Consider the following 57,671-nt stretch of genomic DNA (forward strand, 5'->3'; position numbering starts at 1 on the left):
TATGTGCGGCGTAGGCCGCTTATTAGCCCGTCCAAGAATTGGGGCGCAGTTCAGTGCGCAGCGGGGGTTCTTTCATGTCCGAGGACGTCCGCAAAGGTTAGCCCTCAGATCCTGCGGTGGGAGACCTAGGCCTCGTTGTACACCGTCTTGAGCTTCAGCAGGTGCTGATAGCGGTCCATAGCGGCCTGCTCATTCTCCTTGAAGAGCTCCTCGGCGCGCTCGGGGAAGGAACGCGTCAGCGAAGCGTAACGGGCCTCGTTCATCAGGAACTCCTGATAACCGCCCGCGGGCTCCTTGGAATCGAGCGAGAACTTCTTGCCGGCAGCAGCCTCGGGGTTGAAGCGGAAGAGGTTCCAGTAACCGCACTCGACAGCCTTCTTCATCTCGGCTTGGCAGTTCTGCATGCCGCCCTTCTTGATGGAGTGCATCTCGCAGGGGCTGTAGCCGATGATGAGGGACGGGCCGTCGTAGGCCTCGGCCTCGTGGATGGCCTTGAGGGTCTGAGCCGGGTTGGCGCCCATGGCAACCTGTGCCACGTAGACGTAGCCGTAGCTCATGGCAATCTCGGCCAGAGACTTCTTCTTGGTCACCTTACCGGCGGCGGCGAACTGAGCGACCTGGCCCAAGTTCGAGGCCTTGGAGGCCTGACCACCGGTGTTGGAGTAAACCTCGGTGTCGAAGACGAAGACGTTGACGTTGTGGCCGGAAGCCAGGACGTGGTCCAGGCCACCGAAGCCGATGTCGTAGGCCCAGCCGTCGCCGCCGAAGATCCAGAAGGACTTCTTGGTGAGGTAAGCCTTGTCGGCGAGGATCGCCTTGGAAGCGTCGCAGCCGCACTTCTCGAGCTCGGCAACGTAGGCAGCGGCAGCGGTCTTGGAGGCCTCGGCGTCGTTGACGGAGTCGATCCAAGCCTGGCCGGCGGCCTTGAGCTCATCGGACGGACCATCGGCAGCGATGATGTCCTGGGTAGCGGCGATCAGCTTGTGCTGAACGGCCTCATAGCCAACGGCCATGCCCAGGCCGTGCTCGGCATTGTCCTCGAACAGGGAGTTGTTCCACGCCGGGCCGTGACCGTCCTTGTCCTTGCAGTAAGGAGCGGTGGCAGCGGGGTTGCCCCAAATGGAGGAGCAGCCGGTGGCGTTGGAAATGAACATGCGGTCGCCGGCGACCTGGGTCACCAGACGTGCATAGGCGGTCTCGGCGCAGCCGGCGCAGGAGCCGGAGAACTCCAGGTAGGGCTGCTTAAACTGGCTGCCCTTGACGTTGGCCGCGATGAGCTCCTTCTTCTCGGAGACGTTCTCGACCATGTAGTCCCAAACGGGCTGCTGGTCCATCTCCTGCTCGGTGGGAACCATCTCGAGGGCGCCCTTGGGGCAAACCTTGACGCAGTTGGTGCAACCCATGCAGTCGAGCGGGGACACAGCCATGGTGAACTTCATGCCCTTGGCCTTGGGGCCCATGGCGTCGAGCGTGCGGGTAGCCTCGGGCGCGGCGGCAGCCTCGTCCTCGGTCATCGCAAACGGACGGATGGTGGCATGCGGGCACACGTAGGCGCACTGGTTGCACTGGATGCACTTGGTCTCGTCCCAGTGGGGAACGACCACGGCGACGCCGCGCTTCTCGTATGCGGAGGCGCCCAGCTCAAACTGGCCGTCGGCGCAATCGACAAAGGCGGAAACAGGCAGGCTGTCGCCGTCCATGCGATCGATGGGCTCGAGCAGGTTCTTGACCTGCTGGGCGATAGCGGACTTGGTCTCCTCGGAGAGCTCGACGGGAGCGGCGTCCTCGGCGGTAGCCCAGTCGGCCGGAACCTCGAACTTACGGAAGGCGGTAGCGCCGGCATCGATGGCCTTGTGGTTGGCGTCGACGATAGCCTGGCCCTTCTTCATGTAGGACTTGGTAGCCGCGTCCTTCATGTACTGCAGGGCGTCCTCGGCGGGCAGGACCTTGGCCAGCGCGAAGAAGGCGGACTGGAGCACCGTGTTGGTGCGCTTGCCCATGCCGACCTTAGCGGCCAGGTCGATAGCGTCGATCAGGTAGACGTTGACGTTGTTGTTCGCGATGTAGCGCTTGGCCACGGCGGGCATGTGCTCGGCGAACTCCTCGTCGCTCCACTGGCAGTTGACCAGGAAGGTTCCGCCCGGCTTGACGTCGCGGACCATCTTGAAGCCCTTGACGATGTAGCTGGGGTTGTGGCAGGCGACAAAGTCGGCCTTGGTCACGTAGTACGGCGAACGGATCGGGGAATCACCAAAGCGCAGGTGCGAGACGGTGACGCCGCCGGTCTTCTTGGAGTCATACTGGAAGTAGGCCTGGACGTACTTGTCGGTGTGGTCGCCGATGATCTTGATCGAGTTCTTGTTGGCGCCGACGGTACCGTCGCCACCCAGACCCCAGAACTTGCACTCAATGGTGCCGGGGGCTGCGGTGTTGGGCGCATCCTCGGCCTCGGGCAGGCTCAGGTTGGTCACGTCATCGACAATGCCGATGGTGAACTCGCGCTTGGGCTCGTCCTTCTTGAGCTCCTCGAAGACAGCGAACGCGGACGCGGGAGGCGTGTCCTTGCTGCCCAGGCCGTAACGGCCGCCGACGACCTTGATGCCCGTCTTGCCGGCCTCGTAGAGAGCAGAAACGACGTCCTGGTAGAGCGGCTCGCCGATGGAACCCGGCTCCTTGGTGCGGTCCATGACGGCAATCTTCTGGACGGTCTCGGGGAGAACGTCGACAAAGTGCTTGATGGAGAACGGACGGAACAGGCGAACCTTGACCAGGCCGACCTTCTCGCCGTGAGCGTTGAGGTAGTCGATGACTTCCTCGAGCACGTCGCAGAAGGAGCCCATGCACACGACGACGCGGTCGGCATCGGGAGCGCCGTAGTAGTTGAACAGGCCGTAATCGGTGCCGAGCTTCTCGTTGATCTTCTTCATGTAGCCCTCGACGACGGCGGGAAGCTCGTCGTAGACCTTGTTGCAGGCCTCACGGTTCTGGAAGAAGATATCGCCGTTCTCGTGGCTGCCGCGGGTGTGCGGGTGCTCAGGGTTGAGCGCGTGGTCGCGGAAAGCCTGGACGGCGTCCATGTCGCACATCTCGGCCAGATCCTTGTAGTCCCACATGGCGACCTTCTGGATCTCGTGGCTGGTGCGGAAGCCGTCGAAGAAGTTAAGGAACGGGGTCTTACCCTCGATGGCGGCAAGGTGAGCCACCGGCGAGAGGTCCATGACCTCCTGGACGTTGCCCTCGGCGAGCATGGCGAAACCGGTCTGGCGGCAGGCCATGACGTCGGAGTGATCGCCAAAGATGTTCAGGGCGTGGGAAGCGACGCAACGCGCGGAGACGTGGAAGACGCCCGGGAGCTGCTCGCCCGCGATCTTGTACATGTTCGGGATCATCAGGAGCAGACCCTGAGAAGCCGTGTAGGTGGTGGTCAGAGCACCGGCGCCCAGCGAACCGTGAACGGTACCGGCTGCACCTGCCTCGGACTCCATCTCGACGACCTTGACCGGGGTGCCGAAGATATTCTTGCGACCCTGGGCCGCCCACTGGTCGACATGGTCGGCCATCGGGCTGGACGGCGTAATGGGATAGATTCCCGCTACCTCGGTGTACGCATACGAAACATATGCGGCCGCCTCGTTGCCGTCCATAGACTTAAACTTACGCGCCATATACCCCTCTCCTCTCATATAGGTATACAGGCCCCGGCGATCGCCGGGATGTTGGCGTGATGGGATTTTCGCTGTTGCTTCCAATCATCTGGCAGGCAGGCTCAGCAGCAGGTACATGGCGTGGAGAGAAGGCATGCCGAGGCGAGGAGGGCTGCACGCGCTCCACAAGCCCAGCTACCCGTCTTGCACATGACCGAGCGCCGCAAAGGCCGCATGCCGGATGCTCCCGGGCACGCCCCGGCGATGGGAAGCGCCCGCAACGGAAATCCGCATGCGGGTTTATTGTACCCCGCCGTCAAGTGTAATTTCGGCAAATATAGGCGGGCGGTAAAGGTTTACCTTGGGTGACCATCAAGGGCAAAATTGATCCTTCCGTCACCGAGGGACCAAATGGCAGCTGCGGTGAAATAGGAACTGTTTTTGCCGGCCGTAGCCTTAAACAGCCCCTATTTCACCGCAACTTATTTAGGAGATGAGTCAGAGGGCGCCGAGGAGGATGGCGTAGGTTGTGGATTCTCCGAGCTTGAGCTCGTCACCGGGGTTGAGCTGGGCGGAGCGGCCGGGCTCGACCTGGGTGCAGACGTTCGTCGCGTCGTTTACCACCACGGTTCCGTTGGTGGACGACAGGTCCTCAACGTACCAGACATTTTGGTCATCGCACCACACGTGGGCATGGCGAGCCGAAACGTCATCGCCCACATCGGTGATGCCGCCCTCCCCCGTTGCCAGCGCGCCGATCTCGACGCCTTCCTCACTCGGCTGAATCCAGCGCGGGACGCTCACCGCGTAGCCGTTTTGCACGCGCAGCAGTCCCAGCGGATGCGCCGGCGCGACCTCGTGCTCGCCCGACTTGGAACCAAGGCGGGCGTGAGAGCAAACGGCATAGGGAACGAATCTTGCGGATGTACTCCTCGACGTCAGGCAGGTAAGCCCCACGAAGTCACCGGGGAGGCCCAAGCGGCCCGGCACCACTTCCAGATTCTGACCAGGGCGAGTCGTTCGCCGGTGGCTGAAGGCTCGCTCCCACCCAAAAGGGGAGATTCGCGTTGTTCCCCAATCGCTCTCGCATCTTTCATTTTGCTCGAGGTGGGCTATAAAAACTTTCCTGGTGAAAGGCGGCGATTGGTTTCCTTTCTTTCTAGAGGAGCGCGCCTGTAATCTGTTTTCATCCTAAATCAAGTTGAGATCGGACCTTCCAGAGGCAAGTCGACTCAAACTGCGAGGCTCCATGTTGGAATAAAGAGCGCTGTCGAAGTGCCAACAACACAAAGCTTGCCAGTCTCAAATAGAACCTTTTGGGAGTCCGATTGGGCCGCACACCGAATCCCCGCTGGTGGTTTTTTATAGCTGCGTAACAATAAACAAGGTTAGTGCCAGTCCAGCATGAAATTGAGGAACGTATGCATTTTTTTCTCAGTAAGCGATCGTCGTTACTGCTTCGATGAGGTCACTCGCAATTGCTTTCAGGTTGACCAAGCATCAGAAGATGCGCTTCGCATATTTGAAGCATCGGGAAGAACGGTCAACTCGAAGTTGCTAACAAAGTCACTTGCTGCGAAAGGCTACGACCAAACGACCATAGCAGAACTTGAAGACGACATTGATGAGTATCAACGATTGTCTGAGCGGACTTTCTTAACAAAAGACACGCCTCGAAAACTTAGATCCATCGAACTCCACGTTTCACATGCATGCAACCTTGGTTGTAGTTACTGTTTTGCCGGTAAAGGAGATTATGGAACGTCTCCTCTGCTGATGACAGACGAGATAGCCTTCAAGGCGGTCGACTACCTCGTCGCAAGTTCATCGGAAAACGAAACGCTTGCAATCGTCTTTTTTGGTGGGGAACCCATGATTAACGAGCCGCTGATATGGAAAACGGTCGACTATTCAAAAAGAATATACCCCAATAGAAACTTTACCTATTCTATTACGACCAACGGAACGCTTTTGAATGACACTGCTGTGAATTCTTTCAAGGAGCACGGGTTTTCTGTTCTGATTAGTCTCGATGGTACAGGATGCAAGCACGATGCATCGCGCCCGTACAAGACGGGAGGCGGCTCTTTCTCCGATATCGACAAAAACGTTCGTCGTTTTTCCGAGTCGTTCCCCTTCGGCGCAAGAGCGACCTTAACAAATAATAACTGTAACCTTGTTGAAGACTATCTTCAGTTTAAAGAGATGGGCTTCAGAAGGATTTACTTCTCGCCCGTGAGCTCATTCGATGAGAATATCAAACTCGACGAACACTCATTAAACAAAATCAGGGCGGGCCTAATAGATTTGGCGGATCAATATCTCAAACAGATTGATCAAGGGGAAAAGCCCTTGTTTAGAACATTGAAAACTGCAGTTGATTTGATTATGAGCAACAGGATCGCCTTTGTCGGATGCGGGGCTGGCAGGCGTTTTATTTCCGTGACTCCCGAAGGGGACGTATACCCCTGTCACAGGTTTGTCGGGATGATGCGATTCAAAATGGGCAACATCGTCACCGGAATTGACGAAACTAGGTATATTGAAAACTGGAGTCAGGGTGTCGAAAAAAGAATTGACTGTACGGACTGTTGGGCTCGGTCTTTCTGTGGTGGGGGCTGTAGCTGGGAGGCTGCAGACGAGCACGGCTACTTGCCCAAGAGTCTACACCCTGCATCATGTGAATATAGAAAAATGTGCTACGAGATGGCTTTTGACCTTATTTCCCGCCACTCATCTTCGCAGGAGAAAAATCAACGAGAAGCTACTGTATCGGAATAAGCGGTTCAGCGCATTGCTGTCACCATTGTGGAGGTGTTCGTTCTTCTGATTACCGTCTGCGAAGCTTATTGCTACGTTCGCCGAAACCATTCTAGAAATATGGTGAACTAGACATCTTGGTTTGTTATACACAATATTGAGGTTTTTCTGCACTCAAAGGGAGGTAGTCGTGAAGCATATTCATCCGATTAATCCAGGAAGTGGCGACGAGGCAGGCGTGAAGCCGATGTCTTTTGACTGCCTCTTGGGCATTACTGACATCTGTACTGTTTATGATAAAGCAGATGGCTGTGGTGCATACGATTACTGCGACTATGACATGGATGGCGGCAGCATCTGCGTTGTAGATCACTGTGGCATTGATCAAACGTAGTCTCTAATTGGATTAAGGTGAGGAGCTGTTATGAAGCATATCCATCCTGTTGGTTCAAATGAACATACTCCCGTTGAGCCTTGTTGTCTTGGAGTTGATATATGCAATTTTTACGACATCGCCGAGTGCCCTGTTGCGGATTGGTGCTATGTCGATAAAGAATCAAGCTGTGTTTTGCCAGCAGATTGGTGCGATCCAGTTGACGAGTAGTTTTTGTGTCTAGGAACTATTTGGTCCAATTCAAAATAAGATGGGGACAAATACCAAAATCTCGTGTCTGGGAGGAGTTATGCCATTATTGCAAGGTCTCGTTGGATTAACCTTTGTACTTGCTTTATATCTGGCACCTTTTTTATTGTTATTCTTCATTATCCGATTCTTTCTTCGGAAAAAATAGGAGTATCACGCAAACATTAGCGTAGCTTTCTTCCAATATGAGCCGAGCATTGGCAAGTGGAATAAGAAGCCCGACCGTTCGTCACATGAAAGTGATCGGACGGGCCTCTCAATTTAACCCGGGCCGCCACCCATAGCGGCTTTCCGGGCGTATTTTCGGTGCAAAGCAATCGTCAGTTTAATCCTATGCGTCGATACCGCATTTCATTTGTTCGGCTCGTATTCTACGGCCTTGTAACCCTCGCACTCTCCGGCAAACGGATTGAACACGAAGGCAGAGATGATGTGTGCGTGGACATCGAGGCTGCTGTAGGCAACATACTGGGGCATGGACCCCCGCTGCGCGTGGCATGCGGCCCGGCATATTCATTGCCGTCCAACCCCGTGTAGTTGCAGCAAAGGGTGGAACCTCAATGCTCAGCTCATGTTGTCCGTGGGACACGAGAATTGTAAGTACACTTTGGTGTGATTCTCACGATGATACTGAGCCACCTGGAATAAGATACGTCGCGACAACACTTCGCTTCACCTCTGTCTCGACAAGACAACGTAGACTAAAGTTTCCTTTAGTAAGAGAATGAGAACTATATCTGAAAGCGTTGCGATGGCGTGAAGGCACCGAGTCCGAACCGACTGAATGCTACGTGCATCTGCATCGCTTTTTTGTTATCTCTGTCAGTTGGGTAGCACTACACTTGTCAGCATTTACCCCGGTACATGCTGCCTAAATCCACTACCCCTTCTACCGCGCCGACCATCTCGTCATCGTGAGAGACAATGATGATCAGCTGGCTTTGCTTGTTGCGCTTAACATAGGCCGCAAGCTCGGCGCGGCTTACAGCGTCTAACCCAGTCGTGGGCTCGTCGAGTACCAAAACTGACGACTTGCGTGAAATCGCGGACCATAAGTACACTCGGCGCAGCTCACCGCCCGAAAGCGCGGAGCAACGTTTCCCGAGCAACTCCTTCACGCTGTTTTCCAGCGAAAGTAGGCCATCTACACCCCGGTGATAGGAAGAAAAGGGCGTGTCGAAATACTCTAACAGCTCTTTCACCGTTTCGTCCGGCGCGAAGCACGACTGTGGGCAGCACGATATCTCTCTCGCACGTATGTAATCCAAGTCGCATTCTTCGATTGGCACGCCGTTGTATTTTACTTTGCCTTTCGATGAGTATAGCCCGAGCATCAAGTAAAGAAGTGACGTCTTGCCTCTTCCGTTTTCCCCAACTATGCAATATGTACCAGGACCGGAAAACTTGAAAGAAAACCCGCCGAGGACCTCTCGGACAGATCCGTCTGGAAGGGCAACCGAGAATTCCAAATCAGATACCGAAATGTCATTTATTTCATCGAGTTTAGCTAAATCGGTCCGATTCCACCCCGATCTCTCCTTTTCTCTCGTCGCGATAGCCGTCCTATCCCATGATGCTTTGGCATCTTGATAGGATTTGAACAATGACATCATACTTTTCAAAGTCTTAAAGAGAACCGCGAAGTATGTACCGATGATAGTGTACTCGCCTATTGACATAGTTCCGTTAATGATTCGTACTCCGGAAACAACAAGTATCACCGCTTGAAACAACGCTGCGAAAAGACCATCGAGCGATGTCAGAGAATATGATAGCTTTCCGGAGCGCAAAACTTTGGGAAAATAGCTCTTAAACCCAGCGTCGAGCGCTTGTTCGCTCTTGCCGTACGAAGATGTCAGTTGAATGTTGAGAATCTGATTAAGCTGCGATGCAATTGCGGCGTAAAAGGCGCTGTCCGCCTCTTTCTTCTCATACGTGACCCTATACAAAAGTTTCCTCAACCCAGTAATTACACAGAAATACACGATGAGGAGAATGATGGAAAACACCGCGAGAGTTGAATCAATTGACCATATGATAAGCAATACGATGGGAATGGCTACAATGGACAGCGGCGCACTGATAAAATTCGCCAAAACGAAGGATGAGACCACGCTAGAGTCGGAAATAATCCGTTGCGTTGTATAGGCTGGATCGATGGTCCGACTCACCAAGTAATCGTCTCTTTCAAAACGCAAGACGGCCTCCCTGAGAAGATCAAAGGAAAGTCTCGTGGTTATGCGAATGGAAAGTGTTCCTGCAAAATAAGTAAAGAGGGTGGAGAAAACTCCTATTGACGCAACCAGGAGCGCGAAGAGTACGGCGTCTCTTTCGCTGCGGTTACCGAGAAGAAAATCTAAGAATTTCCCGTTCACGTATGGCATGGCATAGGAGAGAGCGGTTCCAATCACCGTGATAGCAATGAAGACGAAAGCCCCTTTTGCTCTGATGAACCTCGAGAGAACGCATCGAATCAAGGAAGGCCCCAATCTACCCGCCACAAAACATCAATCACTGATACCTTACACCTCAACACAACAGGAGCGAAGATTTGCCAATGAGACTGCTTTAAGATTGCCTTGGGCCAATACGATCTCAAGCTCTTCCTACAAGAGAGTCGGAATCGGACATCTCCTCCGACGAACCTGGCAATCGGGCGGTTGAAATATCTTTTTCAACCGCCCGATTGCCACAATAGATTTGAGCATCCGCCCACAAACGTCCGCGTTTTATACCCATCAAATCCTTTGCCTTTTGTCGTCTAGACTAGAAAAATCGCTCGAAATAACGCAACCGGCCTGCTCGCTTGAAGAAACCTAAGCCCGTAACGTAGATGTGCAAACTTCCGAAACGCCTTGCGCGGCATAGTGCGTATAAACTTCGTCAACCGCCTCAGAAATATCTGAGTATCGCGCCGGGTCAAAAGCATACGATGTCGCAGCTATACCCTGCACCCATTCGGAACGCGGATTAATTGAATAGCCACACAGCATCATCATACATGCATCTAGACCTGATTTCCCAAGTATCCGACGTATTGATGAGAGCATCGCGGGTCGCCCCCGCACCATCGTCGTCACCCCTATTAGCAGTATTTACCGTTTTTCTCTAAATGCGTATCGCCACCCTTAAGAATACGAAGTGTTTTATCCAGACCCGATTGTCCTCCATCTCAAACGAAGGGATAAGGAATCTCATCCGGAATCGGCAGTAACGGAGGATTCACAACGACAAGCGAAAAACATGAGTCATCTCTCAGAGGGGAGTAAAGGCTCCCCTCAAGCACCCTAGTTTCGTCATCCAAAGAGTTGATGGCAGTGTTTTTCTTACAAAGGTCGACAACAAAAGGGTTGATTTCTACAGATGTTACATCCATGCCACAGTTGGTAAGTATCAGGCCCTGTATTCTGGGGCCAGAACACAAATCGAGAGCCTTCCGTGCGCTCTGCGGTGTAAGGCGCCAATCTCAGCAAATCTGTCCCACAATACTGCGCTGAAGAACAACACGGAACCCCTGAGCCAAACTCCCCTATACCTTATTAAGGCTAAGACAGGCAAGTTCACGCACCCGGCATATTCCAGAATAACATCCTATTGTTTTAGATGCTCTACAAGCATGAACAGCCGCGAATCGGAAAGATCTTCTAGTTTCGCCCCGACTGACCGCCAAGGGCCAAAATGGCCTCTCCATCCCCAGGCGACCGGCTCTGGCGCGCCGAGGAGTGTCCCCAAGTGCCGGCAGAAAAGGAACGTCCTTAACTGCCGGCTAGAGGGCACCGAAGAGGATGGCATAGGTAGTGGATTCGCCGAGCTTGAGCTCGTCGCCGGGATTGAGCTGGGCGGAACGGCCGGGCTCGACCTGAATGCAAACGCGCGTGGCCCCGTTTACCACCACGGTTCCGTTGGTGGACGACAAGTCCTCGACGTGCCAGATATTTTGAGCATCGCACCAGATATGGGCATGGCGGGCCGAGACATCGTCGCCGACGTCGGTAATATCGCCCTCACCAGTGGCCAGCGCGCCAATCTCAACACCCTGCTCACTCGGCTGAATCCAGCGCGGGGCGCTCACGACAAAACTGTTTTGCACGCGCAGCAAGCCCAAAGGGTGCGCCGGGGCGGGTTCGCGTTCGCCCGCAGTCAGCGACATGCCAAGCGAACGCGGCGTGGATGTGCCTCCGCCGCAGGTCGCGTTCGCGTAGTCGATGGCATAGTTCACCGAGGACCGCACATCCGCCGAACAACCGACGGCGACAAACAGCACCAGCACGACCTCGGCGCGCTCGGCGGGCATGAGTTCCGCCGCCTGGGACAGGCGATCGAGCGCGTTGCGATAGAGATTCGTGTCCTGGTGGCACTCTTCGAGCGCGCGTACCATCGGTTCACCTGCAGGACCGCACACCATATTGATTACAGCCGTGGAGTCCATGGGGTTGCGCTGGCGCAGGGCCAGTTGCGACATAATACGCGCAGCCGAGGTACCGTATTCGGCAAAGTAGCGCTGCTGAAGCGTGCCGACCGGCGCGCGAACGATAAAGCGGGAAACCCAAGAGCGATCGGCGGCTCGGCTCTGCGGGCTGCGGCCGTCGGCGAGCGGACGGGACGAAAGCACCAAGCCGCACAGCTCGATATGGCTCAGATGCGCTGCGCGCTTAAAGATGTCAAACATGGCCCCGCATGGGGTGAGCTCAACTTGAGATGCCATGACCTAGGCCTCCTTGGTCGTAGAAATAGAATCGGACGATACTTCGACAGGTCCGCCAAAAGTACGGACAGCTGCGGCTCCACCGGCAAGCGGAGTCGCCATCTGGGCTTTTGTGCGTCGCGGTGCCGAAACGGGAAGTTCAAAGGCAAAGCCCATCGCAAGCAAAAACCACGTAAGCGTATAGGTTGCAACCAGAGCGGCAACAAGGCCGCCCATCACGGCGCGTTGGGAAAATACGCTACATGCAGCCACAACCAGCACCGGAACCTCGCAGGCAGAAAGCGCAAGCACACCCTGCAGGAAGCCCGAGCGCCGATCGCGCGCAAGTGCCCCCGCGGCAACGCCGGCTATGCCTGGCAGCGCCAACGCCAGTGCGGCAATAATACCCGGTAGCGACCCAGACCACACGAGCGATCCCAAAGTCGCCGTCACGCGAGCGCCCGACGCCAGCAGCGCGGCCGAAACCACGACCACAGCCCAAACCACGCCACAGACGACCGTCGCGCCGACCATCAGCGCGCGACGAACCGCGCGGCCAGACGCATCCATGGGGCACGGCGTGAGCGGCTCGCCGCGGAGCGAACGACCGACATTTTGCGCATAGTGGTCACAAAACGCCGAGAGCGCCGCCTCGACCGCCGCCGGCTCGGGACGATCTTTTTGATGGCTGGACAGACAGGCCATCACCACGTCGAACAGCTGGGCATCGACAAACGCCAGCGCATCGCGTAGCTCCTCGGAATCCGGCTCAAGCCCCAGCTGCTGGGCCTGCTCGGCCGCAGCGAGCGCCACATCGGGCTCACGACGAAGCAGCTGAGTCAAATCGCAACCGGGCGCATGGGCACCAATGGGATAGTCGGGCAGCGTGTCCATCTTGAGACGGTAGGGGCTGGCGATGTCGCGCGTCTTTTTGCGCGAACCCGAGGTGCCCGAAGTGCTCGGCGCGGCTTCGTATGGCGCGGCGCCGGCAATGAGCTCGTAAACCGTGCTTGCTGCGGCATAGACGTCGATCGCCGGCGACATACGCAAAGCGCGCAGGTCGGGAATATCGTCGGTGAGCATCTCGGGCGGGGCATAGGCAACCGTCGCGCGACGCAGCGTGGCATAGCGCTCCGTAAACGACGCCTTGCCGCCGGTACCGGCCACGGCCGACGCAGGCTCAAGCGCCAGCGACGAGCCAAAGTCGATCAGGCACAGGTCAAAGGTGCCCTCGGCAAGCTGCCGGTCAAGCGGTAGACGCGCCGTACGCACCATAATATTAGCGGGCGAGATATCGCGATGGACAAAGCCCTCGCCCACCAGGCTCATACGGCAGAGCAGATCGAACAGGTCGCGACCCAGACGCGCCGCCACAAGCGGCGATAGGCGGCCGGCATCGTCCACGGCAAAGCGCGAGCGCAAGCGGGCGAGCGTCTCGCCCTCGACCCATTCCATGACAATTGCAGGCACACCGTCGACCTCGCCCCAGCCATAGAGGCGGGGAAAGCCCTTAAGGCCCGAAAGGGCGCGATGGCATTCGTATTCCTCGCGAAACGCCGCTTTGAACTTGGCGACCAGCGCCTCATGGGCGGCGGCATCGTCAAACTCATCGCACGTTGGCAAGATGAGCTGCTTGAGTGCCACGGCCTCGCCTTGGGCGTTGACGGCACGCGTCACGCGGCCGATACCGCCACGGCGCATGGTGGCATCGTCGGCAAACAGTATCGTAAAACGACGCAGATAGGCAGACAGTTCGTCCTGACCGAGCGCAATGGCCGGCTCAAACCCGTCGACACGCGCCAGGCGCAGGCCGACCATGGGATCGCGACCGAGCGATTGTGGTGTGGTGGATGCAAGATCGGTCATCATAGGGCAAGCGCCGCCACGTTATTGTTGAAGTTACCGAGCGCGACGTCATCATCGCCGTAATGGCCGACCCATTGACATAGGTTGGTGTAACAGCCCCACAGATTGGCATACTGCTGATACCACTTTGACCGGGGCGAGAATGTCTGACGACCGAACTCGGCTCGAATGACAAACATCTCCCCGACCAGGCTGTCACACGGCCTGGGATCTCCCGTAGAGTTATAGGTCGAGACCACGTCATTGGCACGAGAAACATAGCCGTCGAGCATGTTGTACTTGGTCACAAGCCAGCTGTGAATGCTCTCTTCCTCAGCAGCGGAAAGGCCACCGGAGTTTGCATCGTTGTCAGTGTTGCCGCCCGTCGAGCCGCCGTTTCCAGACCCTCCGGCAGAGGAACCCGACCCAGAGCCACCGCCCGAACTCGACGAATCCGAGCCGGAGCCAGAAGTATCCGAGCTACCGGGCTTTCCGGACTGCTGGGCGTCCTGCTCCTTCTGCTGCTCGACCTTATTCACCGTTGCCGCCACGCTATTGTTGGACAACCGATCGATGATCTTGGTGTTGGTGAGCACGATGGTTTTGCCATTGGCAAGCGTGACTTCGTTGTCCGGGGCCTCGGCGCCGTCCGCGTCGCCGGTGCCAAACACAATATGCGCGACCACACTTGCCCAAGCATATCCAGTCGTGGTCCCCAGGTCACTTTTGACCTCATGCCCCACGCGCGGTTCGCGTGCGGCATGTGCCTGCATCATGGACGGCACGGTCATGCCATAGGCAGAAACGCCAGCTATGACCAGCACCAGCGAGCAAGACAGCAGTGCGTACGCCCGCGGCGCCAAGCCCAGTCGGCGTCGCATGCGCACCGCGGCGCCGCGCTTTGTCTGAGTGCCACCGGGCCGCATGCGTTCTCCTCCAACAAAAACACGCCGCTCGGGAGCGGCGCATTCATTCGAATCCATATTTGAGTGTATCAGCGAACCCAAAAGGTTGCGCAACGAATGGGCAAATTAAGGATGCGAGTGGAAGCATCCATGCGATAAGCGGATACAAAGCATCTTTGTTGCACAACAAACTTACAGTCGCACGGGGAAATTATGGCTACCCCGTGCGTCGCGATGAAGACATACGGCAGGAGCAGGCTCGCCACCTAAATCGTGCGACGGGCCTCGATGGCGCGCCCAAGCGTAAGCTCGTCGGCATACTCCAGGTCGCCGCCCACGGGAAGGCCGCTCGCCAGACGCGATACCTCAACGCCCAGCGGCTTGATAGTGCGGGCCAGGTAGCTCGCCGTGGTCTCGCCCTCGATATTGGGGTTGGTGGCGATGATGACCTCGTGGATGTCCTCGTGGCCCAAGCGTGCCAGCAGCTCACGAATGTGCAACTGCTCGGGACCAATCTTGTCCATGGGACTGATCACGCCGCCCAATACGTGGTAGAGACCGTGGTAGCTGCCCGTGCGCTCAATCGCCTGGACATCGCGCGGCTCGCCCACCACGCAAATGCGAGTGGTATCGCGCATCGAATCCTGGCAGATGGAGCACTCGTCGGCCGTGGCGTAGTTAAAGCAGCGGCTGCAAAAGTGAACCTCCTGCTTAACCTCCAGGATAGCCTCGGCCAGGCGGCGCGCCTCCTCGGCATCGGCCTCGAGCAGGTAATAGGCGATGCGCTGGGCCGACTTGGGACCAATGCCCGGCAGACGGCCCAGCTCATCGAGCAATTTTTGCAGACTATGGTTGGCACTCATATATATGCGTGTCTTAGAACGGCATGCCCGGGATGTTGAGGCCGCCGGTGATGGCGCCCATCTGCTTGTTGGCGAGCTCGTTGACACCGCGGACGGCCTCGTTGACGGCAGCCATGATCATGTCCTGCAGCATATCGACGTCCTCGGGATCGAGGGCATCGGGGTCGATGGTGAGGTTGACGAGCTCCATCTCGCCGTTAACGGTCACCTTGACCATGCCGCCGCCGGCAGAGGCGTCGACGGTCTGGGACTTAAGGTTTTCCTGCGCGGCGGCAAGCTGCTCCTGCATCTTGCGAGCCTGCTTCATCATTTGCTGCATGTTCATACCGGCCATGATGGCTCCTTTACGTGCGGCCGCGCGACAAGCTGCAAGGGCAGCCGGAGCGCGACGGGACTTTCAAACTCAAAAATCGTACCACGGCGCGGGGCAAGCAAGCGGGGCGGACACGCTACCTCAGTCGATATACATGTCCTTGAGCGTGACGCACGCCCAAGATTATGCAAGGTCGAATTATGCAAGGTTGCATAATTATCTCAAGCTACATCTAGCAGAGCTGGAACCAGGCAGTTTATGCGTAGGGCTACAAGGCTACATGGCAAAATGCCGAGCCGCTGCTCGAGGCGGCACGCATGGCGGCTGGGTATAATTTGATTGTCATAGATGACGATTTGGAGGTGCCCTCGTGAATGTCCCAGCCGTACTCCAAAACATCCGCTCAAAACACCCCGTTGCATATGTGGTTCTCTATCTCTTTGTCGTCTGGGTATTACTGGTTATCATCACCCATGCCATAGCTTTTGGAGCAGAACTGCTGATAGCCAGCTCGGACCAGCCCGTCGTCAAATGGGAGACGACCGATGAATGCACCGACGGAACCCGAACCATTTACTACAACAGCCCGTCCCTCTACCAAGAGTTCAAGGTCAAGATAAAGGACTCCAAGATTGTCGATGCCGAACTGGGCTCTTTATTTACAATCGGAGCAACCGTCAACGCCGAGCAAGTCGAGTACACGGACAGCCATGCGACGTATCGTATCGACCTCAGCATCCTAGGCCGACCGTCACGCGCTTGTCTGCTCGAATGCGATATACGCGGCACCACACTACACATGTCCGAAATACAGATGCGCCCGGACAAAAGAAAGTGATATATGGCCGAGTCGGAAGAGACTAGGCATAGACTCGTCCGCCTTCGTAGGCAAAACGCAGGATGAGCGGGGCATTGTTGCGCACGAAATCATCGAGTTCTTTGAGGTTCGCTTCGCTAAAGCCCTCGTGTGACACCCAATTGAATGCCGGCAAGATACACTCCGCCGTGTCAAAACCCCAATCGCGCGGGCGCTCCACAACAACCTTCACCGTGTTGTCCTCCCGGACTTCGGAATACGAAACCTGCGTATCGTCCTCAAGGCGGACATATTCCCACATCATAAGCTCGCTCCGTTCAAAGGGTTCTCTTCTTGAGCAGTATACCCGCCTGCGCAGCTACTCCACCGGCTTGAAGATGGTGGCCTGACCGAAGACGCTGCGGATGAGGTCTTTGGCCTCGTCCTCGGTCTGCGGGATGCTCGGGGCTGCGCCCTGATGGCCGAAGGGGCTGCCCGCACCGGGGTTGGACTCCCAGGGAGCCGCGGGGGCGTCGTCGCTTGCGGGGGCCGCGGGTGCCTCCGCAGCGGGCTTGGGCGCGGGCGTCGCACCCGGCACGTCGAACGGAGGCAGATCGTCCCCGCTCGCATCGCCAGCGAAGCCGCCGACCATGGCGTCGTCGTAGGGCACCTGCTCGGATTCCCACGGCGCGGACTGCGCGACAGGCTGAGCCTTCGGGGCAGCCGAGCGCTCGGGCGCACGGGGTGCGGGCTCGGTCGGGAGCTTACCCGTGGCAGGAGCGCCGGCGGGGTTGTCGGAGCGTAGCCAGGGGGCTTTGCCCAGGTCAGACGACTTGGGCGCGGGCGAGACGGGCTTGGGCGCGGGTGTCGGAGCAGCCGGTTTGGGTGCCGCGGGCTTAGGCGCCGACGGGGTCGATGCCGCTACCGGCGCCGCTTGCTGCTGCGGCGCGCTGGCGCTCGAGGATACAGGGGCCGCCGAGGACACGGGTTGCGGGTCCGCAGATGCCGCAGCCCGTGCAGATGGAGAATGCTCCTCATGTTGAGGAGCCGGCGTGCCACCCCCACCCAGGACATAGTCGACGGTACGACGACCGAAGACCGCGCAGACCGTCGGCAGGACCACCGACTGCGTATCGGCGCGACCGAGCATCTTAATGGCAAAAGTCGAACCCGCGGGGAACGAGACCGTGAGCTTGGAGCCGTCGTCGGCCGTGGCGCGGGCGTTGAGCAAAAGCCCTGCGTAGGAAGCCTGACGCGCCTTGACACGCTCGACAACCTCGGCCCATTTGCGCTGCAGCTCTCCGGCGTCCTCGACCGCGGAGGTCTCGGCAGCACCGGCGGCGGCAACCTGGGCGGCGTTGTTGGACTGGGGCTTAGGTGCCGGAGCGGTGGCAGGCGCGGGGGCCGCAACGGGCTGAGGCGTCGGAGTCGGCGCAGGCTGAGCAGCCGGAACAGCAGCACCACGGTCCCAAGGCATACCGCCCTGGCGCGCGGACGTAGCAGCGGGGGCAGCGGATGCCGCCGGAGCGGCAGCACGAGCGCCCGAAATGAGCGTCGGCTGTTGGGCAGCAGCGGGTACGGATGCTGCAGGCGCGGCGGCCTGAGCAGCAGCCACGCTCGCCGGCACCGCGGCATTGGCAACCATGGCCTCCAGGCGTGCCACGCGCTCGGCCAATGCCTCAATCGTTAAATCAGCCTCGGGACGTGCCAGACGCGTACAGGCAATCTCGAGCACCAGGCGCACGTCGCTCGCGCCCCTCATCTCCAGTGCGGCATCGTCGAGCACCGTCAGCACACGGGCCAGGCGGTCGGCAGGATGCTCGCCAAAGGCAGCGGCCTCGGCAGCAAGCGCCTCGGCCCGCTCGGAGCCGCCCTCAAACAGCTCGGCACGGGCACCGGCAACGCAGGCAACGTACACGTCACGCACATGCGCCACCAGGTCGCGCGTCAGCTCCAGCAGGTCGTTTCCTTCCTCGACCTGCGCACGGATCAGTCCATAGAGCTCGGCAACATCGCGATCGGCAATGGCGCGGGAAAACTCGCCCAGAATCTGGTCCGAAACCTCGCCTAAAAGCGAGCGGGCGTCGTCCGCATGCACAGAACCGTTGCCAAAGACGCTCAGCTGCTCCAGCGTGGACAACGCGTCGCGCATACCGCCCTTGGCATGGCGCGCCACGATAGCCAGCGCCTCATCGTCGTAATCGAAGCCCTCCTGCTCGCACACGTATGCCAGGCGACGCTCGATATCCTCGTTGCCGATGCGATGGAAATCGAAACGCTGGCAGCGCGAGAGGATGGTCTCCAGAATCTTTTGCGGGTCGGTGGTGCACAGCACAAAGATCACGTGTGCCGGCGGCTCCTCGAGCGTCTTGAGCAGCGCGTTGAACGCCGCCGTCGTGAGCATGTGGACCTCGTCGATGATATAGATCTTGTACTTGCCGCGCACCGGGGCAAAGTTGACGGAGTTGATGATTTCCTCGCGCACATTGTCCACGCCCGTGCGGGAGGCGGCATCGAGCTCGTAGACATCGGGGTGGTTACCCTCGGCAATGAGCTCGCACTCCTCGCAAGTACCGTCGGGCATGCAGCCGCTTGCACCCTCGGCGCGCGCCGCCTCGGCATTGCGGCACAGCAGCGCCTTGGCCAGAATGCGCGCCATGGTGGTCTTGCCCGTGCCGCGCGGTCCGCAGAACAGGTAGGCGTGGGACAGGCGCCCCTCGGTGATGGCGTGCTCGAGCGTCGAGACGATATGCTGCTGGCCCACCACGGAGTCAAAGGTGAGCGGGCGATACTTTCGGTACAACGATTCCATGGGTGCTCCCCCGGGTATACTGAGTCTTGTTGCCGCGGCGGCCATGCGGTCGCACGGCATACTGCATTCCATAATAACCCGTACGGCGAGCCCGCCGCGATAGGAGTCCAAAGAGCATGGCAGACGCAGAGAGCAACCTCGTTCCCTCCGAAGCAGCCGACCAGGTCGAGGTCGCGCTCGAGGAGCAGGCCGCAGCCGACGACGGCATCCTGTACCTCAACGAGTATCAGTACGAAAACGATCTGGTCACCGACTTCGCCCGCCTGGTCGCCTCGCCCAGGCGTCGCGGCTCGCTGTATGTCGCCGCGGCAATTGCCGCGCTCATCGGCATCGGCATGCTGGTGGCCGGCGGCAACTGGATCAAGTTTGGCGTCGTCTTGATCGTATTCGGCGCCTTTTTGGCCTGGTGGAGCAAAAACCTGCACCACACCCTCGCCCGCGACTTTATCGACGCCGTTGAGGCCGACGAGTCCATGGGTGGCCGCTATCGCCGCGTCGCCGCCAACGAGGACGGCCTGATGGTTTGGGGCACGAGCGGCAAGTCGCAGTTCTTCCCGTTTGAAAAGCTCGACCACGTGCTCGACGGCGAGCGCATCTTTGTGGCCATGTTCGCCGACCAGGGCGTGACGATCCCTAAGGACACCTTTGTCCGCGGCGATGCCGAGCAGTTCGGTCCCTTCCTTAAGGCGCGCATCAACAAAAAACTCCGCATCGAGACCAAACGCAAGAAGATGAAGGCAGAAAAGGCCGCTGCCGAAGCAAAACAGGGCGACAAGCCCCAGGAGACCAAGGGCAAGCAGCGCAAGCAGAAGAAGAGCAAGAAGAAGCGGTAGGCCGGCCGACACCGAAGGCGCCTCGTCCCGCGCCCGATTCCGGGCCGGGGCGCCTGGAATCGGGCGCGCGTACCGCCAATGGACCCGTTTTGCCTTGCTCTCGAGCTATTTCACTTCAAACCTTAAGAGCCTCCGCTCCGGCAGATCGGTCATCTTCATCGTGTAAGTCCCGGGAAATGCTTTCTCAAAACGGACGGTCTCGTAACCTTCGAAATAGTCGTTGGTGTTCTGCATCATAAATGGGACGAGCAACTCGTTTTCTGCCCCAACCTCCACGGCAAACGCAGCAGAGCCGCCAAGGACCGGCATGGCTTGCGTTATCAGATCGGTATTGACTACAAAATCATAGTTTGGCGCAGACTCCGGAACCAGATGCCAAACATACGCTTTGATTCCACCGTCGATATTATCCCTATTTCTGACACGCATCTTTACGGCGATAACGCACGTGATGTCGGCATCCTTCAGTCTCGTTTTCGTATCCACGGTGCCATATTTTGAATAATCGTCATGTGCTCGTTTGAGATACTCGCGCGGCGTGAGCAACTCTGCCCCGTCTATGCAAAACGAATACCCATCAGTCACCACATCCTTCGACCCCAGAAACGCTCCATCCATCGAGAGCCATTCGCCCTCCGCGTAATATTTCTCAGGAATGACCGTCCGGTTCCCGTTAACGACGCTCACCCTCATGCCCGCAAGGCCGGTAGCAGCACAGCAAAAAAGCGCGAGCGCCGATCTTCTCGTCCACAGGGTCTTCTTCATCGCGCTCACGACCTTTCCCGAACTTTCACAACGGCACCGTCGCGCATGCAGTAAACCCGATCGGCCAGTTCCTCGAGCACCTCTCCGTCATGGCTGGACAGAAGGACCTCACGACCCGTTGATGCCGCCATCGCCACAACGCGCTTGAGCATTTCAACGCCCGCTTCGTCGAGGGCATTCGTTGGCTCATCGAGAACAAGCAGCTTCGGCTTCTCCATAATTGCCGCAGCTATCCCCAGACGCTGCTTCATCCCAAGCGAGTATGCTCGGAACTTCTTTTTTTCGTCTGCATCGAGCCCCACGAGCCGCAGGGCAGAGCGAATGTCCTCGGGGGTGGCAACGCCCTTGATCTGAGCGATGAGCTCCAGATTATCGTAGCCAGACAGATATCCCAAAAAGGAAGGCGCCTCGATCAACATCCCCAGACTCGGCGGGAAAGAGATGTCCGCCCCAAGCCTTTGGCCATCGATAGAGATTTCGCCTTCGGTAGGCTTGATCAACCCGCAGACCGCTCGCATGAGCATGGTCTTACCCGAACCGTTTATCCCCTGAAGCCCGACCACAGTCCCAGGGTCAACCTCGATGGACACGTTGCGCAGGACATCGTTTTTACCCATGCGCTTCGATACGCCCCTTACGATCACACTCATATCTTGTCCCCCTTTTCTATAAGGTCGGCCCTTCGAAACCACAGTCCACCCAACGATAGGCATAACGACATAAGCCCAATTGATGACAAGACACTCGAGCCCGCCGCGATTCCCTCTTTGACAATTCCACCCCAGCGCAACAGCATCAAGGCGTTACCCAATAGCGCCCAATGTCGTGCATATGCCGAGCAGATCAGGTAGCTCATTAAAACCACAAACGAGACTGACGACCCAAGCACAAACCCAACCGCTGCCTGCGCAAACGCAAGCGCCTCAAAAGCAAATAAGAGACCTATGAAAAACGGCAGCGCATCTGCCTCGGCAGCTTTGAGAAACCACGGCGCCAAATTAGCCAGTTGAAGCGACTCACCATGAATGACCGCGCTGAACGAGGAGCTCACCACCAAGCTCCAAATCACAACAGAGCAAACCACCACGAGCAGTGAAAATGCCGTTACTGCCGCCACCAAGATAAAACGCGAGACCCACCAAAGGGTTCTTGCCCGGCATCGAACAAGCGCTTGCAAACCAAACCCGTGCAACGATTCAGTCGGATAATCGAGTGTTGTATAGAGAATAAGCAGAATGAGGAATAGCCACCCTAACGGAGGCACAAACATGACCCCGGGCCTAGGCTCAAACGGAGCAGATCCGGCAAACACGAGCGCAAGATTATCCGCAAACCCCAAGGTATCCGTTCTAACCCCATACACAGAAGACAATCCGTAGGCGTACACCAAGTTCGCAACGGTCACTGCCGCAATTGCAATAAAAGTGATGATGTTCTTCTTCAAAACGGTCCTCAGGTCCGCGGCGACCAGCCTAAACAGCATCAGACCACCTCGCGTCTTTTCCACGCCCCAGAAAAAGCCAACGAAGCAAGGGTCAATAATATGATTTCCGCAAAACCGGCTCGAATGTCTGGCCAGTTATTCAGCGATTCCGACCTGATGCTGTTGAGGATATTGCAGTTAAACCCCACACAAGCCATTACGCCGAAGATCCAGCCATTTGCAAAATGCCACGCAACCATTAGCAGATACGGGACAATTATCGCTTTGATTCTGCTACGAAACAAAATTGAGAAGCCAGTTACAGCCATGGATAAAGTCCCGAGCGTGACAGCATCGAACAGCGTGTATGCGAGCACATATGACAAAGGATGCGAATAAAATAGACCGGAGAAGTAGCTATGCAGGTAAAGTCCTACGTAAGTCGACTCATCGACCCGAGGAAGATACGCAGGAAAAAGCATCGAGACGATCAGGAAATTGACGAGCAGAGGAATGGCAGTCACTGTAAACGCGGAGAGGAAAGCAGACAGCATCTTTACGTTCACGTACGCCTTTCTGGAAACGCGCGTGCATATCTGCATGTCATAACCACTCAAACGCTCAAAGAGACACGACCAAGATCCAGCCAACATTGCAAGCAGGGGCAGTGCATAGAAAAACACCGACGCAGACAGTGGCGCGTTCGCGCTCACAACAATCCAGTTACCGAAGCTGCTTTCACGTGTTTGACCGAGATAATTTTCGGCTTGCACGCCAACGCCGTAACCAAAAGAAAGAAGGTTGTGACGCTCTTTTTCCAAATTTGCCCACGGCTCCAGCGCGGCAGCTATTGCAACTGCGACCGCAATCAAGAGAGCAAGGATAAAAGCTGGACGTCTAATCGTTTTCGACAGTTCGTATCTTGCGAGCTTTTGGTTCATACGTCCTCCTCCCCCTTCCGACCCAGAAAGCCGGAAGGGAGCCATTTCAAACAACTATGCGGGAAGCTTGTGGAAATGCCCGACGCAGTCGGGGCTCCATACACCAATAACAGTGCCGTAGCCAGACTCCGCCCATGCAGTCAGTCGCGCCGCAGATCGCCCGTTCTCACGGACGAGGTTATACATTTCCCACTGTCCCTTGTGATTCGAACGATACGTTCCCTGAGTACAATTCATGCTGCCGCTACCGCTTGTGTTATACGCACCGTCTGTATATAACCGAAGCGGATTTCCCGTATGGCCCTGGATATCCAGATAGAGCGATGAGGAATCATCCTTTTGACGGTAGCCAGTTGCACTCGTCCCGGCACATTGAAAACTAAATGCCTTATCGGCATTGTTCGTACAGGTCGTAATTCCCGTATCGGCGTTTTGAGTAATGCTGGAAACCTGAGAGGTGTCAAACTCCTCTTGTGCAAACGATGCAGCGGGAACCCCTAGGGACAGACCAGCTGCAATCACCAAGCCGACTCCGATTCGAGCAATAGCGCTCCTTGGCTTAATCATGGCCTTCTCCAATCAAAAGCGGTTAACAATGCGTCGACGCACGGCAACCTTCGCATGAATAGAGAAAGATGTCTGTAAACACCCGCTATTGAGTTGATTGCTCAGGCGTTTACACGTTATTTACCTGCGATAACAATAAAATTAGCTCCGCCTTATTCTTGATCTTCAACTGGCGGTAAGATGCAGACCGCAGCGCTTGCACCGTAGATGCAGCGTAACCGACATCCTCCGCAATGGCCTTTGTCGTTGCCCCCTCTGCCGTCATCAGCAAAATTTGCGACTGAACATCAGAAAGGGAGCGCGACGTAAGCAGGGCCAGCTGGCGCACGCGGGCCGTTTCGGTGGACCCGTTCGCCCGGTACTCCAAGACGGCCTTCTCGTCCTCAACCGAGCGGGCGAGCGCGATGTGCGTAACGAACATGGGCACAGACCAGCAAACAATCACCGTTGCCACGACGACATTGACAGCCGAACTTTGCCCCAACAACGACGCGAGGAACAACGGCTCGAAAACCGTCAGATCCTGCACCATGTTGAGCAAGACAGCCCAAACAGGAGCCGTCGCCCCGAAGCAAAGCATCCATATCCCAAGCATTTTGCGCTGCGGACAGCTTCGCATCACTATATATGTGAGCAGCACCCCCGTCAGCACCGCAAGTCCATGGATTCGCCCCCTAGCGACCGCATAGATTAAGGCAACCATGCCCATTGACACCAACGGCACGATAGCCCGAGCATGGGCATGCACCTTAAACGGACGCAGCCCAACAGCGAGCGAAGCCGTAGACGCCACGCCGCAAAACAGGACCGGCACAGCCATCAACGGAACGCGTATGCACATCAATGCCGCGATATAGATAAAAGACCATTCCACAGCAGATAGCACCGCCCATACGTACGGGCTTCCGAGCCAAATCGCTTCACCCGCTCTATCCAGCGCAGCGCCACGATTCGCTTTTCCACCCGCGTAGCGTAGCGACAGAAGCAGTCCGAGACCCAATGCGTAGCTTAAGAGGGAAAAGGCGACAGCCCGCGAAACACCGGACCCCCAATCGCTATCCGCCATTACCAAGGGCCCCGCCGCAAGGAGGATAAAGAATAATGTGAGCAGGTATCGAAACAGCCGGCGCGTTCGAGCTGATGCCACTATATCGTCAGCATGCCGCTGCGGTAGCTCATGCCCTACAGTATCGCCCTCACCCGCAAACAGCGCCACGAGCTCGCGTGAGCCCGCAACCGACGCCTTCCCGTATGCTCGGTGAAGCGTTGTTCTCACCGTCGATGGCTTCGTATCCGTCTCCTTGGCAATTTCCGCCGGCGTTTTCCCTTTGAGCAGCAGTCGAACAAACTGCTCTTCTCTAGGCGACAGGGCAGGGGAAAACACCCCTGCATCGAATGTGTCGGACGCACAGGCGATATCCGAATTGTTGTCCCGTTTCCCCCTTAGCAACATGCATACGAAGGCAGCAGCGATAACGGACCCCATCGCCAGCAATGCAATGACCACGGCATCGCTTGCGAAGTATGCCGCCTCAACAGCCGGAATAAGACCAATAGGAACTGCTACGAGCACAGAACAGGCAAACACGTCGCGCCGCCCATGGCCAAAGGCACGAGGGCGGCAAAACGGCGGGGCCACAGTCAATGCGAGATAGACCAACGGAATTAAAAGCGCAAGGCCAATTGACGCGGCCGTTACAGGGGGCATCCCCCATGGCTCGGGAACGACTCTCCATGAAACTCGACAGCAAAACAGCAGGCAAGACATGACGGCTATTGTTTCTGTAAAAATCGCGTCCTGCGGGTGACGAGTTTCCCTTTCGTCAGTCCGTGTCGACCTCTGCGTCAAAGGAGAGTCCGCCGTGCCCCAAATAACATATGAGAGAAGCAGCGACCCAACAAAGCACGAGACACACGAAACGCCATGTAACAACCAAATCGGTGCAAACACGATTGGAATAGAGTCTCCGCGAGCATAGAAAGCCAGGTCGGCCCATTCGGGAACCGTTGCAATAACACCAAGGAAAACACCGATGGCACCGAGATGCCTCGGCCTTCTCATCCCCCCCTTGCATAGCGCAGCACCATGAACAAACGCCGCGAGGCATGCGCCCAGGATAACGAGCCAGGTCATTGCACCTGACGCTAGGCCGATTGAAGATGAAAACCGGTGATAAGGGGTGACCGCCATTACGACAAGCGCAATGGCGCAGGCAAATGTAGCAGAACGGCGGGAAAAGAGCATACGGCCTCCATAGCGTGTCATTATATCGCTCGAGCCGCTCGTTTTCCTCGTCATCTGCTCGAGCGTGCTACACTAGCAGCATCTATGCCACCGCGAACGCTGGAACGGGCCCCGCTCCGTGCCCGCCGCTCGCAAACGAACTTTAAACGCACGAGGGTTGGCCATGCCGCTTTTCTCGCAACATACCGCCCGGTTCTCGCCGGACGTTCCTTTGGAGGGCACCAGCTCTCGCGAGCTGCTCAAGCGGTACCAGCCGCTCGAGACACTTGCGACCGGCGGTTTTGGCTCCATCGAGATTTGCCGCGACACGCACCTGCGCCGCCGCGTCGCCATTAAGCGCATCCCCCTTATCAACGGCGCCGGCATGCCCGCCAGCGACATCATGGATGTCCTGCGCGAGGCGCACACTGCCGCCATGCTTCAACATCCCAATATCGTGCAGGTCATCGACTTTACGCATGACACCGCCTATGCCTACCTGGTCATGGAGTATGTCGACGGTATGTCGCTGGCCGAGTTTTTGCATCGCGTGGACGGCCACTCGCTCACCTTTGACGAGGCCGCGGCCATTGCCGATGCCCTGGGCCAGGCGCTCACCTTCGCCCATAGCAATGGCGTACTCCACCTGGACATTAAGCCCGCCAACGTGCTCATCGACCACTCGGGCAATGTAAAGCTCACCGACTTTGGCATGGCGCGACTGTCGTCCGCCGGTGGCTTTGGCGGCTCGCGCGGCGGCACCATCGGCTACATGCCGCCCGAGCAGCTCGATATCGAGACCGGCACGGTCGACGAACGCGCCGATGTCTTTGCCCTTGCCTGCGTTATCTATGAGGGCTTGTGCGGCAGCGCTCCCTTTATGGCGGCCACGCCCGCCGACTCGCTCGACCGCATCATCGGCGGCGCCACCTATCCCAGCGAGCTGATACCACACTTTCCCCCGGGAGCCGAGGCCGCGCTCATGAGCGCGCTCTCCCCCATGCCGCAGGACCGCCCCAACAGCATCGAGGCATTTTGCGACCAACTCCTTGCCGGTCTGGGCAGCGTGCGCGAGGGCCGTCGCAGTCTGGAGCAAATGGTTGGCGAGCTTTCGGATGACGAGCAGGAGCTCGACGATATCGAGCCGTCGTACTACGAGGACGACGCCATCGAGGTCGACCCCGCGCTCGGCTGGGCGGGCACGCGCTGGAGCCATGCGCGCGACTACACCATGCACGCTATCTCGGCGCTAACGTGCGGCGCCTTTAGCTTTTTGCTGATGCAAACGGCCGGGGTCGCGGCGCTTCCCGGCCTGGTCATTGCGGCTATCGCGATCGGAGCGGCGGCTGGCCTGGCCCCCCAGATCGGCTCGGCCATCTCGGCTGTGGGCTTTTTGGTGCTCATGGCCAACGCCACCATGCAGGCGCAGGGCATCCTGTCGATGTTGCCCGTCGCGGTGGTCTTTGCCGCTGCCATGTCCGGTTGGTGGATCGCCTGGGGTCGCACCGAGGCTGCCGCGAGCGCCGCGCTCACCTGTGCACTCGCGCTTGGCTGTCTGACTGGCAATACCTTCCTGGCAGCTGGGGTCGCCGCCGGCGTCGCGTCATTTTGGCTCGGCCCGGCAAGCGCCGCCGCGGCAACGGGCATGGGCGTGCTTTTTGCCCGTCTGGCGACGGTCGCGCTTTCAGCCGGAGGCGTGCTGGGGCTCGGTAACGTTGCCGCAGCGCTGGGAGACCCACTCCTTTGGGCTGCCTTTGTGCTGGTAGCGGCAACTGCCGCGGCGTCATCTGCGCTGCTCAATGCCCATGCCAAGCGTGCCGATCAGGGCTCAAACCTTGCCGCAATCGCCGCCATCGCTGTCGCCGGCATCGGCTGCGCAGCGGCGTCCTGTCTTGCACACCATATGGAAATTGCCAGCCTTGCAGCCGCGGTCGCCGCCAAGGCGGCAGTTGCGGGAACCCTATCCTCTATAATCGTTGGGATATGCCTATATTTGCTCGGATACCAAAGAACCTATACGGAGAGTGATCTTTCGTGAACTTCCTGAACATCTTCGAGGACCACGTGGCCGGCATCTTCGGTGCCACCCGTGCCCCGTTCTCCTTTAAGAAGCTTGCCAAGCAGGCCGCTCGCGACATGGAGGATCAGACTCTGGTGATCAATGGCGTCAACACGGCGCCGGCACTCTATACCATCCTGATCGCCGCCGACGACGATCCCATGCTCGCCCCGTTCTACCCCGAGCTTTCGCGCGAGGTCCGCGAGTTTGTGAAAGCGCAGGCCGAAAAGCGCCGCTATGTCTTTGTCGGCGAGCCCCTCGTGCGCTTTATGATCGATCCGCAGCTGCGCGCCGGCAAGTTCTCGGTCTTTGCCGAGAACGTCGATGCCCCCACGCTCGGCCGCCTGTACGAAGAAGAGCGCGCCTATCAAAACGGTCTGGGCCAAAACAACTCCGCGGCAAGCCGTGCCGCCAGCGCCCCGCGCGCCGGCCAGCAGCAGTTTGCTGCCCCGCAGCCGCAGCGCCCCGCCGCCATGCCCCAGCAGCAGCCGACGCCTCGCGCCGCCGCTCCTGACCCGCTTGCCGTAGCAGATCCCTTCGCGCCTAGCGTCCCCGACCCCGCCGCTCCTATCCCGGTGCCGCAGACCGTCTCGCGCGACGCGCTTGCCGGCATGGGCGGAGCCGCCGCGACCGGTGCCGCCGTGGGCCTAGGCGCCGCAGCCGGCATCGCCTCCAACATGGCGAGCACTCGCGCCCCACAGCGCCCGCTCGCCCAGCTCGTCGACGTCGTGAGCGGCGAGAGCCATAGCATCACCTCCGCACAGGTGACTATCGGTCGCGAGCGCTCAGTTTCCGATATTGCCCTGCGCGACCCCAACGTATCGCGCCGCCACGCCCAGCTCACCTTTACGGGCTCGGATTGGTCGATCGAGGACCTCAATTCCACCAACGGCACACTCGTCAACAACCGCCGCATTACGCGCTGCCCGCTGCGCAACGGCGATCTGCTGACGTTTGGCCTGAGCACCTTTGAATTTAGGGGATAGTCTCTTATGAACATCGATATCGTCCTTTTTGCAGGCCGCATCGTCCTGGTCGCTCTGCTCTATATCTTCCTGTTCGCCGTCATGAAGACCGGCGTGGGACTTGTGCGCGGGCAGCGTCGCGACTCGGCTATCTGGACGATCGATGTGGACAAGGGTCCGCGCGGTATCCGCGGCATCCACGTAGACATGCTCGGCCCCGTCATCGTCGGTCGCTCGCCATCTTCGGACATCTGCATCAACGAACCGTTCGTCTCGGCCTCGCATGCGCGCTTTTCGCTGCAGGGCCCGGCGCTCATCATCGAGGACCTCAACTCGCTTAACGGCACGCTCGTCAACGGCCGCCAGCTTGTGGAGCCCGCAACGCTGCGCGAGGGCGACGAAGTCCAGATTGGCGACGTGGTCATGAAGGTGAACCGTCGATGATCGACGAGGAGAACAAGTCCGCGACTATGACCGAGGCACCGGCTGCCGCCACAGCTGCGCCGGCCCACGCCGCTCCGGCGGGCTCCGCACCCGTGGAACCCGAGGACACCGTGTTCTCCCTGCCTCTTTCGCATGTAACGCATGATATTTCGGATCTCGCCGATAACGAGGACGAAGAGGATACCGTAGCGGCGCCCATCGGCGCACATGCCGCGGAACAGCCCACAGCGCCCGAAGCAACCTCGGCGCCAGCTCACTTTGCAGAGCCTGTCGCCGCGGCAATCAACGAGAGCGCTGCGGTGTTTGCGGCACCCGAGCCCGCCGCGCCGGCGTTTCCCATAGCCCCGGCATCCGAGGTTGCGCCCGCGTCTACGCCGGCGCCCGAGGCGGGGCCATCCCCCGAGGACGGCCCTGCACCCAAGGCCCCGCAGCCTGCGCCCGCAAGCGAGTCCGATGCCGTGACCGAGCCCGCCGCCCAGTCGCAAAGCACACCCGCGCCGTCGCACTTTGCGACGCCCGAGCCTATAGACGTCAGCCCGCAAGACGACGAGTCGACCGCCTGCGCGTCCGAAGAGCCCGGCTCCCCGGACACCGGCGATTCCGAATCAAACGCCGAGACCGACACCGTCTCTCCCGGTGACACAGCCGAGATCGACGTTGCCGCCGTTGAGGCCAAGCTCAAAGACCCCGGCTCGACCATGAGCTTTGAGCCCCTGACCGAAGAGCGCATCGAGACCGACTCGACCTATGATGCCGGCACCACCACGCAACTCATGTGGGGCGCCCGCTCTGACGTTGGCTGCGTACGCCCGCACAATGAGGATTCCTACCTGGTGCAGTCGCCGCTCTTTTGCGTATGCGACGGCATGGGCGGTCACGCCGCCGGCGAGGTAGCCTCTTCCATCGCCGTCGAGACTATTGCCAAGACGGCCCCGCAGTCCGCCGACGCAGCACGCCTGGCCGCAGCCGTCGAGGCAGCCAACGCCGCCGTAATCGAGGCGGCCCTGAACGGCCTGGGCAAGCCCGGCATGGGCTGCACAGCCACTTGCGCCTATATCGAAAACGACACGCTCGCCATCGCCCACGTGGGTGACTCTCGCGCCTACCTGCTCCACGAGGGCACGCTCATCCGCGTGACCCGCGACCACTCCTACGTGGAGGAGCTCGTGGACGCCGGCGAGATTACGGCAGACGAGGCTCGCGTCCACCCCAACCGCTCGGTCATCACCCGTGCGCTGGGCTCGGACCCCGCCATGTATGCCGACCACTTCACTCTGCATATCGAGGAAGGCGACCGCCTGATCCTGTGCTCTGACGGCCTTTCGAGCATGATTCCCGATAGCGATATCGAGAACATCGCCACGCAGTCCTCAACCGCGCAAATCTGTGTCGACAACCTAGTGGACGCGGCGCTTGCCGCCGGCGGCCACGACAACGTGACCGTAGTAGTCGTTGACCTGGTTGACGATGGCGTTATGCGCGAAGCGCAACGCGTGCGTCGCCGCAACATTACTATCGCCGCCATCCTGGCCCTCGTCTTTGTGCTGGCAGCTGGCATCTGGGCCTACACGGGTGTCACCGGCTCGTACTACCTGGGTACCTACCAGGGCAATGTCGCCGTCTGGCGCGGCCTGCCCGGCAAGCCGCTCGGACTCAAGCTCCACTGGCTCGAGAGCGAAACCAGTATTAAGCTGTCCGACCTGCCCGAAGACACGCAAAACCGCCTCAAGGCGGGCATTCCGCAAACAAGTGTCGACGATGCGCAGGACACGATATCCAAGTACCGCCACCAGATCGACGAGGAACAGACCCGCCAGGTGATCGACGCGCAAACGATTCGCGACAACACCGATCAGGGATCGACCTCCGAATCAGATTCCGAGAAAACCGCCGAACAGTCCGCCGAGGCCGAAGCCTCCGAAAAGAACTAGAAAGGGAGTGCCGCTTATGAGTCGCCGCAACACCGAACTGCTCTTGCTCATCGCCTCGGCGTTCCCCGTCATCCTGCTGTATGCGATGTACGTGCTCACCGCGGGCGCCGCCATCTCCTTTGAGACGCTCGCCGTGCCGATCGGCCTCTTTGCCGCCTTCGCCGCGGCACATATCGCCGTGCGCATCTTGGCGCCCGGCGCCGACCCCGCCATCCTACCCATCGTATTTATACTTTCGGGCATCGGCATCACGTTCGTGACGCGTCTCGCCCCCGCTCTCGCCATCTCACAGCTCATCATCCTGTTTGTCTCGGTGGCGCTCATGGTGGGAACGCTTGCACTGGTCAAAAACCTCGACGTGGTCATGCGCTACAAGTACACCTTTGGCATTATCGGCATCATTCTGCTGATGCTGCCTATCTTTATCGGCACCACGATCTCGGGCTCCAAGCTGTGGATTCGCATCGCAGGCTTTACCATCCAGCCCGGCGAGTTCGCCAAGGTCTTTATCGTGCTGTTCCTGGCCGGGTACCTGGCCGAGAACCGCGAGCTGCTCTCCATCTCCAACCGCAAGATCTTGGGCTTTAAGATCCCTCGCCTGCGACTGCTGCTGCCGTTGTTTGCCGTGTGGGGTGTGTGCCTGCTCGTCGTCGTCTTCGAACGCGACCTGGGTTCTGCCGTGCTGTTCTACACCATCTTCTTGCTGATGCTCTACGTTGCCACGGGGCGCTTTTCGTATGTCGTTATCGGCCTTGCGCTCTTAGCCGTCGGAGCCGTGGGCGCCTACAAGTTCCTGTCTCACGTTCAGGTGCGTTTCCAGGTTTGGGTCGATCCGTTTAAGGACGCCCAGGGCCAGGGCTACCAGATCGTCCAGTCGCTCTTCTCGCTTGCCGATGGCGGTCTGGTCGGTGTTGGCATCGGCAACGGCATGGCCAACAACATCCCTGTCGTCGAGTCCGACTTTATCTTCTCTGCCATCGGCGAGGAGATGGGCCTTTTGGGCGGCGGCGCCGTGCTCATCCTGTTTATGCTCTTTGCCGTGCGTGGCCTCACCACGGCTGCCCGCGCTAAATCCGACCTCGCCGCCTTTAGCGCCACGGGCCTTACGGCCGCCATCAGCTTCCAGGCCTTCTTGATCGTGGGCGGCGTTACCCGCCTGATCCCGCTGACCGGCGTCACCCTGCCCTTTATGAGCCAGGGCGGTTCCTCGCTGCTGGCAAGCTTTATCATCGTCGCGCTCCTGCTGCGCGCCGGTGACGAAGCGACCGGACGCGAGGCCGAGCTTACCGGCACCGGCACCATGACCGCCATCACCGATGATCAGGTCGCATCCGCCGCCGCCCCGACGGGCACGCGCTTTGCCACCTCGTCTTCCTACGGCAGCGGCAGCCATTCCGTCGGCTCGCGCATGCGCCGTCGCCTGCTCGACACGCCTGAATCCGGTGTGCTCGGCCGCGTTGCGCTCGCCAACCGTCTAACCCGTGCGGTGCTCGCCTTTACGGCGCTGTTCGCCATCCTTATCGGCAACCTCACCTATGTCCAGGTCATCAAGGCCAAGGACTATCAGGATATGCCGACCAACAACCACACTATCGCCCGCTCCAAGTACATCCAGCGCGGTTCCATCATCACGTCCGACGGCGTGACGCTGGCCGAGTCGCTGCAGCAGGAGGACGGCACCTACGTACGCTCCTACCCCAACGGCAACCTGGCAGCGCACGTGGTTGGCTACGTGAGCCAGCAGTATGGCACCACCGCCATCGAGAGTGTCATGAACGACACGCTCACCGGCTCTAAGGATTACTCCAGCTGGAACAACGCCATCGCGTCGCTCGCGGGCCAGACCCAGCCGGGCAACACCGCCAAGCTCACCATCGACTCGCGTATCCAGACGGCGGCCGAGCAGGCGCTCAAGGGCTTTAAGGGCGCTGTAGTGGTCATCGACCCGCGTACCGGTGCGGTGCTCGCATGCGCCAGCTCGCCCACCTATGACAACACCAACATCGACGCCCTGCTGCAGGCGGGCGGCGGCGAGGACGGCTCCATGTACAATCGCGCCATGGACGCGCTGTACACGCCGGGCTCCACGTTTAAGGTCGTTACGCTTTCCGCGGCACTCGAGACCGGCACCGCCAGCCTTACCAGCACCTACCAGGCGCCCGGCTCCATGGACATCGGCAACGCGCCGGTCACCAACTATGCCAACGAGAGCTACGGCACCATCAGCCTACAGCAGGCCTTTGCCGTGTCTTCCAACGTCGTCTTTGGCCAAGTGGCAAACGAAGTTGGCGCAAACACGCTCGTGCAGTTTGCCAACGCCTTTGGCTACGGCCAAAAGCTCGGCCAGGACCTGACCTCCGCGGCCTCCATCATGGCCGACCCGTCGCTCATGACCGAGTGGGAGACCGCCTGGGCCGGCGCCGGCCAGCCTGTCGGCATGGACCACACGCCCGGGCCGCAGACCACCGTCATGCAAAACGCCGTGATTGCCGCCGCCATCGCTAACAGCGGCGTAGTCATGGACCCGTACTTTGTAGCCCAGGTACTCGCCCCGGACGGAACTGTGGTCAAGACCACGCAGTCCCGCTCGCTGGGTCAGGCCGTCAGCTCCGCCACGGCCGACCAGGTCAAGCAGGCCATGCTCGCCGTCGTCCAGTCCGGTACCGGCACCGATGCCCAGGTCCCCGGCGTCAAGGTCGCCGGCAAGACCGGCTCGGCCGAGACCGGCGGCACCAACGTCAACTCGATGTTCGTTGGCTTTGCACCTTACGATTCACCCACGGTCGCCATCTCGGTGGCCTTGGAGGATTACGACAAACACGACGTCAAGGCAGCCAAGATTGCCGGCATCGTCCTGACCGCGGCGCTCGCCGCACAGGGAGCGTGATGCCCATGATTGAATCGGACACCCGAGGCGCGCCGCGGCCGAAGAGTTAGCGGCAACGCGCCACACGGCCCCAGCGGCCACATCGTAGGTACTACACACATCGTTGAGCGAATAGTTATGTTAGGAGCAGGAATGGAACAGAGGGTCCTCGGGGGAAGATACCTCCTCAAGGATAAGGTGGGGACAGGCGGCATGGCGACCGTCTTCCGTGCGCAGGACCAGGTCCTCGACCGCACGGTAGCCGTCAAGATCATGCTGCCGCAGTATGCTGGCGACGCAACCTTCGCCGCACGCTTTAAGCAGGAGGCCCAGGCAGCAGCCGGTCTCTCCTCCCCCTATATCGTGGGCGTCTACGATTGGGGCAAGGACGGCGACACCTATTACATCGTCATGGAGTACCTGCGCGGCACCGACCTTAAGAGCGGCATCAAGAGCCACGGCGCCCTCGACCCCAAGAAGGTCGCCCAGATCGGCTCGCAGATCAGCTCCGCGCTTTCGGTCGCCCACAAGCACGAGATCATCCACCGCGACATCAAGCCGCAGAACATCATGGTGCTGCCCGACGGCAACATCAAGGTGATGGACTTTGGCATCGCGCGCGCCAAGAACAGCCACCTCACGCAAGACAACAACGTGCTGGGAACCGCCCACTACGTCAGTCCCGAGCAGACCCGTGGTCAGGACCTCGGCCCCACCTCGGATATCTACTCGCTGGGCGTCGTGATGTACGAGTGCGCCACCGGCCGCGTGCCCTTTGACGGTGATGACGCCATCTCAGTCGCACTCAAGCAGGTCAACGAGCTGCCTATTCCGCCGAGTCAGATCAACTCCGGTGTCGACGCCGACCTTGAGCGCATCATCCTCAAGTGCATGGAGAAGGACCCGGCAAACCGCTTCCAGACCGCCGACGAGCTTCGTCAGGTGCTCAACAGCTACCTGTCGGGCCGTGCCGTCAACATCTCGGAGCCCACGCGCATCATCGGTGCACCCGGTGAACTGGGCGCCACCAAGACTCGCGAGCTTTCCGATCAGACGCGCGCCATGGTACGTCCCGTCTCGGGCGTGAGCGGCCAGAATACCGCCCGTAGCTCGGTTTCGGGCTCCACCGGCTCCTACGAGGTCGAAAAGCCCAAATCCAACAAGAACAAGATCATCGCCGCCGTGGTGGCAGCCGTTGCCGTCATCGGTATCGTGGTGGCCTTTGCCACAGGACTCTTTGGCGGCGAGCAGGTCACCGTACCCGATGTGCTGGGCAAGGACCAGCAGACTGCCGTCGAGCAGATCAAGGAAGCCGGCCTCGAGGTCGGCACCATCGACCAAAGCTACAACGACGATATCGACGAGGGCAAGGTCGCCGAGCAGACGCCCAACGGCAAAACCAAGAAGGCCAAGGGCACCAAGGTGAACCTGGTAATCTCCAAGGGCCCCAAGCCCTCCGAGAAGGTTGAGGTTCCCCGGCTTGTCGGCCTGACCAAGGACCAGGCAGAAGCCGCGCTGGCAAGCGTTGGCCTGAAGGGCAACGCCTCCGAGGAGGCCAACGAGGCCGATGAGGGCCAGGTCTTTGAGCAGGGCACCGAACCCGGTAAGGAAGTCGAGAAGGGCACGACCATCTCGTACAAGGTCTCCAGCGGTCCTGACACCACCTCCGTCCCCGATCTGACCGACATGACCGAGGCCCAGGCGCGCAACGCCCTCGATATGGCAGGCTTTGGCGTCGACGTGAGCTACCAGGAGAACGATTCGGTTACCGAGGGCACCGTGATTAGCTGGAACCCCAGCGGCAAGCAGAAGCCTGGCGCCACGATTACCGTCGTCATTGCCAAGAAGTCCGGCAAGGCCAGCGTTCCGGGCAACCTGTACGGCAAGAGCATCTCCGCGGCCGTCACCGCGCTCAACAACGCCGGGTTCTACAACATCGCATTCTGCGATCAGAACGGCAACCCCGTGAGTGGCAACGAAAACGCCACCGTCACGGGCGTCTCCCCCACCGGCAAGCAGTCCACCGACAGCACGATTACGCTGACGGTTGCACTTTCTGGCTCGGGTTCGGGTTCAGGCACGAGCACGGGCGACGATTCCGGTACGACCAACTAGTCGCAACCCAACCGCTCATTACGGCTCTCGCCGCAAACATATTCGCTCACAGGCGCCCGCTTGCTCCCCCAGCAAGCGGGCGCTTCATTTTTGACATGGCATGAATCAGAAGAGCCCGGCACCGTAGCGGTACCGGGCTCGATATTCCTCTGGTGCCCCCGGGCGGATTCGAAAACTCCCCCCGCGGGGAAATGAGTGACGCGGGTGTCGACGGTCCGAATCCTGCCCTTAGACCAGAAGAGCCCGGCACCGTAGCGGTACCGGGCTCGATATTCCTCTGGTGCCCCCGGGCGGATTCGAACCGTCGACACCCGCTTTAGGAGAGCGGTGCTCTATCCCCTGAGCTACGGAGGCATGTTGTACTAGTGTAGCAGATTTGCGCCACTACCATGCAGCGCATAGCCACTCTTCGAGATAGTCGTCTGCGACGTTCTTTAATGACTAGTCGTTTAAGAACGTCCCAGGCGACTAGTCGCCTTTATGGAAGAGGCTTTTGATGACGGAGGGGATGCTCTTGGCGCCCTTGGCCGTCACATCGATAAAGTCGGGCGAACGAACGAGCTTGTCCTCGTCAATGTACTTACGCACCGCGCGAAGCGTTTCCTTGTCATTGCGCGTCGAAAACGTAAAGTGGCCATTCTCTTTGGTAAAGATGGCAAAACGCGTAATCTTCTTGGTGCCGCGCAAAACCTCGGCGGCAATATAGTCGACCTCGTCCCACGGGATTTGGATATAATCCTCGGGATTACGCTCGTTATAGTACTCAAACGCCTTATTGCCCACCATCACGTTACCGTGACTGGTAAGCCCCATCAGGCAGGTTGCCGGCGTTGCCAAATCGACCGTGCTGTTCTGAGATTGCGCCATACGCGCCTCGCCCTCCAATAAAAACAATCGGACCGCATCCAGTGTACCCACCGGGTGCGGTCCGTTTCAATGGCTCAAAAGCCCTTGCCTAGCAACTCTCGGTCTTAAGCCGAAGCGTGCTTACATGAAGCCGCAGACGCGACCGATGATGCCGACGGCGAAGAGAGCCAGGATGATGACGATCGGGCTGACCTTCTTCTTGAGGAGCTTGCAGACCAGAAGGGTCAGGCACACGGCGGCAAGGCCGGGGATGAGCTGATCGAGGTTGGCCTGAAGCGTGGTGACCTTCACCGGGTCGAGTGCGTTGGCACCGACAGAGCTGTACATCGTCAATGCCTGCTTGATGCCCTCAGAACCGGCGGGCAGGTTGGCCCAGTCGATATAGGCGCCAGCGGACTGCGTGACCTTGGAGACGACCGGGGTGAAGGAGATGGACACCCAGCGCTCGACCAGGGCGCCGATGATGAACATACCCAGGATGGAAGCACCCTCGGTGACCTTGCCCATCAGACCGCCGGAGAGGTCCTTGGCGATGGAGGAGCCGACCTTGTAGCCAAACTCCTGCGTGTACCACAGGAAGGCGTAACGGATGATGTTCCACGCGAAGAAGAACAGCAGCGGACCGGCGATGCTGCCGGACAGGGCCAGGGAAGCGCCCAGTGCGCCCAGAATCGGGCGAAGGGTGAACCAGAAGGCGGGGTCGCCGACGCCGGCGAGCGGGCCCATCATACCGACCTTGACGCCCTGAATGGCGACGTCGTCAATCGGAGCACCGTTGGCGCGCTCCTCCTCGAGGGCGAGGGTAACGCCAATGACGGGGGCGGAAACATAGGGGTGGGTGTTATAGAACTCCAGGTGGCGCTTAAGAGCGGCAATCTGGTCATCCTTGCTGGTGTAGAGCTTCTTGATCGCAGGGATCATTGCGAAGCACCAGCCGCCGTTCTGCATACGCTCGTAGTTCCACGAGCCCTGAAGGAACTGATGACGGAAGCAAACCTTCTTACGGTCAGCCTTGGTGAGCTGAATCTTGTTCTCTGCCATATGTATCACTCCCCTCCTACTCGTAATCGTTCAGAATGTCGCCGAGCGGGTCACCGGAGCCACCGCCCATGCCGCCACCCTGCTTGGCCAGATCCTTAAGGCCAAGGTAGATGAGGGCAAGGGAGATGCCGATGAGGCCAAGGGCGATCAGCGTGAGCTGAGGGATGGCAGCAAGGACAAAGCCGAGGATGAAGAACGGCCAGGTCTCCTTGGTGGCCATCATGTTGATGACCATGGCGTAACCGACGGAAGCGACCATGCCGCCGCCGACAGCCATGCCGCCGGACAGCCAATCGGGCATAGCGTTAAGCGCGTTGGTAACGGCCTCGGCCGGGATGATGCACAGAAGTACTGCCGGGATGGCGATACGAACACCCTGCATGAGGATGCCGGCGTACTGCCAACGCTCGATGCCGGCGAAGTCGCCCTTCTCGGCGCAGGCGTCCATGCCGTGAACCATAGCGGTAGCCAGGGTACGGCAGATCATGGTCAGGAACAGACCAGCGACCGACAGCGGGACGGCGACGGCGATGGCGGCGGTAACGGCCTTGGCCGAATCGGTGGCGCCACCGTTGAGGGCGAGCACCATGATGATCGAAGAAGCGACCGAGGCCAGAGCGGCGTCAGGCGCGACGGCGGCGCCGACGTTAGCCCAGCCAAGGGCCATCATCTGGAGCGAACCGCCCAGGAGGATGCCCTCCTGAAGGTGACCGGTTACGAGACCGATAAGCGTGCATGCCACGAGCGGCTGATGGAACTGGAACTCATCCAGAATGCCTTCCATACCGGCAAGCAACGCGACAATCGCAACAAGCAGAATAGTGATTGCAGACATGTATCGGACCCTCCTTTACTATGCTTGAGCGGCCAGTTCGGCCTTAGCTTTCTTCAACATGGCGTCGAGATCCTCGGAGGAATCCGAAGGAACCTTGCGGACCTCGAACTTGACGCCCTTGGCCTTGAGAGCCTCGATGGTCTTGACATCGTCATCGCCCATGGCGACAGCGTTGGTGACGACGACCTTGCCCTTGGAGTGGGCCATGGAACCGATGTTGGCTTCCTTGATGTCGACGCCGGCCTCGATGGCCCTGAGCAGATCCTGCGGGTTCTCGAACAGCAGCATGGCCTTGGTGTCGCCAAAGCGCGTGTCCTTGACGACCTCGGCCATCTTCTTGATGGGCACGACGTTAGCATGGACTCCCGGAGGGGCAGCCTGCTCAATCATGGTCTTGCGGAGCTCGTCGTGAGCAACGCCGTCGGAGACCACGATAATGCGGTTGGGGTTGATCTGCTTGGTCCACGTGGTGGCCACCTGACCATGCAGCAGACGGGTGTCGATACGGACGTGGGCGATCTTGATGTGCCCATCGCCGATGACCGTTCCCGGAGGAATGGCACCCGCAGGAGCAGCGGCGGCCGCAGCCGGCTTCTTCTCCTCGGGCTCCAGAGACTCGGGCTTGACGCGCACGCCGGCCTTAGCCTCAGTCACGAGATGTTTTGCGATCGCATGTGCAGTGTTCTTTGCGTCAAAGCGCTGCGAATATGCCTCGATGAGCATAGGCAGGTTGACACCGGTGACGATAGCCCAGGAATCATGGCCCTCGATGAGACCGCTGATCTGGTTGAAGGGCGTGCCGCCCCACAGATCAACGAGGAAGAGCACCTGCTCCTGGTCCTCGAAGGAAGCGACTGCTTCCTCGACCTTGGCTCGGAAGTCGTCGGGGCCCATGCTCGGCTCGAGCGAGACCACGGCTACAGACGGCTGATCGCCAAAGACCATCGAGCCCGTCTGCTTGATTCCAGCCGCCAAGTCACCATGGCTAGCAAGAACAATACTTACCATCACATAACCTCCTTTTTGTCTACGTATTTCCTACACGACAAAAAAGAGTATAGCCGCAAGCGTGGCTAAATTATAGGAAAAAATGTGAACGGTTGGATTATTTGTTTAAACGTCCTGCTTTGTTACAAGTTGGTTACATCGCTGGTTTTCAGCTATTCCTCGCTAAACATAATTAGTTTGACCATCTTAGAAAACAGATATAAGCACAGCATTCGGCTTATAGGACAAAATGTGTGTCCCGATAGAACATCCGTTTCCATCCATTAATCCAGCCAGAACGGGTACGGGTCCCTGTGGTGGAGGTCCTCCCACACGGCCCTGTCGCCCCACTCCGGCCCTCCGTCCTCGCGCGACGGCGAGGCGGAGTAGACGCTGAACAGGAAGTCGATGTCCGCGTCGGTCGGCATCGCGGCGAGCTTCTCGCGCGCCGTCCTCGAGTCCCCGGAGTGCGCATGGCACCACCAGAACACCGCCTTCACGCGCTTGACCGACGTCAGCCCCCGGCGGTTGCGCAGGACGGCCCTCAGCTGCGAGTTCACCCCTCCCTCGATCATGTTGTTGGTCGACGGCAGCGGTCCGGCCTTGGCCAGGGCGGGGTCGAGGTAGGTGAACAGCGTCCCCGCCGACACCAGCGACGACAGCGACGAGCGCGCCCGCCTCAGCCTCTCGTGGGTGTAGACCCTCCTGCCGTCCACCACGGTCCTGTCCTCCAGGAAGTCGGCCCAGAACCCGCACCAGTCGAGGTAGCGCTCGACCCAGAGCTCGGCCTGGTGCAGCGTCTCGATGCCCATGAGGTCGCGCGCGATGAGGTAGAGCTCGCGCCCCGCCTGGAGCTTCGGCCGCGTCGTCGTGTAGCGCTTGACCTGCGAGAAGGCGTGGAAGGTGCACCTCTGGACCCTGGTGCGCGGCCAGGTCTCGCGCACGGCCTTGGCGAACCCGCTCCCGCCGTCGGTGACGACCACCTCGGGCGCCGGGATCGGTGCCATGAGGGCCGACCACGCCCTCGAGTTCTCCGACCTGGCCATGTACCAGGAGACCACCCTCTCGCCGCTGCAGCATATGAGAACCACGAGGTCGCGCGCGACCCAGATCCCGTCGGCGTAGAGCACGCGGTGGAGCTCGCCGTCGGGGACGGGCATGGGCCAGACCTCCCAGAACTCGGCCGTCCTGCGCCTGAAGGACCGCCCGCCGCCCGGCATCGCGGCCTGCGAGTCCTTCGAGAGGAGCCACCCGAGGAACTCCTCGAGCCTCGCCGCCGTGTCGTCGTACCTCAGCGTCGTCGACGCGCCGCAGGCCGTGCACCTCCACCGCTGGGACCCCGATGAGGTCCTGCCGTTGCGCTTGGTCCGACCGCCGCAGTAGGGGCAATAAACGGCCTTCATGGGCACCTCTTCCGAAAGGGTGTTTAACGGTTCCGGAAAAGGGTATCTACCGGCGGGAACGATAGGCAACCGGACACACATTCTGTCCGGGCGGTTAAAAGCGGGCACGGAATTTAAACGGCTGAAAAAGGGGCATCGACCTGCGCCGATGCCCCTAAAGTGGACACACATTTTGTCCTATAAGCCCAGCATTCATTAATACCGATTTAAATCGGATAAGAACCTGCTTGACTCTTCGATATTTTGTTTAAACAGACGTGACTTGACTAATTTCGTTAGTTATGCTTTAGCAAACCGTCAAAATAGAATAGTCATTGGGGACGTTCTTTAATGACTAGTCGTTTAAGAACGTCCCCAATGACTAAGTTAGGCGATGTGGAGGGGGTTGGCGGCGTCGACGGCATCGGGGGCGTCGGAGAGGCCGTCGGGGGCAGCGTCTGCCGGGTCCTCGTCGGGGGTCTCGATCTGCTTGATCATGACCTCCTGGCCCTGCAGCAGGTATGTCTCGCCGCTGCCGCAATAAGGGCAGGTCTTGCCGTGCTCGACCGTCGCGTAGTCGCGGCCGCACGCCTCGCAATGTGTCACGGCTTCAACGGGCTCCACGATAAGCTCCGAGCCCTCGGTGATAGGCTTTTTATCCGCTGCCCAGCGCCAAGCGTCGAGCAGCAAGTCGGGAACGACGCCCGAGACCTCGCCCAACAGCAACGTCACGCTCGAAACGCGACTTACGCCGTTGGCGCGAGCCACATTCTCGACATCGCGAATGATGTGATAGACGATTCCCAATTCATGCAAGGCGAAACCCTTTCTGCAGAGGTTGATTCGATGCAAACTCAAAGCAAGGGGACGGCGAAATCTAGTCTGCGCCGTCCCCTTACCCGCCATGGTTACCTATTTTCGACCGAACTTAATCTTGATGGCGCGCTTCAAAGCATACTTGCCCAGGCTTGGGAGCTTTTGCTCGTATTTGACCATCGTTGAGCACTCGGGGCGGTCGCGATCCAGATGGATGGCGTCGAATGCGCACTTGGTGGTGCACAGGCCGCAGCCGATGCACTTGTTGGGGTCGACGATCGAGGCACCGCAACCCAGGCAACGGGCGGTCTCGGCGCGCACCTGCTCCTCGGTAAAGGTCTCGACGTACTCGCTAAACGGCGCGGCCTTCTCGCGCTCGCGGTCCACATGGGCAACCTCGCGGCTCGCGTTGTCGTAGCTCTCGATCACGACGTCGTCGCGGTCAAGCGCGGTGTAGCGGCGCTGGTTGCGGCCGATCGTGAGCGTGGAGCCCGGCTGCACAAAGCGGTGGATGGACACGGCGGCCTCGTGACCGGCGGCGATGGCATCGATGGCAAAACTCGGACCGGTGTAGACGTCGCCGCCCACAAAGATGTCTGGCTCGGCGGTCTGGTAGGTCCGAGGATCGGCAAGGGCACCCTGACCGCGGCCAAGCTCCACCTTGGAGCCAGCCAGCAGGTCGCCCCACACAATGGACTGGCCGATGGACATGACCACGCGGTCGGCATCGACACGACGCAGGTCGTTCTCGTCGTACTCGGGCGCAAAACGGCCCTCGTCGTCAAAGACACGCGTGCAGCGCTTGAAGGTGATGCCGCGCACATGACCGGCCTCGTCCAGGTGAACCTCCTTGGGGCCCCAACCGCAGCTGATGTGCACGCCGTCCTCGATGGCCTCGCGACGCTCCTCCTCGCTGGCGGGCATCTGGGCCTCACTCTCCAGGCAGAACATCTCAACGTGCTCGGAACCCAAACGGCAGGCGTTGCGCGCGACATCGATAGCAACGTTGCCGCCGCCCACCACAATGGTGCGGCCGGGCAGCGCGTCGATCTTGCCGCTGTTAACCTCGCGAAGGAAGTCGACGGCCACGGTCACGTCCTCGGCATCCTCGCCCGGAATGCCGGCAAGGCGGCCGCCCTGGCAGCCAATGGCAACGTAGAAGGCCTTAAAGCCCTGCGCGCGCAGCTCGTCGAGCGTCACGTCGCGACCGACTTCCACGCCATAGCGGAACTCGGCACCCATCAGGCGAATAACCTCGACCTCGGCCTCGATAACATCCTTCTGCAGCTTAAAGCTGGGAATGCCGTAGGTGAGCATGCCGCCCGGGCGCTCATTCTTCTCGAACACGACGGGTTTGTAGCCCTTCTCGGCCAGGTAGAAAGCGCAGGACAGACCGGCCGGACCGGCGCCGATGATGGCGATCTTCTGGTCGAAGCCGCCGGCACGCGTCGGGGTCACCACAGGTGGGACATAGCGGGTCGCGGCGTCCAGATCGCGCTGGGCGATAAACTTCTTGACCTCGTCGATGGCCACGGCCTCGTCCACGCGACCACGGGTGCAGGCGTCCTCGCAGCGGCGGTTGCACACACGGCCGCAGATAGCGGGCAGCGGGTTCTCGCGCTTAATGAGTGCCAGTGCCTCGTCATAGCGACCCTGAGCCGCGAGCTTCAAATAGCCCTGAACGGCGACATGCGCGGGGCAAGCCGTCTTGCAGGGCGCGGTGCCGGACTCATGCGTCTCGATGCGGTTGTCATTGCGGTAGTTGGGCGACCACTTGGTGTGGTCCCACTTGGTAGCGTCGGGCAGCTCCTGGCGCGGATACTCGGGCACCTGTCCGCCGGCCTTTTTGCTGCAGAGCTTCTGGCCCAGCTTGGCGGCGCCGGCCGGGCACACCTCAACGCAGCGACCGCAGGCCACGCACTTGTCCTTCTCGACCTTGGCGACATAGGCCGAGCGCGACAGGTTGGGCGTGTTGAACAGCTGCGAGGTGCGCAGGGCGTAGCACACGTTGACGTTGCAGTTGCAGATGGCGAAGATTTTGTTCTCACCGTCAATGTTGGTGATCTGGTGCACAAAGCCGTTGTCCTCGGCCTGGCGCAAGATGTCGTAAACCTCGTCGCGGGTCACGTAATGGCCACGATCGGTCTCGACCACGTAGTCGGCCATATCGCCCACGGCAATGCACCAGTCGGCCGGGTCATCGGCGCAGCCCTCGCCCATCACGCGACGGCTCGCGCGGCAGCTGCAGGTGCTGGCGGCATACTTACCCTCGTATTTGTCGAGCCAATGCTCGATATGCTCAATAGGCACCGAGGTGCTTGCGGCGTCAATGGCCTTCTCGACCGGAATGACGTGCATGCCGATACCGGCGCCTCCGGGCGGCACCATCGGCGTGGCGCGGGACAGCGGGCCCTTGGATGCCTGTTCAAAGAACTTGGCATAGACCGGGTGCTCCTCGAGCTGGCTCACGCGCATGTTGAGGAACTCGGCGGAACCCGGCACCAGCATGGGCAGCACCCACTGCTTGGCGCGCTCGGGGTTTTCCCAGTTGTACTCGAGCAGACCCGTGTAGCTCATGTCGTCGAGCATCTTCTCGATATCGGCTTCGGGCATGCCGGTGAGCTTGACCATCTCGGGCAGCGTATAGGGACGGCGCATCTTCATCTTGCAGAGCACTTCGGCCTGCTCGTCGGTTGCGGCCTCGGCAAACGACCAGTACTCGTAGCCCAGCAGCTCGTCGCGATGCAGCAGACGGTTGGTGCAGTGCTCGCACAGCTTGACGATTGCCTCGCGCGGATGCTCCGGCAGCGGCGGCACGAACTCCGAACCGATATCGGGCTCGGTGTAGCTAATTCCCGGTCCGTTGAGAATCATGGTTGTCCCTTCTCTTGCCGCAGCCCGACGAGGCCGCGGCACCCCTCTTTTTTTGCAGGCCGGGCATGCCCCCATGCCGTTCACCCGCCATTGTTGACATTGTGTCAAAAATAGTATTGACGAACCGTCAACAATATTCAAGACTGTTAGGCGAACGGTCCGGCAAAAGAGGATGAAAGGCGGCAAAACATGGGCAACAACGCAGCAGGTACCTCTGTGGTCGATGCCGTCCCCGCATCCGATAGCGCGGCAAAGCGCCTGACGGGCGACGAACGCCGTCGCGAGATCCTCGATGCCGTGCGCACCGTAAGCTCCGAGTTGGGCGTGTCCCACCTATCGGTATCGGCTGTGACCAAGCGAGCCGGCTGCACGCGTTCATTGTTCTACCACTACTTTGCCGATATGGACGCCGCCGTCACCGCTGTCATGGACGAGGCAATCGACGGCTTTATCTCCGAGCTCGAGCAGTGGAACGCCGGCCGCACCGTCGGCGATATCGAGGGCGCGCTCGACACCGTCGCCCCGCTCTTTAAGCGTCTGGTCGCCAGCGGCCACGAACTGCCGAGTACGCTCACCTCAAGCAGTGGCGCGCTCTACGGCGGCTTTTTGCACAACGTGGTTCAGCGAGTGGCTCAGTACATCTGCGACACCACCGTGGTGGATTTTGTCGCCCATCATGAGCTACGCATCGACCATGTCTACGAGACGTTCTACACCCTCATCATGGGACTGTTGATGTATATCCGCACGCACCCCGATGTGCCCGACGAGACGGTCAAGGAAATCATCGCCTCGACACTCCACATCGAGGGCTATACCGCCAAGTATCCGGAGCGCAAGCCCCAGAACTGACGACATTTGGCCAAACTGCCCGCGATCGGAAGAGGGGCCGCGGGCGTGTGAAAGGAGAGCAGCATGCTGTTCGATGTTTGGGGTAGCGATACCCTTATCCACTGGGCCGGCTGGGCCATGGTCTTTATTGGCCTGATCGTGCTCAACGAGGTCGGCCGCCGCACCAAGCTGGGCGCGGCCATCATCTTTGGCGTGGCTCCGCTGGCCATGACCATCTACTGCGTCGCCATCGCCATCGGCGTCTCACAAGGCGCCGAGTGGGCGCTCACCAACCCCACCCATGTGTACCAGAACAGCTGGTTCCACTACGCCAAGGTATACGCGGCGCTGGCCGGTTGCTGGGGCTTCATCGCCATTAAGTATCAGTGGGGCAAGATCGGCAAGGCGCATTGGTTCCGCGCATGGCCGTTTGTGATCGTCGCCATCAACATCATGATCGCCGTCGTGTCCGACTTCGAGAGTGCCTATCACTTCTTTGTCCTGGGCCAGTCCACCTGGGTCACCTCCGAAGGTGCTACGCAGCTGGCCGGCTGGAACAACGTGTTCAACGGCATCGCCGGTATCATCAACATCTTCTGCATGACCGGTTGGTGGAGCGTCTACGCCTCCGAGGACAAGACCGACATGCTGTGGCCCGACATGACCTGGGTCTACATCATCGCCTACGATATCTGGAACTTCTGCTACACCTACAACTGCCTGCCCACCCACTCCTGGTTCTGCGGCTTTGCGCTGCTGCTGGCGCCCACCGTCGCCGCCTTTATCTGGAACAAGGGCGGCTGGATCCAGAACCGCGCCTTTACGCTGGCCATTTGGTGCATGTTTGCCCAGGTGTTCCCCTACTTCCAGGAGGAGTCCATCTTTGTGACCCACTCCACGCTCGACCCCGGCGCCGCTACCGCGGTCTCGATCGCCGCACTGGTCGCCAACATCGCCGCGATTATCTACGTCGCCTACCGTGCCAAGAAGCTCGGCCGCAATCCCTACAAGCAGGATGTCTTTGAGGGCACCAGCGATTGGGAGAAGGCTACCGCTCGCCGCGCCAAGGTTGATTACGCACACGCCGAGTAACGTGTTTATTCCGCCCACATTTGGATGTAGGCAAGCTTAGCCGACGCCACAATCGCGCGTCATGCGCAGCCCCGGAAAGCGATTCGCCCGCTTTCCGGGGCTTTTTGTTGTTGCGCGCATTCACGCACGATATGCAAAACCTCTCTCACAGATAAAATCAGATTTCCAACCGACTGACAGCCCTATGTGACCCCAATTTTGGGTACATTGTTGTCCCGATATTGAGCTTGGGGGATATATGAAAGATGAGACGATGGGCCAAGAGGATGCGGTCCAAGATGCAGAAGCGTGTGCCGAGGCCCTGGAGAGCCTAGACCAGATCGCGCTGGCCGAGATTGCGTTTGACGATTCGAGCGTTGATGCGCAGGATGAGCCGGAAGCCGGGACGCAGTCCGATGGTAAGGATGCAGACGACGTTGAGCCTACCGAAGATGAGGTAGATCACGAAGACACCGAATGTGAGGCCGACGACCAGACCGAATCTGACATGAGCGAGGAAACCATCTTGCTCGACAGCTTGCCGGCCGAAGATTCGCTGACCCGCGAGCTCCCTGGCTTAGGCTCTGCGCCTGCCGTGGACGAGACCATCGCCATGGGCGATATTCCCCTACCGTCCGTTCCTTCGGCACGCGAGGCCGAGGTTCGCCATCGCAAGATGTCGCCCAAGCGCCGCAACCTGATGGTTGCCGGCGTTGTGGCCGTCGCGCTCGTCGCCGGCGGCGCAGGCTATGCTGCCTGGAACGGATATCAGCAAGAGCAGGCTGCCACTGTCGCCGCCAATGCCCACACGATGATGTCGGTGCAGATTGGCGTACATGCCGCAGGGCTCGACTGTTCCGCCGGCTCCAAGATTCCCGTACAAGTGAGTGGCCAGGATTCTGACGGATCCTCCGTGAGCGAAACACTCTATGTTGACGAGCATGGCCGTGGCATCAAACTGCTACCCGGTGACTACACGCTCTCCATTGCCGCCTCCCCCATCGCGTCCGACGGCACCGTCTATACCGTGCCGACCACCAAGGCGCAGGTCACGATCAAGAGCGACGGACAGGACCTAAGCAGCCAGGCCGCCTTTAAGCTCAAGGTGCCTTCGGCCGACACGGTAACCGACGACCAGATCGATGCCGCCGCCAAATATGCCGAGGAGGGAGGCGCGAGCTCCGCCGCCACCGCCAAGGTGCTCCAGCAGGCGGCAACCGCGCGGCGCGACGCCGCCGTCAATGCCGTGAGCGCGCAAAAGGCACAGGCGGCCCGTGATGCCGACGCCCGTCACAAGGCAACCGACCTCTACCAGCTCGATATCCCCGTCGAGTGGTACGGCAAGGTCGAGACTTGGCAAAATGGCAGCACGCTATGCATCTATCTTGCCGGCGACAGCGATACGCCGATTGTGACGCTCGTCGCGGTGCGCGAGGGCGAGAGCTTTACGCCCGATGAGGGCGATACGGTTTTGGGTGCGGCCAACCTAGGCAACGGTTACACCGTCTACGCCAGCGGCCCCATCTATCCGTACGTGGTGCCCCAGACCATCAACGGACGGACGCAGAATCCCGTGTCAACCTACCCCATGGACACGGCCATTGAGCTTGTCGAGCTTACGACCGGCAACCGCTATACGTATAGCCAGATCAAGAACGTACTGGTCGGCAAAGACGGCAAAGCCGACGCCGCGACCAAACTCGAATGCGACTACATCGCCCAGATTCTGCTGCCGAGCATCAAGGCCCAGGACTAGCCGGGCGCATCATGGTACTCCCCAACCGTGATGAAGGGGCCAGGAGGTCCTGGCCCCACAGATCCGTAGATGATTAGGCAAGGAGCCACTTCCATGCGGGCACAGCGTGTACCACACCGTGTTCACATGGAATATCGGCCTGTTCATCCATAGTAACGATTACCGACTCGCCAAGATCAAACTGGGCCATCGAGGCATCGAGGGCTGCAATTTCGCGTTCGCGCGTTTTCTCGCTTGCCATATCCACACTCACCTGAGTCAGGCTATAAGCCTGCATGAGAAGTGCATCCCCAGCCACAAAGTCAACCTCATGGCTTTTATTCTTCTCCTTGACCAGTAGGCGGCAGACCGAACCGACCCGCACCGCAGGAGTCCTTCTTCTGAGCGCATTGAACACCGCAGTCTCGAGCCTCTGGCCCTGGTCCAATGCCGATGCGGGAGAGAATGCTCCAAACATCGCAGGATCGACAGCGTAGACTTTAGACGCAGACCGCGTATTATTTGCAAGTGAACGCGTAAACTCCGGCACAGAAAACAGCAGGTAGGCGTCCTCGTAATACTCAAGTAAGTCGCTGAGCGAATTACGACTGACGGGTATCTGCCTGCTCTTGAACTCGTTGTACACCTTGTTCACCGACAGCTCTCGTCCCGAAGATGCCATACACCGCGTCAGAAACAGTGAGGCCAAACGAGGGCTCTTGACGTCGTAACGCTCCACAACGTCCATAGCGACCGTTCGCGACGCATATTCCTGTAGCAGCTGAATCGCGTCTGCGGGCGTCTGCTCAAGTGTCGCGATGAATCCCCCTCGCTCGAGATATCCGACCAGATGGTGTCGGAGCAACGCTGCAGCGCTTGAGGAGAAGGGCGCGTTCGACTCAGGAACGCTCCCCGTCTTATATCGGACGTATTCCGAAAAACTCAACGGAAACAGCTCTCGCACAAGAGAGCGGCCCCTGAACTCGCTCTTAAGTTCCGAGGACAGCATCTTAGAAGAAGATCCCGTCACGTAGACGGTCGCTTTCTCCGTATCGACCACACGCCGCAGAAACGCACCCCATTCGGGAATTTCCTGGATTTCATCGAAGAAAATGTAGGCACCCTCGGTTCGAGCAGCAGGATATAGCGCATAGAATGTATCGAGCACGTCCGCTAGCAGCGACGGCTCATACGGACGCAAGCGCTCATCCTCACAATTGAAATAAAGCATCCGGTCAAGGTCGATACCTTGACCCTGAAGCCGCTGCATCTCCTGATACAGGCGATACGTCTTTCCACAACGACGGGCTCCCACAATCACATTTACGATGTTGTCGCGCTTGGGTTCCTGCGGGTTTCCCAGATCAAGGTCGCGCTCAAAGACCTGTGGAACTCCTTGTTGCTCAAAGTCCTTTATTTTCTGGGCCACCAAGTCGTTGAATGCCATGATTCTCCAATCTTGCTTATATGCTAATCAAGATTATATCGATTCTTGATTAGCAGGAGAGCAAGATTTATGCGTATCTTGATTAATTGGTAAGCAAATTTTTCTGTTACTGGTCTCCCGGAGGATGTCGAACGGCTGAGGAGCCACCAAGCTCGAGAGAATGATTTTTCTGGGACGGGGATTTAATAATCATTTTGTACCGAATGATTATTAAATCCCCGTCCCAGAAAAATCATCAGGCAGGCGGGAGGGGGCAAAAGTAGCTAAAAAAGCCCCGTCCCAAATGAGCTACTTAGCGCCAGGGGTCGGCTTCGAAGAGGGGCTCGCGCTCGGGGCGGCGATCGCTGTAGGGATCGTAGCCGTCGTCGTCCTCGTTCTCGGCGCGAATATAGGGGTCGCGCGGCTTGGGCGCCGGCTTGGACGTGGGCCTGGGCGCCGGCGCGCTTGTCTTGATCTCGTCTTTCATCTGCATAGCTCCTTACATCGCATCCGTTCGGCATCATCGATTGTCGCACGAAAAAGGGCGGCGGACCCAATGGATCCGCCGCCCTTGGCGTTTAGAGACGGCTGGTAGATTTTAAGGCATATCCCAAAAATCTACTCGGCGTCGGGGACCTCGTAGGTGGCCGCCGGCGTGTTATCGCACACGACGGTAAAGCCGCCGTCCTTGTCGACATCGACTGTCACCTGATCGCCCTCGCGCACCGTGCCGTCGATGATAGCGGCGGCGATGGCATCCACGACCTCGCGCTGAACCAGACGCTTGAGCGGACGGGCGCCAAAGACCGGGTCCAGGCCGCCCATGGCGAGCATCTGCTTGGCCGCCGGGGTGATGGCAAGCGTCATGCGCTCCTTGGCCAGACGCGCGCGGACGTCGGCGAGCTGGATGTCGACGATCTTCTCGATCTGCGCCATGCCGAGCGGATGGAACACCACGATATCGTCGATACGGTTGAGGAACTCGGGGCGGAAGGTTTGAGCCATGGCCCCGTCAACCTGATGGCGCATCTCCTCCTCGTCCTTGCCGGACAGATCGGCGATAGCCTTGGAACCCACGTTGGACGTCATGATGATAATCGTGTTCTTGAAGGACACTTGGCGACCCTGGCCATCGGTCAGACGGCCGTCGTCGAGCACCTGCAATAGCACGTTAAAGACATCCGGATGAGCCTTCTCCATCTCGTCGAGCAAGATCACGGAGTACGGACGACGGCGCACGGCCTCGGTGAGCTGGCCGCCCTCGTCGTAGCCCACGTATCCCGGAGGCGCACCGATCAGACGCTGGACGCTGAACTTCTCCATGTACTCGGACATGTCGATACGCACGAGCGCGCGCTCGTCGTCGAACAGGCACTCGGCCAGTGCCTTGGCGAGCTCGGTCTTGCCCACGCCGGTGGGGCCCAGGAAGAAGAAGCTGCCGATGGGCTTGTCCGGATCGGAGAGGCCCGCACGGCTGCGGCGCACGGCCGCGGCTACAGCGGAGACGGCCTCGTCCTGACCGATAACGCGCTTATGCAGCTCGCCCTCCAAGCCCTTCAACTTGTCGAGCTCGCCCTGCATCATCTTGGACACGGGCACACCGGTCCAGGCGCTCACGACCTCAGCGATCTCATCGGAGGTCACCTGTTCGTTGAGGCCCTCGCCGTCCTGCTGCTTTTGCGCCTCGAGCGCAGCCTCGGAATCCTGAATCTGCTGCTGCAGACCCGGGATCACAGAATAGCGAAGCTCGGACGCACGGCCCAGATCGCCGTTGCGCGTCGCGCGCTCCTCTTCGCTCTTGGCCGCGTCAAGCTGGCCCTTAAGCTCCTGCACGTGGTCGATGGCGTTCTTTTGGTTGAGCCAGCCGGCCTTTTGCACGTTGAGCTTTTCCTGGACTTCGGCAATCTCTTGGCGCAGAGCCTCCAAACGCTCCTTAGAGGCGTCGTCGGTCTCTTTCATGAGCGCCTGTTCCTCGATCTGCAGCTGGGTGAGCTGACGCGTGGTGGCGTCGATCTCGACCGGCATGCTGTCGAGTTCCATGCGCAGGCGGCTCGCGGCCTCATCGACCAGGTCGATAGCCTTGTCGGGCAGGAAGCGGTCGGCGATGTAGCGGTCGGAGAGGTCGGCGGCAGCCACGAGCGCGCTATCGGTGATGTGTACGCCGTGGAAGATCTCGTACTTCTCCTTCAGGCCACGCAGGATTGAAATGGTGTCCTCGACGGTAGGCTCGCTGACCATCACGGTCTGGAAACGACGGGCGAGCGCCGCGTCCTTCTCGATGTACTTGCGGTACTCGTCGAGCGTGGTCGCGCCGATCGCGTGCAGGTCGCCACGAGCGAGCGCCGGTTTGAGGATGTTGCCGGCGTCCATGGAGCCCTCGGTGGCACCCGCGCCCACGATGGTATGGAGCTCATCGATGAACAGGATGACCTTGCCTTCGGATTTTTGCACTTCCTTGAGCACGGCCTTCAAGCGGTCCTCGAACTCGCCGCGGTACTTGGCGCCGGCGACCAGCGCGCTCATGTCGAGCTCGATGAGGTCGCGGTCGCGCAGGGTGCTCGGTACGTCGCCGGCCACGATTCGCTGAGCAATGCCCTCGACGATGGCCGTCTTGCCGACGCCCGGCTCGCCGATAAGCACGGGGTTGTTCTTGGTGCGGCGGGACAGAACCTGAATAGTACGACGGATCTCGTCGGTACGGCCGATGACCGGGTCGAGCTTGCCGGCGCGAGCCAGATCGCAGATGTTGCGACCGTACTGCTCCAACGCCTCAAACTGCGTCTTGTCCTCGGCAGACGTCACGCGGTCATCGCCGCGCAGTTCCTCGTAGACTTGCTCGATGCGCTCCTTGGTCACGCCGGCGTCACGCAGCACGCGACCCGCCTCACCCTTGTCCTCGGCAAGTGCCATCAGCAGATGCTCGGTCACCACAAAGCTGTCGCCCATCTTGGTGGCCTTTTTCTCGGCCTTCTCGATCACGCGAACGAGCTCGTTGGACAGGCCCATCTGCTGACCCTCGCCCGACACCTTGGGCGCATGGTCGATGGCATCTTGTGTGGAGCGTGCGAGCTGAGCCGGGTCGGCACCGATGCGCTCGATGATCACGGAGATATTGCGCTCGCCGGCACCAAGCAGGGCGGACAGCAGGTGAATCGGCTCCACCGCGCCGGCCTGCGCGTCGGCAGCCGTGCTCATGGCGGTCTGCAGCGCCTCGCGCGACGTCATTGCTAGCTTATCGATTCTCATGGAATCACCTCTCTTGGGGCGGCCGCCCTACGGGGCGGCTTCACGTTGTTCGAGAAGTATTGTTGCCAGCTTTGTACGATCTTATACACAAATCTAAGTCTCTATATATAAGATTTTCTGAGTGATTGATGGATAGGGGCAGGCACGCTCACCCACTGCGGCCTCGTCCCCTAACTATCTCGATCTGAAACATCTATCGACCGTTTCCGGCTCCAGATGTTATAGATCGAGACGAATTGTTCAGCGGCGCCCGTTTGTCTCAATCTGTAACATCTAGTCGGCAAATAGGGCTCTATCTGTTACAAATCGAGACGAACGAAGACACCTGAGTCGAAAATCTAAATCTGTAACACCAGGCCCACTTTTAGCGGCCAAGATGTTACAGATCGAGACAAACCGAGAACTACTACAAAGGGGACAGGCACCTTTGTGGTGGTCGCGGTCTCTACTCCTTCGCCGAACCCGTACTTCCCGATTCGACGGTCCAGGGCATCTCATCCTCGAACAGCCATGTACGGGCAGACCCACTATCGCGTGCAGTCTGCGGGTCAGGCAAGCAGGTCTGTTTATAGGCATCTTGGATACACTGACCCATAAAATCGTTGAGCTCGGTCTGGTCGCCCTCCATGACATAGGCGACATCGCCGTCCATGATGTAGATGCCCGGACCCTCATTGCCCTCGTAGCCCGGATCGTACGAGACATCACATAACTTTGCGCCGTTTGCAGTGTCCAGCTCGATGGACGAGTGGCATCCGCCAACCATGTCGTTCGCTTTTGCCCGATAGGACGCATATCCGTACCAACGCTTAAATGTTTTGCCCTTGAGTAGCTCGGACGCCCTATCGATCAGGCTTGTATCCGTGGTATAGCGCATGGCCCCAAGCTGAATACGCGGATAATTACTAATACCCAGCACAGCCGGCTGCTCATCAAAATCAACGGTAATGGTCTCGGGCTTGTCGTCGCCGGTCAGAAGTTCGACAGATTGAGTCACAGGCTTGACCACCGGCTCCGTCACCGCAGCAGGTAAAAACGCCATGCCAACAGCGCCCATGCCAACCACCGTGATCGCAAGCGCCAAAACAATCAATCCAATACGGGCAGGACTTCTCACAGCAAAGCACCTCGCAACGCAAACCTTCGCTACCTGCACTAATGATATCGCCAGCCAGCATTATTACCAAAAGAAGCCGCGCGCTCCTCACCACCACAAAGGGGACAGGCACCTTTGTGGTGGTTTTCGACGCTAACGGTCGACCATCTCGCGCCATGAGATTAAACTTGAATTGTTCTCTGAACATATCCATTTCTGCCTATCCTCAACAGATCTTTGTCTCGAGGAGCGCATATGAAGCCGTCTCATTCCACCGGTCGCAACGTCATCGCCATTCTCGCCATACCCATCGTGATGCTCTTCCTTATCGTCGCCACGCCCTTTTCCCTTGGCATCGCCTCGCCCTTCGATTTATGCGGAATGGTCGACGCCGGCTCGCGTGCCACCTCGCTCTCCTTTATCTGTCGCGGCGTGTTCTACGAAGATGGAATTCCCACCGGAATTTGGCGGTCAAAGTTACCGCTGCTCGGAACGATTGATGGATGCTTCCCCTATTTCAGCCTTGAACCTCAGACGATGAATTATTTGATCGACGACCAGCCACTCGACTCCATCACCCTCGCCTACGACTACGCACCAAACACCGATGAGCGCCACATGAACCAAGTCCTCGACAAGATGCTTGGACAGTGCGGGCTCACCGAGGAGGCCGGTCGAGCCATCTATAGCAACCAGAAATTAAAGCGAACAGAACTCCGCCGTGTCGGAAAAATCAAAGGGCGAAACGGGGCCGCCTACTGGGATGCCTGGGCAACACGCGACAAGGGCGAATTCGGACACAGCACCTATATAGTCACTGTCTACACCAAAGACGGAATTAAGGACAATGTTGACGATTTCGCGTCATCCAAACTCGGCATCCCCAAAACAACCAAGACTCCCGGCTTGGATGAAATCCTGTAGGGACGCCCATTAACATGCCGCTCAACGATCACAACAACATCGAGCTAGTCCCCACCACCACAAAGGTGCCTGTCCCCTTTGTGGTGGTTTTCGACAAAAAGAAGCCGCCCCAATAAAAAGAGGCGGCATCAAGCAAGTCTATTTATTAGCGTCCCTCAAGACCCAACGAGAACGCAGAAATGTAGCCCGGGGCTTACCCTTTCCCGAACGCGACCCTCGCGAAGCGCGTGAGCGAGCGGGAAAGGGTAAGCCCCGGGCGGACAATTAAGTGCGTTACTCGGCAGCGGCCTTGAACTTGTTGTAGTTGATCAGACAGCCGGCCTTGACGATGGCACGTTCTTCGGCCGTCATATCGGCAATGTAGAGCTCAATCTGCTCAACCGCACCATCGGCGCGCACCACGTAGGCGGCGATGTCCTTTAGGTCGCCATCGAGCGCGGCACGGATGCCCGGCACAAAGACGTAGTCGCCCACCTCAAAGTTGGGCTCGGCCTCCATCTGGAAGGGCACCATGCCCCAGTTCATCACGTTGGAGCGATAGCGCTTGGTGGCGTACTCGTGGACGATGTTGGCCAGGCCGCCAATTACGCGCTGGCAGCTCGCGGCCTGCTCGCGGGCAGAACCGTCGCCGGGCTTCTTGGCATAGAGCATGGAGCCGTACTCGGTCGCCCTGGCATCGGCCGCGACACCCACGCCGGCCAGTGCCTCGAACACACCGGCAAGCTCGGTATCGAGTGCCGCCAGGTCGCCCGCGGCCTCGCCGGCCACGCGACGCTTCTCCACGGCGTCGACCTCCTTGGAGCGGCCCACGTAGGCCGAATCGCGACGGCTCAGCGTAAACTCGGCCAGGCCCAGCGGGTTGGAGCGGAAGGAGCTCGTCTCGCCCGAGGGAATGAGCTCGTCGGTCGTGGTGACCGGGTCCATGATCTTGGAGCACACCTTGAGCAGGATGTCGTCGCCGAGAGGCTCCATCGCGGGCCACGGCTTGATGTTGGGACCCTCGACCAGCTCGTCGGCAGGTTCCGCCTTGCCAAAGCCCCAGTACACGCGCTTTTTGTACGGCGCGTCGTCAAAGGTGTACTCGCAGGCCTCGTCCCAGGTGTCCTCGGGCAGGTCGGTCGCCGGCGTCAGGACGCCGCCGTTGGCAGCCGTCGCCGCAATGGAGCGGGCGTCCATCAGAGCCACGGCGCTCAGCTGGCCATTGCCCGGCTTGGAGCCCTCGCGGTTGGGGAAGTTGCGCGTAGTGTGGCGGATCGAAAGGCCGTTGTTGGCGGGCGTGTCGCCGGCACCGAAGCACGGGCCGCAGAATGCCGTGCGCACGATCGCGCCGGCCTCCATAAGGTCGTAGATATAGCCGCGGCGTGTAAGCTCGAGTGCCACGGGCTGGCTCGTGGGATAGACCGACAGCGAGAACTCGCCGCAGCCGGTGTTGGCGCCCTTGAGCACGCGGGCAGCCTGGACCACGGAGTCGTAGTTGCCGCCCGAGCAGCCGGCGATAACGCCCTGCTGCACGTGCAGCTTGCCGTCGTCGATCTTGTCGAGCAGGCTAAAGCGTGTCTTGCCCTCGCCGATCTTGGCGGCCTCGAGCTCGACCTCGTGCAGGATGTCCTCGAGGTTCTCGTTGAACTCGTCGATCTCAAAGCCGTTGGAAGGATGGAACGGCAGCGCGATCATGGGCTTGATGCTCGACAAGTCGACCTCGACGCAGCCGTCGTAGTAGGCGACATCGGCGGGCTTGAGCTCGCGGTAGTCGTCGCCGCGGCCGTGCATGGTCAAAAACGCGTGCGTGTCCTCGTCGGTTGCCCAGATTGAGGAAAGGCAGGTGGTCTCGGTGGTCATGACGTCGACGCCGTTGCGGTAGTCGGTCGTCATGCTCGAGATGCCGGGGCCCACGAACTCCATGACCTTGTTCTTAACGTAGCCCTTGGCAAAGACGGCGCGGATGATGGCGAGCGCCACGTCGTGCGGGCCGACGCCGGGGCGCGGGGCACCCGTGAGGTAGATGGCAACGACCCCGGGATAGGCGACATCGTAGGTGTCGCGCAGCAACTGCTTGGCCAGCTCGCCGCCGCCCTCGCCCACGGCCATGGTGCCCAGGGCGCCATAGCGGGTGTGCGAGTCGGAACCCAGGATCATCTTGCC

The 57,671-nt window shown here is 59.5% G+C and carries 44 protein-coding genes, 1 tRNA gene and 1 pseudogene (1 of these 46 running past the window's edge); 15 read left to right on the forward strand and 31 right to left on the reverse strand.

The genetic code is table 11. From position 1 onward, the window contains the following. Positions 1-125 precede the first annotated feature (125 nt). Complete coding sequence (nifJ, locus tag DWY05_RS05755) at positions 126-3,665, reverse strand: pyruvate:ferredoxin (flavodoxin) oxidoreductase (RefSeq protein ID WP_117655974.1); 3,540 nt, start codon at positions 3,663-3,665, stop codon at positions 126-128. 477 nt (positions 3,666-4,142) lie between these two features. Next, positions 4,143-4,622 (reverse strand): FHA domain-containing protein, encoded by a 480-nt coding sequence (locus tag DWY05_RS05760; RefSeq protein WP_187361855.1) that lies wholly within the window; start codon positions 4,620-4,622, stop codon positions 4,143-4,145. A gap of 426 nt (positions 4,623-5,048) precedes the next feature. Between DWY05_RS05760 and DWY05_RS05765 the strand changes: the two genes are divergently transcribed. From DWY05_RS05765 to DWY05_RS09895, 3 genes are all read left to right on the forward strand, one after another. After that, a complete protein-coding gene (locus tag DWY05_RS05765; RefSeq protein ID WP_117820989.1) occupies positions 5,049-6,425 on the forward strand; it encodes a radical SAM/SPASM domain-containing protein in 1,377 nt (458 codons plus the stop codon). A gap of 169 nt (positions 6,426-6,594) precedes the next feature. Then, positions 6,595-6,798, forward strand: a complete 204-nt coding sequence (locus tag DWY05_RS09890; RefSeq protein ID WP_124785779.1) for a hypothetical protein — start codon at positions 6,595-6,597, stop codon at positions 6,796-6,798. A 30-nt stretch (positions 6,799-6,828) separates the two neighbouring features. After that, on the forward strand, positions 6,829-7,008 hold the full coding sequence (locus DWY05_RS09895) for a hypothetical protein (protein WP_128620790.1): 180 nt from the start codon (positions 6,829-6,831) through the stop codon (positions 7,006-7,008). Between the two features lie 390 nt (positions 7,009-7,398). Here the strand turns inward: DWY05_RS09895 and DWY05_RS10180 are convergent, their stop codons facing one another. From DWY05_RS10180 to DWY05_RS05800, 8 genes and pseudogenes are all read right to left on the reverse strand, one after another. Further along, on the reverse strand, positions 7,399-7,524 hold the full coding sequence (locus tag DWY05_RS10180) for a hypothetical protein (protein ID WP_255413194.1): 126 nt from the start codon (positions 7,522-7,524) through the stop codon (positions 7,399-7,401). 368 nt (positions 7,525-7,892) lie between these two features. Then, a complete protein-coding gene (locus DWY05_RS05770) occupies positions 7,893-9,524 on the reverse strand; it encodes an ABC transporter ATP-binding protein (protein WP_055310069.1) in 1,632 nt (543 codons plus the stop codon). Positions 9,525-10,219: 695 nt separating this feature from the next. Next, positions 10,220-10,486: pseudogene (locus DWY05_RS10255) on the reverse strand (methyltransferase); the annotation flags it as partial. Positions 10,487-10,813: 327 nt separating this feature from the next. Beyond that, a complete protein-coding gene (locus DWY05_RS05780) occupies positions 10,814-11,752 on the reverse strand; it encodes an FHA domain-containing protein (protein WP_117584186.1) in 939 nt (312 codons plus the stop codon). Between the two features lie 3 nt (positions 11,753-11,755). After that, positions 11,756-13,600, reverse strand: a complete 1,845-nt coding sequence (locus DWY05_RS05785; RefSeq protein ID WP_117820988.1) for a hypothetical protein — start codon at positions 13,598-13,600, stop codon at positions 11,756-11,758. Then, a complete protein-coding gene (locus tag DWY05_RS05790; protein ID WP_117564927.1) occupies positions 13,597-14,502 on the reverse strand; it encodes a hypothetical protein in 906 nt (301 codons plus the stop codon). The genes DWY05_RS05785 and DWY05_RS05790 overlap by 4 nt, the downstream gene beginning before the upstream one ends. Positions 14,503-14,747: 245 nt before the next feature. Next, positions 14,748-15,344, reverse strand: a complete 597-nt coding sequence (gene recR, locus DWY05_RS05795; RefSeq protein WP_089573257.1) for a recombination mediator RecR — start codon at positions 15,342-15,344, stop codon at positions 14,748-14,750. Positions 15,345-15,357: 13 nt separating this feature from the next. Further along, positions 15,358-15,678, reverse strand: coding sequence for a YbaB/EbfC family nucleoid-associated protein (locus DWY05_RS05800; RefSeq protein WP_006235174.1), 321 nt, complete (start codon positions 15,676-15,678; stop codon positions 15,358-15,360). Between the two features lie 349 nt (positions 15,679-16,027). Here DWY05_RS05800 and DWY05_RS05805 point away from each other — a divergent pair, with 349 nt between their 5' ends. Beyond that, positions 16,028-16,495, forward strand: coding sequence for a hypothetical protein (locus tag DWY05_RS05805; protein WP_117584189.1), 468 nt, complete (start codon positions 16,028-16,030; stop codon positions 16,493-16,495). A gap of 22 nt (positions 16,496-16,517) precedes the next feature. Here the strand turns inward: DWY05_RS05805 and DWY05_RS05810 are convergent, their stop codons facing one another. Both DWY05_RS05810 and dnaX read right to left on the reverse strand, forming a co-directional pair. Continuing rightward, complete coding sequence (locus tag DWY05_RS05810) at positions 16,518-16,778, reverse strand: hypothetical protein (RefSeq protein WP_117638144.1); 261 nt, start codon at positions 16,776-16,778, stop codon at positions 16,518-16,520. A gap of 54 nt (positions 16,779-16,832) precedes the next feature. Further along, the gene (gene dnaX / locus DWY05_RS05815) at positions 16,833-19,265 is read right to left on the reverse strand and encodes a DNA polymerase III subunit gamma/tau (protein ID WP_158558698.1); all 2,433 of its coding nucleotides are present in this window, start codon (positions 19,263-19,265) and stop codon (positions 16,833-16,835) included. A 116-nt stretch (positions 19,266-19,381) separates the two neighbouring features. Between dnaX and DWY05_RS05820 the strand changes: the two genes are divergently transcribed. Continuing rightward, entirely contained in the window at positions 19,382-20,098 is a 717-nt protein-coding gene (locus tag DWY05_RS05820) for a hypothetical protein (RefSeq protein ID WP_089573261.1), read from the forward strand. Positions 20,099-20,203: 105 nt separating this feature from the next. Here DWY05_RS05820 and DWY05_RS05825 read toward each other — a convergent pair whose 3' ends face one another. The 6 genes from DWY05_RS05825 to DWY05_RS05845 form a co-directional block, all read right to left on the reverse strand. After that, positions 20,204-20,863 carry a DUF5028 domain-containing protein gene (locus DWY05_RS05825; RefSeq protein WP_117773741.1) on the reverse strand — a complete coding sequence of 220 codons (660 nt, stop codon included), beginning with the start codon at positions 20,861-20,863 and terminating at the stop codon, positions 20,204-20,206. 5 nt (positions 20,864-20,868) lie between these two features. Further along, positions 20,869-21,480 (reverse strand): ATP-binding cassette domain-containing protein, encoded by a 612-nt coding sequence (locus tag DWY05_RS05830; protein WP_233504024.1) that lies wholly within the window; start codon positions 21,478-21,480, stop codon positions 20,869-20,871. Positions 21,481-21,509: 29 nt separating this feature from the next. Beyond that, complete coding sequence (locus tag DWY05_RS05835) at positions 21,510-22,307, reverse strand: hypothetical protein (protein WP_147326479.1); 798 nt, start codon at positions 22,305-22,307, stop codon at positions 21,510-21,512. A 38-nt stretch (positions 22,308-22,345) separates the two neighbouring features. After that, positions 22,346-23,227 carry a hypothetical protein gene (locus DWY05_RS05840; protein ID WP_089573265.1) on the reverse strand — a complete coding sequence of 294 codons (882 nt, stop codon included), beginning with the start codon at positions 23,225-23,227 and terminating at the stop codon, positions 22,346-22,348. 54 nt (positions 23,228-23,281) lie between these two features. Further along, on the reverse strand, positions 23,282-23,794 hold the full coding sequence (locus DWY05_RS09900; protein WP_124785772.1) for a hypothetical protein: 513 nt from the start codon (positions 23,792-23,794) through the stop codon (positions 23,282-23,284). 109 nt (positions 23,795-23,903) lie between these two features. Further along, positions 23,904-26,039, reverse strand: a complete 2,136-nt coding sequence (locus DWY05_RS05845) for a LuxR C-terminal-related transcriptional regulator (protein ID WP_158551214.1) — start codon at positions 26,037-26,039, stop codon at positions 23,904-23,906. A gap of 163 nt (positions 26,040-26,202) precedes the next feature. Between DWY05_RS05845 and DWY05_RS05850 the strand changes: the two genes are divergently transcribed. The 6 genes from DWY05_RS05850 (at position 26,203) to pknB (ending at position 36,398) form a co-directional block, all read left to right on the forward strand. Next, positions 26,203-28,056 (forward strand): serine/threonine-protein kinase, encoded by a 1,854-nt coding sequence (locus tag DWY05_RS05850; RefSeq protein WP_117820984.1) that lies wholly within the window; start codon positions 26,203-26,205, stop codon positions 28,054-28,056. After that, positions 28,053-29,063: an FhaA domain-containing protein gene (locus tag DWY05_RS05855; protein WP_117564937.1), complete on the forward strand. Its 1,011-nt coding sequence runs from the start codon at positions 28,053-28,055 to the stop codon at positions 29,061-29,063. Before DWY05_RS05850 ends, DWY05_RS05855 begins: the two co-directional genes overlap by 4 nt. A 6-nt stretch (positions 29,064-29,069) precedes the next feature. Further along, on the forward strand, positions 29,070-29,486 hold the full coding sequence (locus tag DWY05_RS05860; RefSeq protein ID WP_006235180.1) for an FHA domain-containing protein: 417 nt from the start codon (positions 29,070-29,072) through the stop codon (positions 29,484-29,486). Then, complete coding sequence (locus DWY05_RS05865; RefSeq protein WP_117820983.1) at positions 29,483-31,417, forward strand: Stp1/IreP family PP2C-type Ser/Thr phosphatase; 1,935 nt, start codon at positions 29,483-29,485, stop codon at positions 31,415-31,417. Before DWY05_RS05860 ends, DWY05_RS05865 begins: the two co-directional genes overlap by 4 nt. Before the next feature lie 16 nt (positions 31,418-31,433). Beyond that, entirely contained in the window at positions 31,434-34,304 is a 2,871-nt protein-coding gene (locus DWY05_RS05870) for an FtsW/RodA/SpoVE family cell cycle protein (protein WP_117820982.1), read from the forward strand. A gap of 132 nt (positions 34,305-34,436) precedes the next feature. After that, positions 34,437-36,398 carry a Stk1 family PASTA domain-containing Ser/Thr kinase gene (gene pknB, locus DWY05_RS05875; protein WP_117797276.1) on the forward strand — a complete coding sequence of 654 codons (1,962 nt, stop codon included), beginning with the start codon at positions 34,437-34,439 and terminating at the stop codon, positions 36,396-36,398. A gap of 278 nt (positions 36,399-36,676) precedes the next feature. Here the strand turns inward: pknB and DWY05_RS05880 are convergent. The 8 genes from DWY05_RS05880 to DWY05_RS05915 form a co-directional block, all read right to left on the reverse strand. Continuing rightward, a tRNA-Arg gene (locus tag DWY05_RS05880) sits at positions 36,677-36,752 on the reverse strand. A 114-nt stretch (positions 36,753-36,866) separates the two neighbouring features. Further along, a complete protein-coding gene (locus DWY05_RS05885; RefSeq protein ID WP_117736764.1) occupies positions 36,867-37,265 on the reverse strand; it encodes a DUF956 family protein in 399 nt (132 codons plus the stop codon). 120 nt (positions 37,266-37,385) lie between these two features. Beyond that, entirely contained in the window at positions 37,386-38,306 is a 921-nt protein-coding gene (locus DWY05_RS05890) for a PTS system mannose/fructose/sorbose family transporter subunit IID (RefSeq protein WP_117564942.1), read from the reverse strand. Between the two features lie 16 nt (positions 38,307-38,322). Then, positions 38,323-39,141: a PTS mannose/fructose/sorbose transporter subunit IIC gene (locus DWY05_RS05895; RefSeq protein WP_089573274.1), complete on the reverse strand. Its 819-nt coding sequence runs from the start codon at positions 39,139-39,141 to the stop codon at positions 38,323-38,325. Between the two features lie 18 nt (positions 39,142-39,159). After that, positions 39,160-40,149, reverse strand: coding sequence for a PTS sugar transporter subunit IIB (locus DWY05_RS05900; RefSeq protein WP_117637934.1), 990 nt, complete (start codon positions 40,147-40,149; stop codon positions 39,160-39,162). 263 nt (positions 40,150-40,412) lie between these two features. Then, positions 40,413-41,531, reverse strand: coding sequence for an IS1249 family transposase (locus DWY05_RS05905; protein WP_117837221.1), 1,119 nt, complete (start codon positions 41,529-41,531; stop codon positions 40,413-40,415). Between the two features lie 366 nt (positions 41,532-41,897). Next, entirely contained in the window at positions 41,898-42,326 is a 429-nt protein-coding gene (locus tag DWY05_RS05910; protein WP_117820980.1) for a hydrogenase maturation nickel metallochaperone HypA, read from the reverse strand. Positions 42,327-42,422: 96 nt separating this feature from the next. Further along, positions 42,423-45,200: an FAD-dependent oxidoreductase gene (locus DWY05_RS05915; RefSeq protein ID WP_199409580.1), complete on the reverse strand. Its 2,778-nt coding sequence runs from the start codon at positions 45,198-45,200 to the stop codon at positions 42,423-42,425. Between the two features lie 189 nt (positions 45,201-45,389). Here DWY05_RS05915 and DWY05_RS05920 point away from each other — a divergent pair, with 189 nt between their 5' ends. From DWY05_RS05920 to DWY05_RS05930, 3 genes are all read left to right on the forward strand, one after another. Further along, on the forward strand, positions 45,390-46,052 hold the full coding sequence (locus tag DWY05_RS05920; protein WP_117820979.1) for a TetR/AcrR family transcriptional regulator: 663 nt from the start codon (positions 45,390-45,392) through the stop codon (positions 46,050-46,052). Positions 46,053-46,115: 63 nt separating this feature from the next. Beyond that, complete coding sequence (locus DWY05_RS05925; protein WP_117820978.1) at positions 46,116-47,123, forward strand: DUF5692 family protein; 1,008 nt, start codon at positions 46,116-46,118, stop codon at positions 47,121-47,123. 238 nt (positions 47,124-47,361) lie between these two features. Continuing rightward, positions 47,362-48,858, forward strand: a complete 1,497-nt coding sequence (locus DWY05_RS05930) for a hypothetical protein (RefSeq protein WP_117820977.1) — start codon at positions 47,362-47,364, stop codon at positions 48,856-48,858. Between the two features lie 73 nt (positions 48,859-48,931). On the opposite strand, the gene DWY05_RS05935 is transcribed toward DWY05_RS05930, so the two are convergent. The 4 genes from DWY05_RS05935 to DWY05_RS05945 all read right to left on the reverse strand — a co-directional run bounded on the left by DWY05_RS05935 (position 48,932) and on the right by DWY05_RS05945 (position 54,626). After that, the gene (locus tag DWY05_RS05935; protein WP_117820976.1) at positions 48,932-50,284 is read right to left on the reverse strand and encodes an ATP-binding protein; all 1,353 of its coding nucleotides are present in this window, start codon (positions 50,282-50,284) and stop codon (positions 48,932-48,934) included. A gap of 292 nt (positions 50,285-50,576) precedes the next feature. Next, a complete protein-coding gene (locus DWY05_RS10020) occupies positions 50,577-50,750 on the reverse strand; it encodes a hypothetical protein (protein ID WP_192934549.1) in 174 nt (57 codons plus the stop codon). Between the two features lie 131 nt (positions 50,751-50,881). Beyond that, entirely contained in the window at positions 50,882-53,509 is a 2,628-nt protein-coding gene (gene clpB, locus DWY05_RS05940; RefSeq protein WP_117820975.1) for an ATP-dependent chaperone ClpB, read from the reverse strand. A 445-nt stretch (positions 53,510-53,954) separates the two neighbouring features. Further along, complete coding sequence (locus DWY05_RS05945; protein WP_147335206.1) at positions 53,955-54,626, reverse strand: hypothetical protein; 672 nt, start codon at positions 54,624-54,626, stop codon at positions 53,955-53,957. Between the two features lie 234 nt (positions 54,627-54,860). Here DWY05_RS05945 and DWY05_RS05950 point away from each other — a divergent pair, with 234 nt between their 5' ends. Further along, complete coding sequence (locus DWY05_RS05950) at positions 54,861-55,529, forward strand: hypothetical protein (RefSeq protein ID WP_117820973.1); 669 nt, start codon at positions 54,861-54,863, stop codon at positions 55,527-55,529. Between the two features lie 273 nt (positions 55,530-55,802). On the opposite strand, the gene DWY05_RS05955 is transcribed toward DWY05_RS05950, so the two are convergent. Next, on the reverse strand, positions 55,803-57,671 hold the 3' portion of the coding sequence (locus DWY05_RS05955; RefSeq protein WP_117820972.1) for a hydratase. It continues 432 nt past the right edge of the window; 1,869 of the gene's 2,301 nt are visible here — the last part of the coding sequence; the start codon falls outside the window, past its right edge; the stop codon is at positions 55,803-55,805.

Source organism: Collinsella sp. AF23-4AC (genome assembly GCF_003462685.1).
In the GTDB taxonomy this organism is placed as follows: Bacteria; Actinomycetota; Coriobacteriia; order Coriobacteriales; family Coriobacteriaceae; genus Collinsella.

Coding starts and splice junctions, on each gene's coding strand:
- nifJ (WP_117655974.1), bottom strand. CDS start 3,665: ATGGCGCGTAAGTTTAAGTCTATGGACGGCAACGAGGCGGCCGCATAT.
- DWY05_RS05765 (WP_117820989.1), top strand. CDS start 5,049: ATGAAATTGAGGAACGTATGCATTTTTTTCTCAGTAAGCGATCGTCGT.
- DWY05_RS09895 (WP_128620790.1), top strand. CDS start 6,829: ATGAAGCATATCCATCCTGTTGGTTCAAATGAACATACTCCCGTTGAG.
- DWY05_RS10180 (WP_255413194.1), bottom strand. CDS start 7,524: ATGCCCCAGTATGTTGCCTACAGCAGCCTCGATGTCCACGCACACATC.
- DWY05_RS05780 (WP_117584186.1), bottom strand. CDS start 11,752: ATGGCATCTCAAGTTGAGCTCACCCCATGCGGGGCCATGTTTGACATC.
- DWY05_RS05785 (WP_117820988.1), bottom strand. CDS start 13,600: ATGATGACCGATCTTGCATCCACCACACCACAATCGCTCGGTCGCGAT.
- DWY05_RS05790 (WP_117564927.1), bottom strand. CDS start 14,502: ATGCGGCCCGGTGGCACTCAGACAAAGCGCGGCGCCGCGGTGCGCATG.
- recR (WP_089573257.1), bottom strand. CDS start 15,344: ATGAGTGCCAACCATAGTCTGCAAAAATTGCTCGATGAGCTGGGCCGT.
- DWY05_RS05800 (WP_006235174.1), bottom strand. CDS start 15,678: ATGGCCGGTATGAACATGCAGCAAATGATGAAGCAGGCTCGCAAGATG.
- DWY05_RS05810 (WP_117638144.1), bottom strand. CDS start 16,778: ATGATGTGGGAATATGTCCGCCTTGAGGACGATACGCAGGTTTCGTAT.
- dnaX (WP_158558698.1), bottom strand. CDS start 19,265: ATGGAATCGTTGTACCGAAAGTATCGCCCGCTCACCTTTGACTCCGTG.
- DWY05_RS05820 (WP_089573261.1), top strand. CDS start 19,382: ATGGCAGACGCAGAGAGCAACCTCGTTCCCTCCGAAGCAGCCGACCAG.
- DWY05_RS05825 (WP_117773741.1), bottom strand. CDS start 20,863: ATGAAGAAGACCCTGTGGACGAGAAGATCGGCGCTCGCGCTTTTTTGC.
- DWY05_RS05830 (WP_233504024.1), bottom strand. CDS start 21,480: ATGGGTAAAAACGATGTCCTGCGCAACGTGTCCATCGAGGTTGACCCT.
- DWY05_RS05840 (WP_089573265.1), bottom strand. CDS start 23,227: ATGAACCAAAAGCTCGCAAGATACGAACTGTCGAAAACGATTAGACGT.
- DWY05_RS09900 (WP_124785772.1), bottom strand. CDS start 23,794: ATGATTAAGCCAAGGAGCGCTATTGCTCGAATCGGAGTCGGCTTGGTG.
- DWY05_RS05845 (WP_158551214.1), bottom strand. CDS start 26,039: ATGCTCTTTTCCCGCCGTTCTGCTACATTTGCCTGCGCCATTGCGCTT.
- DWY05_RS05850 (WP_117820984.1), top strand. CDS start 26,203: ATGCCGCTTTTCTCGCAACATACCGCCCGGTTCTCGCCGGACGTTCCT.
- DWY05_RS05860 (WP_006235180.1), top strand. CDS start 29,070: ATGAACATCGATATCGTCCTTTTTGCAGGCCGCATCGTCCTGGTCGCT.
- DWY05_RS05865 (WP_117820983.1), top strand. CDS start 29,483: ATGATCGACGAGGAGAACAAGTCCGCGACTATGACCGAGGCACCGGCT.
- DWY05_RS05870 (WP_117820982.1), top strand. CDS start 31,434: ATGAGTCGCCGCAACACCGAACTGCTCTTGCTCATCGCCTCGGCGTTC.
- pknB (WP_117797276.1), top strand. CDS start 34,437: ATGGAACAGAGGGTCCTCGGGGGAAGATACCTCCTCAAGGATAAGGTG.
- DWY05_RS05885 (WP_117736764.1), bottom strand. CDS start 37,265: ATGGCGCAATCTCAGAACAGCACGGTCGATTTGGCAACGCCGGCAACC.
- DWY05_RS05890 (WP_117564942.1), bottom strand. CDS start 38,306: ATGGCAGAGAACAAGATTCAGCTCACCAAGGCTGACCGTAAGAAGGTT.
- DWY05_RS05895 (WP_089573274.1), bottom strand. CDS start 39,141: ATGTCTGCAATCACTATTCTGCTTGTTGCGATTGTCGCGTTGCTTGCC.
- DWY05_RS05900 (WP_117637934.1), bottom strand. CDS start 40,149: ATGGTAAGTATTGTTCTTGCTAGCCATGGTGACTTGGCGGCTGGAATC.
- DWY05_RS05905 (WP_117837221.1), bottom strand. CDS start 41,531: ATGAAGGCCGTTTATTGCCCCTACTGCGGCGGTCGGACCAAGCGCAAC.
- DWY05_RS05915 (WP_199409580.1), bottom strand. CDS start 45,200: ATGATTCTCAACGGACCGGGAATTAGCTACACCGAGCCCGATATCGGT.
- DWY05_RS05920 (WP_117820979.1), top strand. CDS start 45,390: ATGGGCAACAACGCAGCAGGTACCTCTGTGGTCGATGCCGTCCCCGCA.
- DWY05_RS05925 (WP_117820978.1), top strand. CDS start 46,116: ATGCTGTTCGATGTTTGGGGTAGCGATACCCTTATCCACTGGGCCGGC.
- DWY05_RS05930 (WP_117820977.1), top strand. CDS start 47,362: ATGAAAGATGAGACGATGGGCCAAGAGGATGCGGTCCAAGATGCAGAA.
- DWY05_RS05935 (WP_117820976.1), bottom strand. CDS start 50,284: ATGGCATTCAACGACTTGGTGGCCCAGAAAATAAAGGACTTTGAGCAA.
- DWY05_RS10020 (WP_192934549.1), bottom strand. CDS start 50,750: ATGAAAGACGAGATCAAGACAAGCGCGCCGGCGCCCAGGCCCACGTCC.
- clpB (WP_117820975.1), bottom strand. CDS start 53,509: ATGAGAATCGATAAGCTAGCAATGACGTCGCGCGAGGCGCTGCAGACC.
- DWY05_RS05950 (WP_117820973.1), top strand. CDS start 54,861: ATGAAGCCGTCTCATTCCACCGGTCGCAACGTCATCGCCATTCTCGCC.